Here is a 56,662-nt window from a genome sequence, read left to right as displayed (position 1 = left end):
CTCCTGTCCGTCAGTGGTGACCGGGCGGCTCCTGGTCGCTGCCCGCGATCTGCCGCAGGGCGTCCAGGTGGCCGCGCCAGGCGGCGCGACCGTCGCGCGTCAGCGTCAACGAGGTCCGCGGGGTCTTGCCGACGAACGCCTTGCCGACGGCGACGTAGCCGGCGGCCTCGAGCGCTGCCACCTGCTTGCTGAGGGCGGAGTCGGTGATCTCCACGGCGTCACGGACCTCGCGGAAGCCGAGCGTCCCGGCGCGGTCGAGTGCGGCGACGATCGAGAACCGCACGGCGTTCTGCAGCAGGTCGTCGAGGCGGTGCCGCGGGTGGGTGCCCTGCTCGAGCGTCACGATCGCGACTCCCACGCGGCGCAGACGAGCGCGACGACGAGGACCAGGCCGGACGTGACGCCGGACCAGAGCACCGAGCCGTGGACCCAGCCGACGACCGCGATCGCGGCGCAGTAGGTCACGGCCCAGCTGGCGATGTAGACGGTCCAGCGCCGGCTGCTGGCGAAGGCCGAACGGCCGCGGATCGCCAGCATGAAGCCGATCACGAGCGCGACGAGCGCCGCGAGCGTGCCGACGTAGACCGCGGCGAACGCGGTGCCCGTCGTGAGCCCCATCGCCAGCGTGCCGAGCGAGGTCGCGACCCCGAGGGCCGTGATGAAGGTGACGTACGGCCAGCGCACGGCGTCGTGCGCGCGGCGACTGATGCGGTCCGCCCGGTCGAGCAGCTCGCGTGCGCCCGTCGGGTCGATGCCGCCGGTGGTGGTGGTGGTGGTGTCGGTCATGGTGTTCCCTCCCGTTGCCACCAGTCTGGCAAGCACTTGCCAACTTCGCAAGTGCTTTCTCGGGGAGAAACTAGAGGTCAGGCCAGGAGGATCGGGGACGTCGGCACCGAGCCGAGGTCCCTCGCCGGCACGGAGCCGAGGTCCCACGCCGGCACGTGGCGCCGACGCCAGCCTTCGCGGAGCGCCCGCACGGCGTGCTCGAACTCCGTCAGGGCGTCGAGGTGCGGACGGACGAGCATCTGGATCTGCAGGCCCTCGTAGACGGCGAGGAGCTGCGTCGCGGCACGCTCGGGCGCGATGACGATCGACTCGATGCCGGCGTCGACGTCCCGCTGCAGGCCGACGGTGAGCCCGACGACGTAGTCCTGGTAGCGCTTCCGGAACAGGTCGGCGAAGCTCGTGCCGGCACCGGCCATGTTGATGACGCCGGCGAGCACCCGGACGCGGCCCGGGTCGGCGACGTCCTCGGCGAGCATCTGCCGGACGTGCTCGACCGTGCAGGTGGGGGTCCGGCGGCGGGTCGAACTGCGCATCGCCGTCCAGTGGTCGTACGTCACGAGCAGCAGCGCGTCCCACGTCGGGAACGCGCGGGAGACGGCGTCGAGCGGGAGCCCGGCGACGTCCGCCACGACCGCGGCGTCGACGTCGTTGAAGGGGTGCAGCCGGTAGGCGCGGATCGCGGCACGGACGAGGCGCTCGGCGATGGTCTGTTCTGGCAACGGCTGCTCGGCGTCGAGCGTCCCGTCGGAGAGTCCCTCGGTGAGTGTCTGCACTCGGACATCCCATCGCACAGGTGGGGGCTCCGTCGTGTCCCAGTGCGGGGGGTGCTCGCGCGCTCAGGCCTCGGGCAGGCCGAGCTTCGAGCCGCGGGGGTCGCGGTTCCTGGTGGGTGCGGCGGGCGGTGGGTCGTACCGGGGCATCACCTCGGCACGGCGGCGGGCGGCGTCGGCGCGACCCAGGCCGAGCAGTGCGGTGATCGCGGTCGACGACTGGAGCAGCGCGAACACGGGCGGCAGGAGCAGGAGGACCAGCTCGTCGGTGGACGCGAGCCCGACGACGAGCAGGCCCACCCATGCGACGAGCCACCCGACGGGGAGCCAGCGCGTCCGGTCGAACACAACGACGCCAGCGCCCGCCGACGCCTCGGCACGTCGCAGCACCGCGTCGCGGTCCTCGGGGAGCATCGCCGGCGCTCGGGGGCCGAACTGCTGACCGATGCGCTCGGAGCGTCGCCAGTCGCCGGTCAGGGCCGCGGGCTCGAGGGTGGCCGGGGTCGACGCCGTCCGCAGGAAGGTGGCGGCGAGGCAGCCCACGGCGGCGGCGAACGCCACGATCCCGACGAGGGCCAGCGCGAGCGGCGCCTCCAGCACGGCCTGCCAGAGCAGCTGCGCGACGACGCCGACCGTGCCGAGCACCATCGCGACGAGGCCGCAGACGAGGGTGCGCCGCCGGACGCGCGCGGCGTCGAGGAACTCGGTGCGGCGCGCGCGGTACACGCGCCACCCGGTAACGACGGCTGCCTCGGTCATGTCGTCATCATGCCCCCTGCGGTGGTCAGCCGACGGTGACCGGGGCAGCGGACGGACGGGTGCGCTGCCGCATCCACACGAAGAACCCAGTGAGGGTGAAGACGCCGTACACGACGTACATCAGCCCGGAGGCGTAGTACCCGGCCGAGAAGAGCAGCGGCACCCCGACCAGGTCGACGGCGACCCAGATCAACCAGAACTCGACCCAGCCCTTCGCCATGCCGTACGTCGCGAGCAGGGACCCGACGAAGATCCAGGCATCGGACCAGACGGGCTCGTAGGAACCGAGCGCGCGGAAGACGGGCGTGAGCAGCGCCGTGCCACCGACCAGGGCGACCACGAGCAGCCCGCGCGTCCGCCAGGAGGCCCAGCGCGGGTCGATCACGGTGACCGACTCCGCAGGGCGGTGCGTCCAGCGGTACCAGCCGTAGACGCTGACGATGATGAACATCACCTGGCGGCCGGCCTGCCCGAGCAGGTTGACGGGGTTCGGGGTGTCGAAGAGCGCGCCCATGAAGACCGTGAAGAGCAGGGCGTTGCCGACGATGCCGACAGGCCAGGCCCAGATGCGTCGACGCATCCCGCCGAGCGCGCTGAGCAGGCCGAAGACGTTGCCGATCACCTCGCGCCAGAGCACCGTCTGGTCCCCGATGACGATCTGCGCGTCGAACAACCAGCGCACGATGCCCATGGTCCCCTTCTCGATTCCGGTCGATGCAACCGTATGGGTCTGGTGGGCATTCCTCCGGGATGTCCGTCGAAACGGGGTACAGATCGCGTCGGCACTCCTGGGGACGAAAATCACCCCCGTTTTGGGTCCATTCAGACGCATCATCTTTGTTGTCAGCACTTTGGGGGACCGGTAGCGTCGATGTCAGACGGAATCCAGCCCGCCCGAGCCGCCCTGAGCTCCGGAGCCCGGCGGTCCCGCTCGGCACCGGTCAGCCGCGACCCTCGTACCACGGGGTCGATGACACCGTCCCGCCTGCACGCAACCCGAACCACCGTGCCGGCGGCCTCAGCGCTCCCTCCAGCGCAGGAACGGATCCACCATGCACAAGATCGTCACGGGTGCCCTCGCCGGCGCCGCCGGCATCGCGCTCCTCCTCGGAGGGGCGGGCAGCTTCGCGCTCTGGAACGCCAACGCCTCCAGCGCCGCGTCGTCCATCAGCTCCGGCACCCTGACCCTCACGGCTGCGAACGACGGCGTGTGGACCGACCTGACGAACGGCCGCTCCGCCACGATCAACCCCGCGTCCGTGCTCATGGTGCCCGGCAACAAGTACCAGTTCACGCAGACCCTCAACATCGCCGCGACCGGCCAGGACCTCAAGGCGAACCTGACCTACGCGAACCAGAGCATCACGGGCGACTCCGGCCTGATCGCCGCGACGACGAAGACCCTCGCGGTCACGTCCTCGAGTGCGTCGGTCGTGCAGTCGACCTCCTCGACCAACACCTTCGTGGTCTCTCCCGCCGCCGGCACCTCGGCCGTGAAGGTCGTCTTCACGATCGAGCTGCCCTCGTCGGCCACCACGGGCCAGAACGGCTCCGTCAACGTCGGCGCGCTCGCGTTCACGCTGACGCAGACCGCGATCGGCTCCTGATCACCGGCGCGGTCGGTCCCTGATCCGTCGACCGCGCCGGTTCCACCACCACGACCACGTCCACCGGGGGGTGACGGGAAATGACCAGTTCGACCGCATCACGACGTCGCCACCGCGCGCCGTCGCGTCACCGCTGGGTGTGGGCCACCGCGCTCGCCCTGGCGGTCGCCGTGGTCGCGTCGGTGCTCGGCACCGGCGGGACCTACGCCCTGTGGAACGCCTCGGCGAACACGAATTCCTCGGTCGTGCGCTCGGGTACCGCGACGCTGACCGTGAGCCCGCTGTCGCCGATGTACCAGACGGCGATCGGCCCGGGGTCGAGCACGACGGGGACGTTCACCGTGCGGAACACGGGGACGGTCCCGCTCTCGATGCGCGTGGCCATCACCGCGACGAAGGTGTCCTACGCCGACACCACCGACGACGTCGTCCTCGACGCGCAGACCCTGCGGCTCGCGTCCGTCGGTTCGGCGGCCGAGTGCCACGCGGGCATCTCCGGCGCGACCGGTCCGCTCGCCACCTTCGACACCGGCAGCGGGTACTACACCCTGCCCCCGGGCGCCTCCGGCATGGGCTGCATCGAGATCCTGCTGTCGATGGACGCACCGCAGAGCGTGTCTGGCGCCGTGACCGACTTCACGATGACCGTGACCGGGACGCAGGTCGCGCCGTGAGCCGCCGGGTCCGCGTGCTCCTCGCCGCGATGCTGAGCCTGGCGCTGGTCGTCGGCGGTTCGAGTGCCGCGTGGGCGCTGTGGACCGCGTCCGCGAAGGCGACGTCGAGCACGACGATCGGCAAGCTCGCCGCCGGGATCAAGGGTGCACAGGACCTCACGACGACGTTCTCCGGCACGGTCACCTCGCTGACCAAGCCCCTGACGCTGATGAACTCGGAGAACCTGCGGGGCACCACGACGACCTCCGTCAGTGTCACGAGTGACAGTTCGCTCGCGCTCGCGCAGGCCATCGACGTCGTCGCCTGGCCGGTCCCCACGACGGCGGACTGCACAGACGGCGCGCCCGTCGGCAGCGGGTCGATCACCGGCACCTGGGCGTCACTGCCGAGCATGACCACGACGCTCGCCGCCCACACCGAGGTGGTGTGGTGCACCAGGAGCACGCCGCGGGCGTCCGCGCCGACCCCGGCGACGGCCAACATCCGGGTCACCCTGACGACGAGCTGGGGGTCCTGGGTCTCCGCTCCGGTCTCGGGCGGGTTCTACCTGAACACCTCCGCGGCGACGACCGCGTCCCCCGCCACGACGTGCACCGACCACGACGGCAACTACGTCGACCTGACCTGGCCGGCGTCGTCGCGTCCGACCGAGACCTGGTACGCGGCCTACGTCGGCGACACGATGGTCGGGAAGACGTCGCAGGACTACTCCGGCTCGATCCAGCTCGCGCCGTCAGACTTCCCGTCGTCGATCCCCGCCGGCACCTCGACCGTCGTGGTCAAGGTGGTCGACAGCACCGGTGCACCCACCTCGACGGTCGCCGGCAGCGGACCGGTGACCCTGTTCACGCAGAACGACGGAGCGGCGATCCGATGCGGCGCATGACCCTGACCCCACGTCCGGACTCGACCCGACGTCCGGCCCCGCGCCCGCGCACCGGCTGGCGGGCCGCACTGCACGCGATCGCATTGGGCCTGAGCACCGGGCTGCTGCTCGCGGTCGTCGGGGTCGCCCTCGTGGTGATCGTGGTCCCGAAGGCCACCGGGTCCACGCCGCTGACCGTCCTGACGCAGTCGATGGAGCCGACGCTGCCCCCCGGCACGCTGCTCGTCGTCCGACCGACCCCGGTCGACGACATCCACGTGGGGGACGTCGTGACCTACCAGATCGCGTCGGGGCAGCCCGAGGTCGTCAGCCACCGCGTCGTGTCGATCGCGACCGCGTCGGACGGATCCAGGAGCTTCGTGCTCAAGGGCGACAACAACGCCGTCGCGGACGCGGCAGCGGTGGTGCCCGCGCAGGTGCGCGGTGTCGTCTGGTACAGCGTCCCCGGGATCGGCTGGGTCAACCAGCTCGTCAACGGGTCCCGCAGCTGGCTCGTCCCGACGATCGCCGCGGTGCTGCTCACCTACGGCGCGGTGATGATCATCGCCGGCACGGTCTCGGAATCCCGGCGTCGTCGTCGCCGCGCACGCCGCCCAGGTCCTCGGCACGTCGCCGGGTACCGGCGGACGGGTCAGCCGCACGGGACGGTGTCCTCCGCCGGGTGACCCGCCTCGGCGAGCGCCATGCGGGCGTCCTCGAACGACGAGTACGGCACGTGCTCCGCGCGGACGTCCCGGTAGTCGGTGAGTCCCGGTCCCGCCCAGTAGACGACCCCGTCGTCACCGATCGCGGCGAGCGCCGTCCGGATCGCGGTCGCCGGATCGGGTTCCTCGACGATGAGCGCCTCCGACCCGACTGACCGCGCGCCAGCCAGGATCGCCGCGCGGATCGGGGCGGGGTCCTCGAAGCGGGGGTGGTGGTCGGCGACCACGACGACGTCGGCCGCGGTCGCCGCGACGACGCCCATGCCGTGTCGCTTGGTCGGGTCCCGGTCGCCGTCGGCGCCGAGGACGATCGCCACGCGCGCGGGGGCGACGGCACGGACCGCCTCGAGGCTCTTCGCGAAGGCGTCGGGCGTGTGGGCGAAGTCGACGAACACCCGCGGGCCGGTCGGTGCCGAGGCGTCGGACATCCGACCGGGGACGACGACCTCGAGCCGGTCGCCCACCGCGGCTCGGAGGCGCTCGGGACCGACCTCGGCGCGGATCAGCATCGCCATCGCGAGGCCGGTGTCCGCCGCCATGTGCCGGCCGAGCAGCGGCACCTCGGTGACGATGTCCGTGCCGTCCGGTCCGGTCAGGCGGAAGCGCGTGCCGTCCAGGCGCTGGTCGAGCACGGCCACCCGCCAGGTCGCGTCCTGCTCGGGCAGCGAGGTGATCGTCTCGACGGGGACGCCGGCGTCGCGGACGATCGTCCGGCCCGCGGCGCTGTCCACCGAGACCACACCACGGCGCGCGTGCTCCGGGGTGAACAGTGCCGCCTTCGCCCGGAGGTACGTGTCCATGTCCGCGTAGTCGTCGAGGTGGTCGTGGCTGAGGTTCGTGAACCCGGCGACGTCGAACCGCACGCCGTCGAGCCGGTGGCGGCTGAGGCCCTGCGCACTGGCCTCCACCGCGATGCCCCGGACGCCCTGCTCGGCGGCGCGGGCCAGGAAGGCGTGCAGCTCCGGCGCCTCCGGGGTGGTCAGGCGCGCGGCGACGGCGTCGTCCCGGACCCGGCGTTCCGCGGTCGACGTGAGCGCGGTGGGCCACCCCAGCCGACGCATGAGCGCGTCGAGCACGTACACGGTCGAGGTCTTGCCGTTCGTGCCCGTCACCCCGAGCATCGGGGCACCGAGGTCGCCCGTGCCGTACACCGCGCGGGCAGCGGCACCGAGGACGCCCCGGACGTCGGGCACCACGACGACGGGCAGTCCGCTCGCGGTCGCGGTCGGCTCCCCGGCGGCGTCGGTCAGGACCGCGACGGCACCCGCTCGACGGGCGGCCTCGACGTGGTCCGCCCCGTGTCCGTGGCGTCCGGGCAGGGCCGCGAAGAGCACGCCGGGCCGGGCGTCCCCGGTGCTGACCGTCATCCCCGTGACGAGGACGTCGCGCCCCGGCGCGGTGGCTCCGACGGCGCTGCCTCCGACCGCGTCGGCGACGGCGCGGAGGCTGACATGGCGGAGGTGCTCGGGGTCGAATGCGTGGGGCACTGGGACGTTCCTCGTCGTCGGGTCGGCGTCCCCGGAGCGGGCGACGCTGCCCGTTCATGGAACGCCGTCCCGTCCGCGTACCGGTCCAGTCGCACGTACCCCGCCTGCTCGCTGCGGCCCGTGCCGGACCCCCGCGTCTAGGCTCTGGGGACGTGACGGACGGTGTGGCACGGGCGCAGGCACTGCTCGACGACGCCGCCCGACGACTGCGGACCGCCGGTGTCCGGGACGAGGCCCTCGGCGAGTACGTCCGGCCGAAGGCGGTGCTCGGCATCCGCCGCGAGCCGACCATGCGCCCGCTCGGTCGGGTCTGGCGGGTCGGGGCCCTGCTGATCGGGTCCTCCCTGGAGACCGGGGGCCGGGTCTGGGCGACGGGCACCATCACCCGCGTCACCGACCCCGGGCGGGCGCAGTTCGTGTCCGTGTCCGCCGAGACCCGTCGTGCCTACCGCGCGGCAGCCGTCCGCGGTCGCTTCGACGCGGGCGACACGGTGAACCACGGCGCGACACCGATCCCCCTCGACGACGCGCTGGTCGACGGCGACGGGGTGCTGTTCGTGCGCGGCGCCGAGCCGTTCGTCCGGTGGTCACCGACCTCCGGCGCTGCCGTCCCCCTCGTCGACTACCTGACCGACCGCGTCGCGCTGCTGGTCGACCCACCCGCAGGCGCCACCGACTGACCGCCCCACCCCTCCCAGCCCCACACACCGCCCGCCCGACCGGTCACGACTCCCCGCGCACGTCCGGCGAACGGCCGCGAACCGTCGGCCCGGAGCCACCGGCCCGACCGTTCTCGGCCACCCGACGACGCGCACGCGGGGTGTCCTGACCACTCGGGGCACCCGCCAGCCCAGCGGCACGCGGGCGGACCGCGTAGCGTCCGCGAGGTGACCGACTCGCCACGCCGCCGTCTCGTGCTCCCCGGCCAGTACGGCCCGCTGTTCGACGACGGCGGCCCCGCGGTCGTCGTCGAGGCCCGCGAGTTCTTCACCGCCCGCCCCGTGCACCGAGCCAAGGCACACCTGTGGTTGAGCGCCCTCCGACACCGGGTGCGCGAGCTCGGCGACCGGGCGGACCACGTCCAGGTCCTCCGACTGGAGGATGTGCTCGCCGGACAGGACGACCTCGAGGTCGTGGACCCGCCGTCCCGGACCCTCCGCTGGCAGGTGCGGGAGCACGGCGTGACGGTCCTGCCGAGCCGCGGGTTCGTCACCTCCGAGGACGACTTCGCCGCCTGGGCCCGCGGCCGCGGCGGGCGGTTCCTGATGGAGGCCTTCTACGAGCAGGTGCGCCGTCGCGAGGGTTGGTTGATGGACGGCACCGCCCCGGTCGGCGGCGTCTTCAGCCACGACGCCGACAACCGGCAGCCCCCGCCGCGCGGCGCGACGACCCTCGGGCTGCCCGGACCGTGGTCGCCGACGGAGGACGCGATCGACGCCGAGGTGCGCGAGGACCTCGACCGGTGGGAGCGCGACGGTGTCGTGCAGTTCGTCGGACGCGACGACCGCCGCCGCTTCGCCGTCACCGCCGACGAGGCCAGAGCAGCGCTCGACGACTTCCTCGAGGTCCGGCTCGGCGACTTCGGACCGTACGAGGACGCCGTCCTGACCAACGACCGGACGATGGCGCACTCGCTGCTGAGCGTGCCGCTGAACCTCGGCGTGCTGGACCCGCGCGACGCGGTCACGGCAGCGGTCCGCGCGTACGAGGACGGCGGCGCCCCCATCGGCAGTGTCGAGGGCTTCGTCCGACAGATCGCGGGCTGGCGCGACTACGTCTGGCACCTCTACTGGTGGCTCGGGGACGAGTACGGCGCCGATGCGTCGGCACTCGGGACGCGGAACGACGGACCGCGGAAGGACCGGCCGCGGAACGGCGGACCGTCGAACGGGTCCTCGCTCCCCCGCTGGTGGCGCGAACTCGACTCGTCCGAGGTGGACGCGGTCTGCCTGTCCACCGCGCTCGACGACGCCAGGGACCACGGCTGGCTGCACCACATCCAGCGGCTGATGGTCCTCGGGAACTTCTCGCTCCAGCGGGGCTGGGACCCCGTGGAGCTGACCGAGTGGTTCACCGACGTCTTCGTCGACGGCACCGACTGGGTGATGCCGGCGAACATCATCGGGATGTCGCAGCACGCGGACGGCGGGGTCGTCGCCACGAAGCCGTACGCGGCCGGCGGGCGCTACATCGACAGGATGACGGACCACTGCGGCGGCTGCCGGTTCGACCCGACGGAACGGCTGGGCGAGGACGCCTGCCCGTTCACCGCCGGGTACTGGGCGTTCCTCGACCGGGCGGAGCCAGCGCTCCGGGGCAACACCCGCATGACGCGGCCGCTGCAGCAGCTCCGGCAGATGCCGGACCGCGAGCAGGTCGTCGCCCAGGAGGCCGCCCGGCGCATGCCGTGACGGCGCACGGTCGCGACCACCCACCGGACGGGAGGCTCGGTGCGGGCTGGCACCGGGCCTCCCGTCCGGTGGTCCGTGCGGTCAGGGCGGTCAGGGCGCCGCAGGCGGCTCCGGGTGCATCCAGAACGGCGACCAGTGGTAGCCGTCCGGGTCGTCGAACTGGCGCTGGTACATGAACGGGTACTCGTCGGTGTCGCCGACCCGCCCGCCGGCCGCTGCAGCGCGCTCGACCAGGTCGTCGACCGCCTGACGGCTGTCGAGGTCGAACGAGACGGTGACCTTCGACGGGGTGTCCGGTCCGCCCACGAGCTCCTCGGACCCGCCGACGCTGGCGTACAGCTCGCGGCTGGTGAGCATGACGTACTGCTCCGGCGCGATGGCGAAGCACGAGGCCTGCTCGCCCGACATCGCGGGGTCGAGCGTCCAGCCGAGGGCCCGGTAGAAGGCCGTCGCGCGCTCGACGCTCTCGACGGGACAGGTGATGAAGAGGCTCATGCGGTGATCGTCCTCGGGTCCGGCGTGCTGGTCAAGGTCACTCCGTGCGCTCTCACCTGCTCCACCTGGCAGGCTCTGGAGACATGGGCGCACGGAGCAGGACGATCAGCATCCTGATGGCGGTCCAGGCAGTCGGCGCGCTGCTGGTGGTCCTGCTCGGCGAGCGCACCGTGCGGGCCGTGACGGTCACGCTCGACGGCCTGCCGACCCGGACGCTCTCGCACGTGGACCTCGGCGTCGCGACGGTCGTGGTGCTCGCGCTGTCGGCCGCGGCGTGGGCGCTGCCAGCACGGTCCGGCGCGCTGCCGTCGGCGTCCGGCGCGTCGCCTGCGTGGTGGGCAGGTGCGCTCGACCCGCTGCTGACCACGCCGATCACCCTGTTCGTCATCGCGCAGCTCAACGGCGTCCGCGACGTCGGTGCACTGGTCGGCGTCTACGCCCTGGCGTCGGCCGGGGTGCTGTTCGCGGTGGTCCAGCAGCGCGACGAGCGGTCCACCGACGGGTCCCACGTGGCACTCGGGCTCGGGTCGGCGGTCGGGATCGTGCCGTGGGGCATCGTGGCGTTCCACCAGGTGGGCGCCGGGGTCGTCGGACACCCGTTCCCGGGCATCGTCGTGGTGGTCACGCTGACGGCGCTCGCCGCGGCGGTCGCCGAGTTCGTCGCGACGTGGCGCCGACAGCCGGTCGCGGCGTCGGTGCTGCGCGCCGTGGGGTTCTCGCTCGTCGCGTGGCTCGTCGTCGCCACGCTCTGACCCTGGTCCCTCGGTCCGCCGGACACCGCCCCGATAGGGTCGGAGCGTGGCACCGATCAACGACGACTTCAGCGACCGCTTCGACCTGCGCGAGTTCACCCCCGGCACCGATGCCGACGGGGCACCCGACGCCCGCACCGCTCCGTGGATGGACGCCGTGGGCATGGGCTTCCACGAGGGCACCCTGTCGCCCGAGTCCGCCGCGCGCATGGCGGCCAACTTCGTCGAGGACGGAGAGACCTTCCTCGGCGTGTACCTCCGCGAGCCCTTCCCCGGCTCCGTCGACGAGACCTGGCCCGTCGGCACGTTCACCTGGCTCCGCAAGGGGCTGAGCTGGGGCGACGGTGCACGCGTGGACACGCAGGCCATCACCGGGGTGACGGTCCGACCGACCGAGCGTCGCCGCGGGATCCTCCGCGCCATGATGACGCACGCCCTGACCCGCGGTGTCGAGCAGGGCTACGCGCTCGCCTCGCTCACCGCGTCCGAGGGCACGATCTACCGGCGCTTCGGCTTCGGCAGCGCGATCCGCGAGCGGGCCGTCAGCGTCCGGCGGAACCGGGCGCTGCCGTTCCTGGCACCGACCTCGGGCACCGTGAGCGTCGTGCCGCTGGCCTGGCTGGCCGACGGCGTCGGACGCGGCGTCTTCGACCGCTTCCACGAGCGCACGCCCGGCTCCATGGTCCGCAACTCCGGCACGTGGCCCATCGTCTTCGGTGCGCTGACCGGCGACGGCGAGAAGGCGAAGGACGTCCGCGGCGCCGTGCACCGGGCCGAGGGCACCGACGAGATCGACGGCTACGTCACCTGGAAGGTCAAGGACTCGGGCGGCCAGACCACCGTCGAGGTCGTGGACCTCGTGTACACGGACGACGCCGCCTACCTCTCGATGTGGGAGTTCCTGCTCTCGATCGACCTCAACGACGTGGTGCAGTACAAGCGCTCGCGGCTCGACGACCCGATCGTGGCAGCGCTCGCCGACAACCGCGCGTACGACGTCGACCACGAGGAGGACCACGTCTGGCTGCGCGTGCTCGACGTCGCGGCGACGCTGTCCTCGCGGCCGTACGCGGTCGACGGCTCGGTGACGCTCGCGGTGTCCGACGCGATGGGCTTCGCCACGGGCACGTACCGGCTCGACGTCGTGTCGGGCGCGGGCACGGTCACGCGGTTGTCGTCCGACGTCCTCAGCGAGGTCGACGGAGCCGGTGTCGACGTCGCGCTCGACGTGGCCGACCTCGGTGCGCTGCTGATCGGCTCGGTGTCCCCGGTGACGCTCGCCGCCGCCGGGCTGCTCCGGGCGTCGGACGAGGCCGCACTCCGGCTCCGCGCGATGCTGCTGCCCCCGCGGACGCCGCACGGCATCACGTACTTCTGAGGCGCGGGGGGGCAGACGACGCGACGGCCCGTCTACCCCCGCCGCCGCACGCGGGGATCGACCACGCTGTAGACCACGTCGACGACCACGTTCGCGGTGACCACCAGGAACGCCGAGAACAGCGTGAAGCCGACGACCACCTGCAGGTCGAGCGTGTGCACCGCGTCGATGAGCAGCGCCCCGAGGCCCTGCATCGAGAACACCTTCTCGGTGATGACCGCCCCGCCGAGCAGCGACCCGAGGTCGAGCCCGAACAGGGTCACCACGGGCAGGATCGCCGTCCGCAGCCCGTGCCGCACGACGACCTGGCGTTCGCGGAGGCCCTTGGCGCGAGCCGTCCGGACGAAGTCCTGCGACATCGACTCGAGCATCTCGCCCCGGGTCAGGCGGGCGTAGATCGCGGCGCTGATGAACGCGAGCACGCACCACGGCAGCACCAGGTGGGTGAACCAGCCGACCGGGTCCTCGGTGAAGGGCACGTACCCGCTGGTCGGCAGCACCCCGAGCACGAACCCGAACAGCAGGATCGCGAGCAACCCGACCAGGTACGACGGCGCGGAGACCCCGGCGACGGCGATGCCCATCACGGTGCGGTCGAGCAGGGACCCCCGGCGCAGTGCCGAGGCCGCTCCCCCGGCGACACCGGCGACGAGCCACAGCAGGGCGGCACCGACGGCGATCGAGGCGGTGACGGGCAGCCGCGTGAGGATGAGCGAGGTGACGCTGTCGTGGAGCTGGAACGAGTACCCGAAGCACGGTGCCGCGCAGTGGATGACCGAGGCGCCGGTGCCGAACGTCCGACCGGTGACGATCCCGCCGAGGTACGCGCCGAACTGGGCGATCCACGGCTTGTCCGTGCCGAGGAACGCCTGCACCTCGCGCAGCCGGTCCGGGGTGCAGGGCTTGTCGCAGATGGCGCGCGCGGGGTTCGTCGGCAGCAGCATGAACAGCGCGTACGTCACCGCGGCGACGACGAGCAGCACGACCACGGCGCCGAGCACGCGGAACAGGACGAAGCGGAACGCGGTCACCGGGTGCCTCCGCGCGGGTCGAGGGCGTCGCGCAGGGCGTCGCCGAGCACGTTGAACGCCAGGGTCACGAGGAACAGGGCGATGCCGGGGAACAGCAGGTACATCGGGTCGGTCTGCACCCAGCCGATCGCGTCGCCGATGCTGCGACCCCACGACGGCGTCGGCGGGGTGACGCCCACGGCCAGGAACGACAGCGCGGCCTCGGCACCGATCATCGACGGGATCGAGATCGTCGCGTAGACGGTGATCGTCGCGGCGAGGTTCGGCAGCAGCTGCGTCCGGATGACGTGCCACCGCCCGGCGCCGAGCGCGGTCGAGGCGACGACGTAGTTCCGCGACCGCAGGGACAGCGTCTGCCCGCGGATGACCCGCGCGACGGCCGGCCACCCGAAGAACCCGATGACCAGCACGACGAGCAGCGGCTTCGGGAACGACGTCGGCACGATGGCGGTGAGCGCGATCATGAACACGAGCGACGGGAACCCGAACATCACGTCGACGACCCGGCTCAGCACGCGGTCGTACCAGCCGCCGAAGAACCCCGTCGTGACGCCGACGAGCACACCGATGACGATCGACATCGCGGTCGCCGCCAGGCCGATCCCGAGCGAGGTCCGCGCGCCGTACGTGACGATCGCGAACAGGTCGCGCCCGGTCAGCGGCTCGACGCCGAACCAGTGCGTGCCGCTGACCCCGCCGAGCGCTCCCCGCGGTGCCCCGAAGGAGTTGAGCGCCCCGATGTGGTAGCTGTACGGGTCCTGCCCGCTGATCCCGGCGATCACGGGGGCGAGGACGGCGACGAGCAGGAAGACCGCGATGACGACCGCGCTCGTGACGGCCCAGCGGTCCTGCCGGACGCGTCGGACGACCGCGCGGAACCCGGTCGACCGACCGGAGGCGGCGACGGGCCGCTCGACGACGTTCGCGGTCACGGTCCCACCTCCACGAGACGACGCCAGGCGGCACGGCGAGCGGCCTGGCGAGCCGGATCGGCCACGGGGGCGGCGGCGAGCAGCATGCGCGTGTAGTCCTCCTGCGGGTCGTCGAGCACGGTCTCGGTGCGGCCACGTTCGACGACGCGGCCGTCGTGGAGCACGACGACCTCGTCCGCGAGCTGGCGCACCACCGCGAGGTCGTGGCTGATGAGCAGCATGCCGAACCCGAAGTCGTCCTGCAGCGCGGAGAGCAGGTCGAGCACGGCCGCCTGCACCGTCACGTCGAGCGCGGAGGTCGGTTCGTCGGCGACGACGAGCGCCGGCCGCAGCGCGAGGGCCCGAGCGACCGCCACACGCTGACGCTGCCCGCCGGACAGCTCGTGCGGGAACCGCTCCGCCCAGGTCGGGTCGAGCTGCACCGCGTCGAGCAGGTCGCGCACGCGCGTGCTCCGGTCGGCGGGCGTGGAGCCGTGGACCAGCAGCGGTTCGGCGATGCTCCACCCGATGGTCTGGCGCGGGTTCAGGGACGACGCCGGGTCCTGGAAGACGATGCCGACACGACTGCGGACCTCGCGCAGCCGTCGTCCGCGCGCCGTCCGGAGGTCGCTGCCGTCCACCTCGACGCTGCCGGCCACGACCGGCACGAGGCCGGAGAGCGCGCGCCCCACCGTCGACTTGCCCGACCCCGACTCCCCCACGAGGCCGAGCGTCTCCCCGGCCCGCAGCTCCAGGTCGATGCCCGAGACGGTCGGCGTGCCGCGCCGGTCGTACCGCACGCTCACGTCGCGCAGTCGCGCCACCACCGGCCGGGAGGCTCGGCTCGTCTCCGCCCCGCCGCTCGCGTCGCCGAGACTCGGCCCGGCCTCGCCGCTCGCGTCGCCGAGTCTCGGCCCGGCGGACAGATCGCGGCCTGCGCGCCCCGCATCCTGTCCGGCGGGGCGAGACTCGGCCGGCCCCGTTGCGGGCCGGGCGGGCGGGGCGGACGCCGGACGGGCCTCTCCCCACGCGCTCGGCCGCCCCGCAGCTCCGCAGGCTCCGCTGCGCGGCGGTACCGGCGCGAGTGGGCCCAGGGCGGGGACGGCGGCGAGCAGGGCTCGTGTGTACGCGGCCTGCGGGGCGGCGAACAGGTCGGCGACCGTGCCGTGTTCGACCGGCTCGCCGCGCCGCATGACGAGGACCTCGTCGGCGACGTCCGCGACCACACCCATGTCGTGCGTGATGAGCAGGACCGCGAGGTCGCGCTCGTGGCAGAGGTGTCGCAGCAGGTCGAGGATGCCCGCCTGCACGGTGACGTCGAGGGCGGTCGTCGGTTCGTCGGCGATGAGCGCGACGGGGTCACCGGCGAGGGCCATCGCGATCATCGCGCGCTGCAGCTGGCCGCCTGAGAGCTCGTGCGGGTACGCCCCTCGGATGCGTGCCGGGTCGTCGAGGCCCGCGGATCGCAGCAGTTCGTCGATGCGGGCGGACACCCCGGCACGGTCGAGGCCGCTCGGGTGGGCTCGGACCGCCTCGGCGATCTGCGTGCCGATCGACAGGACGGGGGTGAACGAGTTCATCGGCTCCTGGAAGACCACGCCGATGCCCGCGCCACGGACCGCGCGCAGGGACTCGACGGGCGCGCCGACGAGCTCCTCGCCGCGGAACCGGGCGCTGCCCGAGACCCGGGCCTGGGGTGGCAGGAGTCCGAGCACGCTCATCGCGCTGACGGACTTCCCCGAGCCGGACTCGCCGACCAGGGCGAGCACGCGGCCGGGCGTCAGCGCGAAGGAGACGTCACGCACGACGGGCTCCGCGTCGCCGAACGCGACACGGAGCCCCTCGACCTGCAGGATGGGGTCGCTCACTGGGCGAGCGAGACCTTGAGGTAGTTCGGGTACGCCGGGAAGTCCGCGATGCGGAAGTCCTGCACGTTCGACCCGGCCAGGAACGACTGCTTGGCGTAGGTCAACGGGACGATGGGCGCGTCGGCCATGATCTTCCGGTCCGCCTCGGCCCAGAGCTTCCGGGCGTCCTGCTGGTCGATGGTGCCGGTCGCCTCGGCGATGAGCGCGTCGACCTCCGGGTTGCTGTACTTCGAGACGTTGTAGCGGCCGCCACCGATCTCCGACGACGCGAAGAGCGGCTGGATGTTGGCGTTCGCGCTCGGGAAGTCGGGCTGCCAGCTGAACAGCGCCAGGTCGAAGTCGGTGCCGTCCGTCGTCGCCGTGTAGAACGAGTCGATGTCGAGCGGCTTGAGGGTCACGGCGATGCCCGCACGCTTGAGCCCGGCCTGGATCGCCTGCGCCTCGGCGAGGTTGGCGGGGTCGTTCTGTGTCGCGAGCGTGAGCTTCAGGTCGGTCGCGCCGGCCTTCTCCAGCAGCTGCTTCGCCTTCGCCACGTCACCGGTCGCACCCGGCTGGTAGAGGTCGTAGCTCTTCCGGCCGGCGATGCCGGGCGTGATGAGCGTCGAGGCGTAGCTGCCGGCGAGGGCACCACCCGAGGCGATCCGGTAGGACTTGCGGTCGACCGCGTACTGCAGGGCCTTGCGCACCTGGAGGTCCTTGAGGGCGCCACGCTGGGTGTTGATCGCCAGGTACTGGAGCGGACCGGCCTTCGACGTCGCGAGACGGTCCTGCGCGGACGGGTTGGCGCGCACCTGGTTCAGCTCGGCCGCACCCAGGAACGTGGCACCGAACGAGTTCTTCGCGTCGCCGTTGTCGGCGATGAGCGTCTGCGTGACCGTGGAGGGGTCCTGCGACTCCTTGAACACGACCTTCGACGGGCCGGCGGTCCGGACCGAGTCGGTCTTCGCGCTCCACTCCTTGTTCCGGACCAGGGTGATCTGCGACCCCTGCTGGTTGGCCTGCACCTGGTACGGGCCGCTCGCGACGGGCTTGGCGTCGTACGCGCCGGTGTCCGTGCCGTCGCCCTCGGGGACCGGGGAGAACGCGGGCATCGAGACGATCCACGGCCAGTCGCCGTAGGCCGCGGTGAGCTTGAACACGATCGTGGATTCGTCCGGCGTCTCGATGCTGTCGAGGGTCGTGCCGTCGAACGGCCCCCGGTACGTGTCGCCACCGACCAGCAGCGACTTGTGGTAGCTCAGGCCGCCGGGCAGGGGCGGCGCGAACGAGCGCTCGATGCCCCACTTGATGTCCTTCGTGGTGATGGCGGAGCCGTCCTGGAACGTGAGCCCCTTCTTGAGGTGGTACGTCCAGGTCTTGCCGCCGTCGCTCGAGTCGCCGGTGTTCGTCGCGAGGTCCGGGACCACCTTCGCGGTCTTCCCCGGCTCGACGTCCCAGGCCGTCAGACGACGGAGCACCAGGCCGAGCGACGTGATGCCGAGGCCCTGGCTGGTGGCGGGGTCGAGGTGGAACGACGTCGCCGTGGTCAGGACGTTCAGCGTCCCGCCCTTCTTCGTGCCGGAGGACGCGTCGTCGGAGGCGCCACCGCCCGAGCAACCGGTGAGGACCAGGGCTGCGGCTGCGGCGACGGCCGCGGTGATGGTCAGTCGGTTCGAGCGTCTCATGACGTGGTGCTCCTCGAGCGGTCGGTGCTGTGGGGCTCGCGGCCGATCCAGGCCGGGCGGCGTCCATCCTGACACCGCGCCCATGCGCACGGAGACAGCCGATGACGCACGACGCAACAATCCACGGAGCGGGGTGGACCGGTCGTTCTCGATCCGTCCACGGGCGAACGCGAGCGGGCGCGTCTCAGCGCGGTTCGAGGAGTCGTCCCGCCGCACGTCGGGCCGCGGCTGCCCAGGGCCGCGACGCATCCGCCTGGGCGCTCGCCATGGCACCGTCGTACAGCAGGCAGAGCTCGAGCGCGGTCGACTCGGCGTCCGCTGCCCCGGCCTCCACCAGCAGTGCCGTGAAGAGGTCGCGGACCCAGTCGCGGTGCTCCAGGGTCACCTCGTGGGTCGGATGGCCTGCGCCGTACTCCGCCTCGACGTTGATGAAGGGGCAGCCGCGGTACCCGGGCTCGTCGAACCACTCACCGAGCAGGTCGAAGACAGCGAGGATCCGCTCGGTCGCCGTGCCGCCGCGAGCGGGGAGCTCGATGGCGACGTGCTCCTGCCACGACCTGCTGCGCCCGCGGAGGTACCCGAGCACCAGGTCGTCCTTCGTCCGGAAGTGCGTGTAGAGGCTCGCCTTCGAGATGTCGGCCTCAGCTGCGACCTGGTCCACCCCGACGGCATGGATGCCCTGTTCGTAGAACAACCGGTCAGCGGTGGCGACAGCGCGCTCGTAAGCCGGGCGTCGACGGGTACGGGGTTCCGGCGGTGTGGACATGGTTTGACTTTACTGCACTGATCTGTACAGTTACCAACACCGCAAGCCACACCGATCTGTTCAGTCAGGAACACACCATGACCATGACCACGACCACGACCGCTCTCGTCACCGGGGCCACCAGCGGCATCGGACGCGCAACCGCCGAACTCCTCGCCGCACAGGGCCTGCACGTCGTCGTCTCGGGCAGGGACTCCACCCGTGGTGAGGAGGTCGTCCGGTCGATCCGGGCATCCGGCGGCCGGGCGGAGTTCGTCGAGGCAGACCTCCGCGACGAGTCGAGCACGGCACACCTCGCCGCCGAGGCGCTGCGCATCGGCGGCGGCACGGTCGACGTGCTCGTCAACAGCGCCGGCATCTTCCCCTTCGGCGCCACGGCCGACACGACCTCGGCAGGCTTCGACGAGGTCTTCGACATCAACGTCAAGGCGCCGTACTTCCTCGTCGCGACCCTCGCTCCCGCCATGGCCGCGCGAGGCGGCGGAGCGATCGTCAACGTCACCACGATGGTGGCCGAGTTCGGTGCTGCCGGCATGGGGCTCTACGGCTCCACGAAGGCCGCACTCGTGCTGCTGACGAAGTCGTGGGCCGCGGAGTTCGGCCCGGCCGGGGTCCGCGTCAACGCCGTCAGCCCCGGCCCGACCCGAACCGAGGGCACCGCTGCGATGGGCGAGGCACTCGACCAGCTCGCCGCAGCGGGCCCCGCGGGCCGACCGGGGACGGCAGAGGAGGTCGCACAGGCGATCGTCTTCCTCGCCACGGACGCGGCGTCCTTCGTGCACGGTGCCGTCCTGCCCGTCGACGGCGGCCGCATCGCCGTCTGATCGATCCTGCTGCCACATCGCTGAACGGACACGGCACCGTGCAGATGCACGGTGCCGTGTCCGTTCCGTGGCGCGCCGCGCGCCGGCGCGGGTCAGCGGTCGAAGAGCCCGCCGAGGAAGTCGTTGCCGAGGTCCGACGCCTGTTCGCCGAGTCCGGACGCCTGCTCACCGAGCCCGGACGCCTGCTCGCCGAAGCCGGACACGTGCTCGCCCACACCGCCGAGGAGCTGCTCCCCCTCGGCCGCGAAGCCCTCGACGCCACCACCGAGGTCGGCGAGCCCGAAGTCCCCGATGCCCGACGCGATGCCCTCGAAGTCCACGCCCAGGTCGGCGGCCCCCGCGAGGACCGGCGCTGCGGCGGCGCTGACGACTGCTCCCCCGGCGACCGCGACGGCGATCCCGCCGAGCGCCATCGCCCCGGCGCCGACGGCTGCGCCACCGGCCATCGCGCCCACGCGGCCACGGTTGCCCGAGCCGGGGCCGTTCCCGCCGCCGAGGACCCGACGGATGAGTCCGGGGCGACCGACCTCGCCGCGCGTCATGGCACGGGCCATCGGACCCGCGGAGTCGTCCGCGACGCGCTCGTGCGGCGGCAGCTCGGCGTTCATGCGCTGCAGGACCTGCTGGCGCTGCTCGGGCGTGAGTCGGGCGAAGGCGTCGTGGTGGACCTGTTCGAGCTGCTCCGGCGACGACGTGCGCAGGAGGTAGTCGTACTTCGCGAGCGCGACCTTGTCGTGATCGACAGGGCCGGTGCTGCGCGGCCGCCCGTGCTGCCGGGGCGGCTGGCCGTGCTGCTGCTGCGGCGCGTACTGCTGTGTCGGCTGGCCGTGCTGCTGCGGCGGGCGCTGCTGGCCGGTGCGGTCGTCCCCCGTGAGCCTGTCCGCTGCGCTCCGCACGACGCTGCGCCAGTCCGTGCCGCTGGGCTGCTGCCCGCCCGGCTGTTGCCCGCCGGTCCGCTCCCCCTGCCCACGCTGCTGCAGCTGCTTGTCGATGACCTTCGAGGCCATGCCGATGATCCGAGAGAGGTTCGCCATGACCCGACCTTTGCGTCCTCACATGTGAGCACTCAGCACCGGAGCAGTGCAGCGCCCGCAGAACCCATCCCGATCCCCTGGGAGAGGATGCCCGCACACTGCTGGTACTCCCGTGTCGGTGGGTTCGTGGGCGGGGCCGCGCGAACGCCGGACCGCTGCCCCAGGCGAACGAGTGGCACCAGGAGGTCCTCGATGTCACACGACGACGAGCGCCGGCCCAGGCGTGGCGCGGAGCACTCCTCGTCAGCCCAGCGTGCGCTCGAGGAACCCGTTCCGGAAGCGCCCTGTCGGGTCGAGCGACCGCGCCAGCTCCGCGAACGCCGCCAGCTGCGGGTAGGCCTCGTGCAGTCGAGCGGGCGAGGCCGCGGAGACTTTCCCCCAGTGCGGCCGCGGGTCGAACGGTGCGAGCACCTCCTCGATCCGGAGCACCGCCGCTGCCACGGCGGAGGCGTCCCGTCGGAAGGTGAAGTGCAGCCCGACCGACTGCCGACCGGTGGAGGGCGCGAGCCAGGCGGTGTCGGCCGCGACGGTCCGGACCTCGGCGGCGATGAGCAGCGGGGCGAACAGGTCGGCGAGCGGACGCAGTGCCCGGAGCGCCGGGACCGCGGATGCTGCTGGGATGAGGTACTCGGCCTGGATCTCCGCGCCGGTGGACGGCGAGAACGTCGAGCGGAAGTGCGGCAGGCGCTCGGACCAGGGCCCGGGCACGCCGCCTTGTTCCGTGACGCTGGCGGCGTCGTTCTCGCCCGGGTGCACGGCCTCGGTCGCACGGCGGGCACCGAGCGCGACGAGGTCGACGCTCGGCGCGGGCTCGTCCACGCGGTGCTTCGTCCAGACCTGGCGTGCGCCGCGGTCGTCGAACGCCGTGAACATCGACACCGAGTAGGCGTCGGCCATCACCGCGTCGAAGTGCTCCTCGACCGCGTCCCACGGCAGGTCGAGGTGCACGGTCGCGGCGACCTCGAACGTCGGCTCGATCGCGAGCTCCAGCGCCGTGACGACGCCGAGCGCCCCGAGCGCCACACGATGGGCATCAAGGGACCCGGACGACCCGGACCCGGACCCGGACCCGGACCCGGAAGCAGCCGACACGTGCTCGAGCTCGCCCGAGGCACGCACCACGTCCAACCCGACCACCGCCTGCGCCAGCGAGGGGTTCCGCACACCGGAGCCGTGCGTGCCCGTGGCGACGGCCCCGGCCGTGGAGATGTGCGGCAGGGACGCGAGGTTCCCGAGTGCCCAGCCACGAGCCTCCAGGCCGGCCGCGACCTGCGCGTGCGTCATGCCGGCGGCGACCCGCACCGTCCGGCGGGCGCTGTCGATCTCGAGCGACGGCGGCATCTCCGTCAGCGTGAGCTGGACGGCGTCGGTGTCGGCGACCTCGTTGAACGAGTGCGTCGACCCGAGCGCCGTCAGCCGCGGTGTCGACGTGACGAGGTCCTGGACCTCACCCACCGACGTCGGGCGCAGCAGCGCCGACGCCCGGTAGGTGACGTTGCCGGCCCAGTTGGTGCGCTGCTCCGTGGTCACGTCGGTCATCGTACGGCTCCTCAGAAGCCGCGGTCGAGACGGTGCCAGGTCTGCTGCCCGCGCACCTCGTCGCGGAAGCCGCGCGAGGTGGTGTGCTCGTCGATGACCAGGAACTCGGTGCCGAGCATCGTCGCGAGGTCCTCGACCACCTGCAGGCCCACGGCCGTCGTCATGACGGTGTGGTGGGCGGCCCCGGCGGTGAGCCAGGCCTCGGCGGCGACGGGGAACGACGGGCGCGGCTCCCAGACGGCACGGCCGACGGGCAGCTTCGGCAGGGCCTCGGTCGGCGGGACCACGTCGACGACGTTCGCGGTGAGGCGGAAGCCGTCGCGGGTGTCGGAGAGCGCGACCACGACGGCCTCGCCGGAGTCGGCGGTGAAGACCAGGCGCACCGGGTCGTCCTTGCCGCCGATGCCGAGCGGGTGGATCTCGAGCGTTGGACGCGTCGAGGTCAGCGTCGGGGAGACCTCGAGCATGTGGGCGCCGAGGATCTTCTCCGCACCCGGGGTGAGGTCGTACGTGTAGTCCTCCATGAGCGACGCGCCACCGGGAAGCCCGGCGCCGGCGACGTTCATCGCGCGGACCAGCACGGCGGTCTTCCAGTCGCCCTCGGCACCGAAGCCGTACCCGTCGGCCATCAGACGCTGCACGGCCAGGCCGGGGAGCTGCTTGAGCGTGCCGAGGTCCTCGAAGTTCGTGGTGAACGCGGCGGAGCCGTTCTGCTGCAGGAGCGCACGGAGGCCGAGCTCGATCGCGGCGCCGTCGCGGAGCGCGCCGTGGCGGTCACCGTCGCCGCGCAGCGACGGGTCGACGTCGTACGCCGACTCGTAGGACGCGACGAGCGCGTCCACCGCCGCCGTGTCGGCTTCCGCCGCGTCGACCGCTGCGGCCAGCTCGTTGACCGCCCAGGTGTTGACCTGCACGCCGAGCGAGATCTCGGCCTCGGTCTTGTCGCCCTCGGTGACGGCGACGTAGCGCATGTTGTCACCGAAGCGCGTCAGCTTGAGCTCGCGGATCGCGGCGGCACCGGCTGCCGCGCGCACCCAGTTCGACACGCGCTGCTGGACGCGCTCGTCCGACACGTGGCCGATGGCGGTCGCGTGCCGGACGCCCATGCGGGCCAGGGCGTAGCCGAACTCACGGTCGCCGTGGGCGGCCTGGTTGAGGTTCATGAAGTCGAAGTCGATCTCCGACCACGGCAGCGCCACGTTCGCCTGCGTGTGCAGGTGCAGCAGCGGCTTGGTCAGGGCGTTCAGGCCGCCGATCCACATCTTCGCGGGGCTGAAGGTGTGCATCCAGGCGGTGACACCGATCACCTTGTCGTCGGCGCTGGCCTCGATGAGCGCCCGGCGGATGCCGTCAGCGTCCTTGAGCACGGGCTTCCACACGAGCTTCACCGGCAGTGCACCGGCGAGCGTCTCGTGGACGGCGCGGCTCTGCTCCTCGACCTGGCGGAGGGTCTCCTCGCCGTACAGGCCCTGCGAGCCGGTGAGGAACCAGACCTCGTAGCCGTCGAGTGTGGCCTGGGGGTCGACGTTGTCCTGCGTCATCGCATGGCTCCTTCGGGGTTCTGTCCGTAGACGTTCTGGTAGCGATCGAAGAGTCGATCGATGTCTGCTTCCGCGATCGGGACGACCTCGCCGCCCTGCTTCGCGATGTGGACCGTGCGCGCCACGTCCTCGGCCATCACGGCGGCCTTGACGGCGTCCTTCGCGTCCTTGCCGATCGTGAAGACGCCGTGGTTCTGCATCAGGACGGCGCGGGAGCGGTGACCGGAGAGGGTCTCGACGATGCCGTGGCCGATCGAGTCGTCGCCGATGATCGCGAACGGGCCGACCGGGATCGGGCCGCCGAACTCGTCCGCCATCGCGGTGATGACACACGGGATGGCCTCGGCGCGGGCAGCCCACGCGGTCGCGTAGGTGGAGTGGGTGTGCACGACGCCGCCGACCTCGGGCATGTTCCGGTACACGTAGGCGTGCGCCGCGGTGTCGCTCGAGGGGCCGTGCGCGTTGCCCCAGCCCTCCGCGGGGACGCCGTCGAGCGTGCAGACGACCTGGTTCTCTGGCGTCAGGTCGTCGCTGGACACCCCGCTCGGCTTGATCACGAAGAGGTCGGTGCCGGGCACGCGCTCGGAGACGTTGCCGCCGGTCCAGATGACCAGGCCGTAGCGGACCAGCTCGCCGTGCAGGGAGGCGACGCGCGCACGCGTCGCGGCCACGGCCTCCTGGGTGGTCTGGTCGTGGTGGGTCGCGTCCGTCATCGGGTCGGCTCCTTCTCGGTCTGGAGGCTCGGCTCGGCTCCGGCCGTCGTCTCGCGTTCGTCTGTGGTGGCGTCGAGCTCGCCTGTGGCGGCGGCGCTGGTGGTGGCGGCGACCGCTGCCACCTGCAGCGGCAGACCGGCGCGGAAGCGCTCGAGGTAGGTGCGGAACCCGGCGACGTCGTGCTCGTCGGGGTCGGCCACGTGGACGGCGTCCCCGCCGAACACGCGCTCCGCCAGGTGGGTCGTCAGGTCGGTGTCGCCGGCGTGCTCGAGGTACGCGGCCAGCACGGCGATGCCCCAGGCACCACCTTCGCCAGCGGTCTCCTCGAGCGCGACGGGCACGCGGAGCGCGGCGGCGAGCAGGCGCTGCGGGGCGCCGGGCGTCCGGAAGAGCCCGCCGTGCGCGGTCATCCGGTCGACCCGGACGTCCTCCTCCGCCAGCACGTCCATGCCGATCGCCAGTGTCGCGAAGGCGCCCTGGACCTCGGCGCGGACCAGGTTGCCGAGCGTGAACGCGCTGCCGGCCCCGCGGACCAGGAGCGGACGGCCGGCCTCGACGTGCGTGACGGGCTCGCCCGCCAGGTAGTTGTAGGAGAGCAGGCCGCCGGCGTCGGGGTCGGCCTGCTCGGCCTCGGCGAGGAGCGTCGCGTACACGTGGTCGATGTCGAGCGGGGTGCCGGCGGCCTCGGCGAAGCGTCCGAACACCCGGGCCCACGCGGCGATCTCGCTCGCGCCGTTGTTGCAGTGCACCATCGCCACGGCGTCACCGGCGGGCGTGGTGACGACGTCGAGCTCCTCGTGCGCCTGGGCCATCGCGCGTTCGAGGACGACCATCGCGAAGATGCTCGTGCCGACGCTGACGTTGCCAGTGCGGGGAGCGACGGCGTTCGTCGCCACCATGCCGGTGCCGGCGTCGCCCTCGGGCGGGCAGAGCGGGACGCCGGGCTCGAGGGCGCCGGTCGGGTCGAGCCACGCGGCACCCTCGGCCGTGAGCGCGCCGGCGTCCTGCCCGGCGACGAGCACCTCGGGGAACAGGGCGCGGATGCCGGTGCGCGTGCCTGCGCCGGCGCCTGCGCCTGCGCCTGCGCCTGCGCCGATCAGCTCGTCCGCCGTCGCGAGCATCGCGGCGTCGTAGTCGCGGGTCGACGGGTCGATCGGGAACATCCCGCTCGCGTCACCGACCCCGAGGACGTCGTGCCCGGTCAGGCGGTGGTGGACGTACCCGGCGAGGGTGGTGACCCGGGCGACCTCGGCGACGTGGGGCTCCTCGTCGAGGACGGCCTGGTACAGGTGCGCGACGGACCAGCGCAGCGGGATGTTGAACCCGAGGCGCTCGCTGAGTGCCTCGGCAGCGGGGCCGGTGGAGGTGTTGCGCCACGTGCGGAACGGCACGAGCAGCTCCCCCGCGGCGTCGAACGCCAGGTAGCCGTGCATCATCGCGGAGACGCCGAGCGCGCGGAAGGTGGTGGGGCGGACGCCGTACTGCGACTCGACGTCGGCGACGAGGGCGGCGTACGCGGCGCGGAGGCCGGTCTCGACGTCCTCGAGCGAGTAGGTCCAGCGGCCGTCGACGAAGGCGTTCTCCCACTCGTGGTCGCCGCTGGCGAGGGGGACGTGGTCCTCGTCGATGAGCACGGCCTTGATGCGGGTCGATCCGAGCTCGATCCCGAGGGTCGCGCGACCGTCCTCGATGCGCTGTCGGCGGTCGTCGCCCATGCTGTCCTCCCGAGACATCGTCGTCCGTGCACGCTGCGATGCGTGAGCGCTCACATCCTGGCACGTGAGCGCTCACTCTCGCAACGCGGTCGCGTGTTGGGGCTCGACCGGTCGCGACACCCCGTGCGCGGGCCGTCGACCGGTCGCTCGTCGTCGCTCGCCGGCGCTCCGGCCGACGCCTCGTGGCCCCTCGGCGGACGTGAGCGGGGAGTCCTGACCGGTCGCGCCCGCCCGGACCTCGGCGAGATCGCACTTGGTGTCGCCTGGACTGCGGCGGAGCCGACACGGAGTGCGATCTCACCGCCAGGGGCAGGGGCGCGCGCGGGCCGGGCCCACGCCCGGGGCACGCGCGCGCGGGCCCCACGCCCGGGGCAGGCGCGTCAGGCGCCGATCGTGCTGCCGCGGATGACGAGCGACGGGGTCACCACGGCCGACGCGGCAGACGAGCCCTCGATCAGGTCGAGCAGCGCCTGGCCCGCGACCCGACCGAGCTCCTCGAGCCGCAGGTCGACGGTGGTCAGCGGCGGGCGGCTCGCGAGGGCCATCACGTCCCAGTCGTCGAAGCCGGTGACGGCGACGTCCTCGGGCACGGAGCGTCCGAGCTCGCGCAGCCGGTCGCACACGCCCCGCGCGATCTGGTCCGAGCCGCAGACGACCGCGTCGACGTCGACGGTCCCCCGCGCGAGCACGTCGACGGCGTGCCGCCCCCAGCGCTCCGACCACTCCCCGTACAGCGGCGGCGACACGAGCGCGGTGCCGAGCGCCTCGGACGCCCCGGTGACACGGCGCGAGGCGGAGCGGTGCCACGCGGGCCCGGTGACGATCGCCACGCGCCGGCGCCCGAGCGTCAGCAGGTGGGACGCGACGAGCCCGGCCCCGTGCTCGTCGTCGAGCGTGACCGAGACGTCGTCGGGGTCGGTGGACGGGGTGAAGGCGTAGACGACGGGAATGGACACGTCGATCGGCGGGCGCGGGTCGGCGGACCGCCCGGTGACGATGATGCCGTCGACGCCGCGGGAGGCGAGGGAGCGCAGGTAGTGCTCCTCGCGGACGTGGTCGTCTCGGGTGTCGCAGAGCAGGACGGCCATCCGCCCCGCGGAGAGCACGTCCTCGGCGCCGAGCAGCACGGGGATCGAGAAGCGGCCGAAGGAGTCCGTCGTGATCATGCCGACCGTGTACGAGCGACCGGACGACAGCGCCCGGCCGCGGGCGTCGCCGACGAACCCGAGCTTGGCCGCGGCGTCGCGGACGCGGGCACGGGTCTCCTCGCGGAGCTGCCCGGTGTCGTTGAGGGCCTTCGACGCGGTGCCGATCGACACCCCGGCGAGCGCCGCCACGTCGGTGATCCGCACGGGAGCACCGCCGGGGCGACCGGAGCGGCCGGGTCGTTCGATCGTCACGGCAATCCCCTTTCCGGTCGTCGAGCTGCCATCGCAGCATAGAACGGTACGTGGAAGCCCCTTGCACGCCGGCGGATCGTGTCGTAGCGTCACGATCCAGAAACCGTTTTCCGACACCGTCGTCACCAGGAGCTGTCATGACCACCACGCTCACCACCGACAGCCGCGTGCGTACCGCGACCCCGGTCCTCCCGACCGCCGCCGCGCACCTGACGGTCCGTCCACTCACCACCGGAGCCGGCACCGCCACCCCGCGCATCACCGGCGGCTTCTGGCACCTGCGCCAGGACCGCAACGGCCGCGACGCCGTCCGTGACGGGTACCGCCAGCTCGACACCGCCGGCAACTTCCGGAACCTCCGCATCGCCGCGGGCACAGAGCAGGGCGAGGTCGTCGGCCCGATCTTCATGGACTCGGACGTGTACAAGTGGCTCGAGGCCGTGGCATGGGAGCTCGGCCGCGAACCCGCCGAGGACCTCCGTGACCTGCAGCGCGAGGTCACCGCGCTCGTCGCCGACGCCCAGGCCGACGACGGCTACCTCGACTCCGTGCAGCAGGTGCGCGGGAACGGCGAGCGGTACACGGACCTCAAGTGGAGCCACGAGATGTACTGCGCCGGCCACCTCATGCAGGCAGCGGTCGCGCAGTCCCGTGCGACGGGTGACACCGGCCTGCTCGAGGTCGCCATCAAGAACGCGGACCACCTCGTGCGGACCTTCGGCGACGGCACGGCACCGGACGGCACGCCCAGGAAGCACGACATCGACGGCCACCCCGTCGTCGAGATGGGCCTGGTCGAGCTGTACCGCGAGACCGGCACCCGCGCCTACCTCGACCTGGCGCACTGGTTCGTCGACGCCCGTGGACAGGGCATCATCGAGCGCGCCGGCGGCGAGCCGACCTACTTCTCCGACCGTGTCCCCGCGCGCACCGCCACCACCGTCGAGGGCCACGCCGTCCGCGCCGTGTACCTCGCGGCGGGGGCCGTCGACGTCGCGATCGAGACCGGCGACACCGAGCTCCTGGCCGCGAGCGAGCGCCAGTTCGCCGACATGATGGCGACGAAGGCGTTCATCACCGGCGGCCTCGGCGCCCGCTGGGACTGGGAGGCGTTCGGCGACCCGTACGAGCTCCCGACCGACCGCGGCTACGCCGAGACCTGCGCCGCGATCGGCGGCGTGCAGTGGGCGTGGCGCCTGCTCCTGGCGACGGGCAAGTCCGAGTACGCCGACGCGATCGAGCGCCTGCTGTACAACGCGTTCCTGCCCGGGGTCAGCCTGGCGGGCACGGAGTACTTCTACGTCAACCCCCTGCAGCACCGCGACGCCGCCCTCGCCGACGAGAACCGCTCCCCCGCCCACGGCCGCCGCGGCTGGTTCGACTGCGCGTGCTGCCCGCCGAACATCATGCGCACGTTCGCGAGCCTGGACGGCTACCTCGCCACCGCGACCGACGGCGGACTCCAGGTGCACCAGTACGCGACCGCCGACCTCGGCCCGGTCTCCGTCGAGACGGGCTACCCGCACGACGGCCGTGTCCTGGTCACGGTGACCCAGGACGGTCCCCTCGCCCTGGGGCTGCGGATCCCGGCGTGGTCGGACACGACGACGGTCACGGTCGACGGCACCGAGGCCCACCCGTCCGCTGGCTCCCTGCACACGATCGACCGCGAGTGGCACGCCGGCGACACCGTCGAGCTCGTGTTCGACACCACGCCCCACCGGTTCGTGGCGGACGCCCGCATCGACGCCGCGCGAGGCCAGGTCGCGATCGAACGCGGCCCCCTCGTCTACGCCGTCGAGCAGCCCGACCAGGACGGCTTCACGGTCGACGACCTGACGGTCGACGCCGACGCGGTGATCACCGAGGAACCCCGCGAGGACCTCCTCGACGGCATCGTCACGCTGCGCGTCCCGGCCCACGCCCCGACGCGGCACGAGCAGGCAGCGTGGCCGTACCGCCGTCTCGACACGGCGAGCCGCCCGGGAGGCTCGGGTGCGGCCGTCGACGCGGCCACCGTCGACGACGTGACCGGTGCCGGCGGGGCCGAGCCGGGCCGCTCCCCGTCCGTCAGCGCGGTCGCGATCCCGTACTACGCGTGGGCGAACCGCGGCGCGGTCCCGATGCGCGTCTGGCTGCCGCTCGCTCGCTGAGCACCCTCGTGCGAGGTTGCGCACCCGGTGCCCGGCCAGAGGGCGGCACGGTGTGCGCGACCTCGCACCACGGAACAGGAGCCGCACCGCGGCGCAGGGGCCGCAGCGAGCGGCAGCGGGCCGCCCTCAGGCGCTCCGGCGCACCACGAGCTGCGGCTGGATGAGCGTGTCGTCGAGCGGCCGGCCCTCGACCAGTGACCGCACCGAGGCGAGCACCCGCTCCCCCATCGCCATGAAGTCCTGCCGGATGGTGGTGAGCGGCGGGGTGAAGTGCTCGGCCTCGGGGATGTCGTCGAAGCCGAGCACGGCGATGTCGTCCGGCACCCGGAGCCCGTCGTCGGCGAAGGCGTGCAACACCCCGAGCGCCATCTGGTCGTTCCCGCAGAACACCGCGTCCACCGCCGTCGCGTCGATCATCCGCCCGGCCGCGAAGCCGCTCGCCGGGGTCCAGTCGCCGTCGAGCACGACGGGTTCGAGCCCGGCCTCGACCATGAGCCGCGTGTAGGTGGTCCGGCGCACCTCGGACTCCTGCGAGACCGTCGGCCCCGAGATGTGCACGATGCGCCGGTGCCCACGGCCGAACAGGTGCTGCATCGCCAGGGTGGTGCCGACGACCTGGTCGATCGCCACGGCTGCGACGCTCGGCAGGAGCTGCTCGGCGCGGGACGCCGCCGGGATCGCGTCCCGCTGCATCGCGTTCGAGACCACGACGGGCACGGTCACCGGCACCGTCAGCGACGCGAGGGCGTCGAGCACGCGGTTGTCGGCGGCGACGAGCACGACCGCGGCGACGTCCTGCGCGAGCAGGCTGACGAGGGCGCTGGTCAGGTCGGCGGGCCGCGGGTCGTCCGGCAGGGTGGAGAGCAGCACGTGGTACCCGGCGGTGCGGGCCGCGCGTTCGAACCCGATCGCGGTGCTCGACGGGCCGTAGAGCGCGTCCCCAGCCGTCACCAGTCCGAGGGCCTTGCTCCGGCCGCCGGCGAGGGCCCTGGCGGCGGCGCGCGGACGGTAGCCGAGCTCCCCGATGGCCGTCGTGACCCGGGACCGGAAGTGGTCGCGGACCGTCGGGTCCCCGTTGATCACGCGGGACACCGTCTGGTGCGAGACCCCGGCGCGCTCGGCGACGTCGAAGATGGTGGGGGCCTTGCGCCCCTTGCCGTTCGTCGTCGATGCGGTGGTCACGTGCACACCGTACCGCTCGGTGGGAGAACCGCACGGCCCGCACGAAACGGCTGAGCGAGTTGACACGGCGTCGTGCGCAGCCCAAGATGTGAGCGCTCACTCAGAGCATCACACTCCGACACCGGCACAGCAGCCGAGGTCACACAGCTCACGTCGACGTCGACGTGGCGGGAACAGAGGTACTTCGATGATGAAGCGCAGGATCGTCGCGGGCGTCGCAGCCCTCGGCATCGCCATCGCACTCGCTGGCTGCTCGGCCGGCGGTCGCGCCTCCTCCGACGGTGGCGGCAGCGGCAGCACCGACAACAAGGGCGCCCTGGTGGGCGTCGCCATGCCGACCAAGGTCTCCGAGCGGTGGATCAAGGACGGCAACGCCGTCAAGTCCGACCTCGAGAAGGCCGGCTACAAGGTCGACCTGGAGTACGCGGACAACAAGATCCCGCAGCAGGTCCAGCAGGTCAGCAACATGATCACCAAGGGCGCGAAGGTCCTCATCGTCGCGTCCATCGACGGTGGTTCGCTCTCCGACCAGCTCGACGCCGCCGCCAAGGCCGGCATCAAGGTGATCTCCTACGACCGCCTGCTCACGGGCAACAAGAACGTCGACTACTACGTGTCGTTCGACAACGAGAAGGTCGGCGTCGACCAGGCCACCTCGCTGCTCACCGGTCTCGGTGTGCTCGACGCGGACGGCAAGAAGACCGGCAAGAAGGGCCCCTTCAACATCGAGGTCTTCGCCGGTTCGCCCGACGACAACAACGCCACGTTCTTCTTCAACGGCGCGATGAAGACCCTCAAGCCGTACATCGAGGACGGCACCATCAAGATCGGCTCCGGCCAGGACGGCTTCACGCAGGCCGCCACGCTGCAGTGGGACCCGGCGACCGCCAAGTCCCGCATGCAGAACCTCGTCGCGAAGTCGTACTCCGGTGGCACCACGCTGAACGGCGTGCTCTCCCCGTACGACGGCATGTCGATCGGCATCATCTCGGCGCTCCAGGGCGCCGGCTACGGCACCTCGAGCCGTCCGCTCCCGACCATCACCGGTCAGGACGCCGAGGCCGCCAGCGTCAAGTCGATCATCGCTGACCAGCAGTACTCGACCATCTACAAGGACACGCGTCAGCTGGCCGAGAAGTCGGCGAGCATGGCCGAGGACCTGCTGTCGGGCAAGAAGCCCGAGGTCAACGACACGAAGACCTACGACAACAAGGTGAAGGTCGTCCCGACCTTCCTCTTCCAGCCGACGGTCGTCACGAAGGACAACTACAAGAAGGTCCTCGTCGACTCGGGCTACTACTCGGACGCCGACCTCAAGTAGGTCCAGCTCCACACCGGACAGGAGGCGCGGTGCCACACCGCACCGCGCCTCCCCTCCGCCCCTCTTCCAGAACGGGAGGCGCGGTGCCAGACCGCACCGCGCCTCCCGCTCGTCTCACCACGCGCGCTCGCGCGCACAACGGAAGGCAGTCCACGTGACGGACACCATCCTCGAGATGCGGGACATCACCAAGACGTTCCCCGGCGTCAAGGCCCTGCAGGGCGTCTCCATCGAGGTCGAACGCGGTCAGGTCCACGCGATCTGCGGCGAGAACGGCGCGGGCAAGTCCACGCTGATGAAGGTGTTGTCCGGGGTCTACCCGGCCGGGTCCTTCGAGGGCGAGATCCTGCTCGACGGCCAGCCCGTGAAGTTCTCGAACATCAACGACTCCGAGGAAGCCGGCGTCGTGATCATCCACCAGGAGCTCGCGCTCAGCCCGTTCCTGTCGATCGCCGAGAACATCTTCCTCGGCAACGAGCGGTCCAAGGGCGGCTTCATCGACTGGAACAAGACGAACCTGGCGGCCGCCGAGCTCCTGCAGCGCGTCGGCCTGAAGGACAACCCGATCACGAAGATCGTGGACATCGGCGTCGGCAAGCAGCAGCTCGTGGAGATCGCGAAGGCCCTGTCGAAGAAGGTCAAGCTCCTCATCCTCGACGAGCCGACCGCGGCCCTGAACGACGACGACTCGGCGCACCTGCTCGAGCTGATCCGCTCGCTGCAGGCCGAGGGCATGACGGCGATCATCATCAGCCACAAGCTCAACGAGATCAAGGCGATCGCCGACAAGGTGACGATCATCCGCGACGGGCAGACGATCGAGACGCTCGACATGCACGCCGACGACATCTCCGAGAACCGGATCATCCGCGGCATGGTCGGTCGCGACCTGTCGACCCGCTACCCGGAGCACGAGTCGACGATCGGCGAGGAGCTCCTGCGGATCGAGGACTGGACCGTCCACCACCCGCTCGACGGCTCGCGCGAGATCATCCACCAGGCGAACCTCAACGTCCGCGCCGGTGAGATCGTCGGCATCGCGGGGCTGATGGGCGCCGGACGGACCGAGCTCGCGATGAGCGTCTTCGGGCACTCGTACGGCACCGGCATCTCGGGCACCGTCTACAAGCGCGGCGTCCCGATCAAGACGAACACGGTGACCGCGGCGATCGACAACGGCATCGCCTACGCCACCGAGGACCGCAAGCGCTACGGCCTGAACCTGCTCGACGACATCAAGCGGAACGTCTCCGGCTCGGCACTCGGCAAGCTCGCCAAGTGGGGCTTCGTGAACGGCTCCGAGGAGACCACCGTCGCGCGGCAGTTCCTCAAGAACATGAACATCAAGGCACCGACCGTCAACGCGGTCACCGGGAAGCTCTCCGGTGGCAACCAGCAGAAGGTCGTCCTGTCGAAGTGGATGTACGCCGACCCCGACGTGCTCATCCTCGACGAGCCCACCCGCGGCATCGACGTCGGCGCCAAGTACGAGATCTACACGATCATCAACGCGCTCGCGGACCAGGGGAAGGGGATCATCGTGATCTCCTCGGAACTCCCCGAGCTGCTCGGCATCTGTGACCGCATCTACACCCTTTCCGAGGGTCGCATCACGGCGGACGTCCCCCGCTCCGAGGCGACGCCGGAGACCCTCATGCAGTACATGACCCAGGAACGGGAGACCCCAGTCAATGAACGCGCTCAAGTCCGCAGCTAGTTACCTCACCGGGCAGCTCCGGCAGATCGGCCTGTTCATCGCGCTGATCGTCATCGTCATCTTCTTCCAGGTGACGACCGGCGGGATCACCCTCGCCCCGATCAACGTCTCGAACCTGGTCGTCCAGAACAGCTACATCCTGATCCTCGCCATCGGCATGGTGATGGTCATCATCGCCGGTCACATCGACCTGTCGGTCGGGTCCGTCGTCGCCTTCACCGGCGCGATGGCCGGTGTGATGATCACGCAGTGGCACGTGCCGTGGCCGATCGCGGTCGTCCTCTGCCTGGTCATCGGTGCCCTCGTCGGCGCCTGGCAGGGCTTCTGGATCGCCTACTTCGGTATCCCGGCGTTCATCGTGACGCTGGCGGGCATGCTCGCGTTCCGTGGTGCGGCCCAGATCGCCCTGCAGAACCAGCAGATCTCGCCGTTCCCGGAGGGCTTCCGCTCGCTCGGCTCCGGCTTCCTGCCGGCGTTCGGCAGCTCGGGCTACGAGCCGCTGACGATGATCCTCGGCTTCGCGGCCGCCGCGATCCTGGTCGTCACCGCGTTCCGTGGCCGTGCCACGCGTCGCAAGTACCAGCTCGAGGACGAGCCCTTCGCCTGGTTCATGACGAAGCTCGTCTTCACCGTCGCGCTGGTCATGTACGTCGCACTGCTCCTCGCCAGCTACAACGGCACCCCGATCGTGCTCGTCATCCTCGGCGTGCTCGTGGTCGTGTACTCGCTCGTCATGCGCAGCGCGGTGTTCGGTCGCCACATCTACGCCATCGGCGGCAACGCCCTCGCGGCGCAGCTGTCCGGCGTCAAAACGAAGCGCGTCACGTTCCTCCTCTTCGTCAACATGGGTGTCATCTCGGCCCTGGCGGGCGTGGTCTTCACCGGCCAGCTCAACCTCGCCTCGCCGAGCGCGGGCAACGGCTTCGAACTCGACGCCATCGCCGCCGTGTTCATCGGTGGCGCTGCCGTCACCGGCGGCATCGGCACCGTGCCGGGCGCCATCGTCGGTGGTCTCATCATCGGCATCCTGAACAACGGCATGTCGATCCTCGGTGTCGGCACCGAGTTCCAGTCCCTCATCAAGGGCCTGGTGCTGCTCGCCGCCGTCGCGTTCGACGTGTTCAACAAGCGCCGGGCGGCGTCCGCCCGGAAGTAGGGCGCACCACGCTGGACCGAGACTCGGGCCGGCGGACACTCTGCGGGTCACGAACCCGCGGAACTGTCCGCCGGCCCGAGTCTCGTTCCCGGGGTCAGCGGGTCAGGACGGCCCACCCGGCAGCCGGGAGGCTCAGGGTGCCGTCGCGCAGGTCGCCTGCGCCCGCCTCCACCCGGGTCGCGTCGGCCGCAGGCACCTCGACCGGATCGTCGGCCAGGTTCAGGGCGGTCACGACCGCGTCGTCCCCGGTCGCCGTCCGCAGCACGACGACGGTGTTCTCCAGGTGCACGACGTCGGTGTGCGCCCGGTGCAGCCAGGGGTGCCGACGGCGGAGGGCGACGAGCGCCTCGTACGTGTGGGTCAGGGCCGTCGGCTCCGGAGGCGTCGGCGGGAACTCCGGACGGACGGCGTCGTCGCCACCGAGGCGCTCCTCCTTCACCCCGGTCCACCCGTACTCGTCCCCCGCCCACACGCTCGGGGTGCCGGCGACGGTGAACAGCACCGCGGCCGCGTGGGGCGCGAACCGCTCCCCCACCGCACTGGCGATGCGGGTCACGTCGTGGTTGCCGATGAACGTGCTCGGGGCCGACGTGGCGAGCAGGGCGTCGTGACGTTCGATCGCGTGCGCCAGCTCGAAGCAGTTGCGGTCGGCGATCCCGTGCCAGACCGCTTGCCACAGCTCGTACTGCGTGGTCGAGTCCATCGTCGACTCGGTGACGATCGTGGCCGTGTCGCCGTGGATGACCTCGCCGGTGAACCACGCGTCCGGGAACCGCTCCCGCACGCGCGGCAGCACCCGCGCCCAGAACGCCGACGGCACCGCGTAGGCCGCGTCGAGCCGCCACCCGTCGACGCCGCGCTCCAGCCAGTGGGTCATCACGTCGACGACGAGGTCCTCGGTCGCCTGCGACGAGTGGTCGAGCGCCACCAGGATGTCGTGGCCCTCGAACAGCCCGACCGGCACCGGGTCGCCCGGGTTCCAGCCGGTCCAGTCGATGCCGAACAGCGGTGCGGACGCCGCCGCGGGTCCGTCGGTCTCGAGTGCCCGGAACGCCGGGTGCTCACGGCCGACGTGGTTGAAGACGCCGTCGAGCACCACGCGGATGCCGCGCTCGTGCGCCGCGGTCACGAGGGCGTCGAAGTCGGCGTCGTCCCCGAGGCGCGGGTCGATCCGCAGGTGGTCGACCGTGTCGTACCCGTGCGTGCTGCTCGCGAAGACCGGTCCGAGGAGCAGTCCGTTCAGCCCGAGGTCGACGACGTGGTCGAGCCAGCCGGTGATCCGGTCGAGGCGGTGCTCCACCTGCCGGTCGCCGACGGGCGTCTCGGGGCGGACCTCGGCGCCGACGAAGCCGAGCGGGTAGACGTGCCACCACAGCACGTGCTCGACCCAGGCGGGCTCGGACGGTCGGGCGGGGGCGCTGTCGGGAGTCACTGCTCCGATGCTGCCAGTTCGACGTCGGCTGGGTACGGGAGTGCGCTTCGGGACGATGATGGACGCATGGGACGAGCGATCCGCACCGAGGACGACGCACGCCGGGTCGAGGCCGCGCAGGCCGAGCGCACGTGTGCGTCCTGCGGGCGTCGCATGCCGGAGTCGGCGTCACCCGATGCGAAGTGGTGCTCGGACGCCTGCCGTCGGCACAAGCTCGACGACACCGACCGCACGCTCGAGCGCACCATCGACGAACTGCTGGACGCCCGGGCGCTGACCTCGAGCATCTGCCCGTCGGACGCCGCGCGGGCGATCGGTGGCGAGGACTGGCGCGACCTGATGGAACCCGCCCGTCGAGCCGCACGGCGCATGGTGGCCCGGGGCGAGGTCGAGATCACCCAGGGTGGGAACGTCGTCGACCCCTCGACCGCCAAGGGCCCGATCCGGATCCGCCGTCCACGCTGAGGGAACACCCTCGCGACGACAGGTGTTGGCTACCAGCGATGACTCCCGACGGAACCACCACACAGTCCACCGCCCAGCGCAGCGCCCTCGTCGTGGGCGCCAGCGGCATCACCGGCTCGGCCCTCGTCGAGCGCCTGACCCAGGACGGGTGGGAGGTGAGCGCACTCTCCCGACGAGCAGGGACCCGCAACGGCGTCCGTGGCATCGCCGCCGACCTCCGCGACCCCGAGGGGCTCCGCAGCGCACTCGCTGACGAGCGGCCCACGCACGTGTTCTTCACCGCGTGGCAGCGACAGGCGACCGAGGCCGAGAACATCGCCGTGAACAGTGCGATGGTGCGCGACCTGCTCGCCGCCCTCGACCACGCGCCGCTCGCCCACGTCGCGCTGGTGACCGGGCTGAAGCACTACCTCGGCCCGTTCGAGGCGTACGCCGCCGGCGAGATGCCCGACACCCCCTTCCACGAGGAGGAGCCGCGGCTCGACACCCCGAACTTCTACTACGCGCAGGAGGATGAGCTCTTCGCCGCCGCCGAGCGTCAGGGCTTCACCTGGTCCGTGCACCGCTCCCACACGGTGATCGGCCACGCGGTCGGCAACGCGATGAACATGGGCCTGACCCTCGCTGTGCAGGCGACGCTGGCGAAGGAGCTCGACCTGGACTTCGTCTTCCCCGGCAGCGAGGCCCAGTGGAACGGCCTGACCGACATGACCGACGCCGGTCTGCTCGCCGAGCACATGGTGTGGGCGGCGACCTCGCCCGAGGGCGCCGACGAGCCGTTCAACATCGTCAACGGCGACGTCTTCCGCTGGCGCTGGATGTGGCCGCGGCTCGCCGCCCACCTCGGGGTCGACCCGGCGCGCGTCGTCGGGTTCTCCGAGGAGGCCCGACCGCTCGAGCAGCAGATGGCCCCATACGAGGCCGCCTGGGCCGGGATCGCCGAGCGCCACGGCCTCGTCGAGCCGGACATCACCCGTGTCGCGTCGTGGTGGCACACCGACGCCGACCTGGGTCGGGCCATGGAGGTCGTCACCGACATGGGCAAGAGCCGCGACGCCGGGTTCACCGGCTACCGCCGCACCGAGCAGGCCTTCGCCGACCTGTTCGCGCGCTACCGCGCAGACCGTCTGATCCCCTGATCAGCCGGCACCTGTCCCGCCGCAGTGAACGGGGTACAGAGGCGTCCGTACTGTCGGTGACACACCGCCGGGACCACCGGTGATGCCCCACCGGAAGGAATCACCATGTCGCTCGGAGACAAGGCCAAGGACGCCACCCAGAAGATCGTCGGCAAGGTCGAGGAGACCGTCGGCGAGCACACCGACGACCAGGAACTGCACGCCCAGGGCAAGAAGGACCAGCACATGGGCGAGGCGCGCATGGAGACCGAGAAGGCGAAGGACGCCGTCGACGGCAAGTGAGCACCTGCTCCTGACCGCGTGAGCGGCCCGGCATCCACGGATGCCGGGCCGTTCGTGCGTTCGGTCCGGTGTTCAGAAGGCGTAGCGGATGCGGCAGGACGGCAGGTGCTCGGCGACGAGCTCGCGGAACCGCTCGACGAGCTGCCCCTTCATGCCCGAGCGGTACCGGACGTTGACGGCACCGTTCTGCGACACCTTCTGCTCCTGCAGGTCGGGACGCCAGAGCAGGTCCTCGGCCTTCGGGTGCCAGCCGAGGTTCACCTGGTGCAGGGGCTCGTTGTGCGTGAGGAAGATGACCTCCGACGCGAGCTGCGCCTTCGCCCGCGGGGACAGCACGTCGTCGACCTGACGCAGGAGCTCGGCCCAGTCGGACTCCCACGTCGGGGTGAGGATCACGGGCGAGAAGTTGAGGTGGACCTCGTACCCCGCGTCGACGAAGTCGTTCACCGCGGCGATCCGCTCGGCGATCGGGGAGGTGCGGATGTCGGTGACCTTCGCGGTCTCGTGCGGCATGAGCGAGAACCGGATGCGCGTGCGCCCCATCGGGTCCCAGTCGAGCAGGTCGCGGTTGACGTACTTCGTCGCGAACGACGCCTTGGCCGTCGGGGTCATCCGGAACAGGTCGCAGAGGTCGCGCACGTTGTCGCTGATCATCGCGTCGACCGAGCAGTCGCTGTTCTCGCCGATGTCGTAGACCCAGGCGTCGGGGTCGCACTGGTTCGGCTCGGTCTTCTCCCCCTGCTTGTGGATGTTCCGCGCGATGTGCTTGGTGATCTGCTCGATGTTCGCGAAGACCGTCACGGGGTTGCTGTAGCCCTTGCGGCGCGGCACGTAGCAGTACGCGCACGCCATCGCGCAGCCGTTCGCCGTCGACGGCGCGATGAAGTCCGCCGAGCGACCGTTCGGCCGGGTGACGAGCGACTTCTTCACGCCGAGCACCAGCGCCTCGGTCTTGATCCGCACCCAGCGCGAGACGTTGCGCTCGTCGCCGTGGACCTCGGGGATGTTCCAGTGCGACTCGACGGGGACGACCTCGGCGTCGGGCCACCTGGCGACGACCTCGGCCCCACGGGGCAGCTCGAGCGCAGCGGGTTCGGCGTAGATGCGGTGGACGTCGAGCATCGGGCGCACGCGGGGTTCGGTCATCGCTCCCTGTCTACCGGGCACCACCGACGGTGCAGACTCAGACGCATGAGCAAGCCGGACGACCACTTCTTCGTCGTTGACGGCCGACGCTGGCGGCGCACCGACCCCGCCGTGCCCGAGGAGACCGCCGCGGCGCTCCGGTCGCACCTCGGTCGTGGGCGGAACGCGGTCAAGCAGGCCAAGCGCTCGGGCGACGACGCGGCACTCGCTGCCGCCCGGCACCGGAACGGCCTCGCCAAGCACGGCCTCGGCGAACGCGGCCCGGTGTGGTGGGAGCGCCCGGAGGCCGACCGTGTCGCCGATGCCGAGCGCGCCCGCGCGGAGCTCGACGCCCTCGACGACGGCACCGCGTGACGACCACGATCCGCCCGCCGAAGCTCGATCGTGTGATCAACGTGATCGTGATGGGCCCGGTGTTCATGGGGACCGGAGTCGCGATCGCCCTCGCTGCGACGTCCCCGGACGCGTCGGCGCGGGTGTTCCTCGTCGTCCTCGGCGCGGTCTTCGTCGCGACGGGGATCTGGCTCACGAGCCGCCTGCCACGGGTCGCGGTCCACCTCGCCGATGACGAGCTCCGGTACGACGGCTTCCTCGTCTCGTGGACGCTCCCCCGCGCGGGCATCACCGCCGTGCTCGACGACGCCTGGGTCGAGTGGCGAGACACCGCCGGGCGGGACCGTCGTCGTCAGATCGGGCTGCTCACGCGGGCCTGGGAGGACGACGGCACGAAGTTCGCACCGTACTGGCGCTGGCGTCGGGAGGCGCTGCTGCAGGTCCGGGAGTGGGCAACCGGTCCTGACCGCGCGCGGTCCTTCCCATGACGCCCGCGATGGGGAGTGGGATCGCGCGTGGGAGGTCGGGACGAACGACCCGCCACGCGCGATTCGACCCCCTGAGCGCGATTCGACCCGCGGCAGGACCGCTGCGCGCAGACCCGGTCAGGCCTCCGTGTGGCCGAGGTCGGGCTCGACGCGCAGCTGCACGGTGCGGGACGCCGACGCGTGCAGCTCGAACACGACGACCTCGTTCCGACCCGCACGCAGGACCGGCCCCGGCACCGCCAGGGTCTGCTGCGGCCCGCGCGACCAGTACCGCCCGAGGCAGAACCCGTTCACCCAGGCGACGCCCTTGCGGAAGCCGTCGAGCGCCAGGTAGCGGTCGGACGCCGCGTCGAGCTCGAACGACCCGAGCGCCACGACGGGTCCGGCCAGGACGTCGGCACCGGCTGCGGAACCGACGGGCTCCAGCGCGCGCAGCACGTCGAGCGCCGCGGACGGCATGGGGTCGAGCGCGAGCGGCGACGCCGTCCACCGGGACAGCGGCACGCCGTCCACGGTGACGCCGCCGATCAGGCCCTTCGGCTCGCCGATGCGGGTGCCGTAGTCGACGCGGCCCTGGTCCTCGACGAGGAGCTCGAGCGTCCCGGTGACCGGCGGGAGCGCGACGGCCCGGTCGTGGTGCTCGCGCTCGAGGACGCCGACCGAGCGACCGTCGACGCTGACGAGGACGCGGTCGCGGACCTCTCCCCCGACGGTCAGCACGCCGCCCGCGGGCAGATCGACCTCGGTGCGGTACAGCACGAAGCCCGAGGCGGCACCGAGCTCGTCGAACGTGGGGGTGGTCTCGTGCGTGGTCCACGACGTGAGCTGCGGGAGCAGCGTGCGGAGGGCCGTGGACCGGTCGAGCTGGACGGCGAGGTCCGTGGCAGGGGCGATCCGGGCCTCCTGGCCGGCGTCGGCACCGGTGTCGGCACCGGGGCCGTCGTGCAGCACGCCGGACCCACCGGGCTCCATGGCGGCCGGCAGCGGCGGCACGGGCGCGTAGCGCTCGATGACGGAGCGGAACGCGTGGAACTTCGCGGTGGGGCGACCGGCCTCGTCGAGCGGGGCGTCGTAGTCGTACGACGTCGCGATCGGCCGGTACACGCCCTTGTCGTTGGCGCCGTTCGTGAAGCCGAAGTTCGTGCCGCCGTGGAACATGTAGACGTTGACGGAGCCGCCGGCGGCGAGCAGGACGTCGAGGTCGGCGGCGCTGTCCGCAGCCGAGGTGGTGTGGTGGTGCTCGCCCCAGCTGTCGAACCAGCCGTCCCAGAACTCCGAGCACATCAGCGGTCCGGTGGGCTGCGCCTGCCGGAGCCGGGCCAGACGCGACTCGGAGCGGGACCCGAACGACCCGGTCTTGTGCAGCGACGGCAGCGAGCCGTCCTCGAGCATGGTGCCCATCGGCTGGTCGACGCTCGTGAAGGGGACGGTCAGCCCGATCGCGCGGTGCATCGCCTCGAGCTTGGCCAGGTAGACGGGGTCCGAGCCGTAGGCGCCGTACTCGTTCTCGACCTGCACGAGGACGATCGGCCCGCCGGGGCCGTCCGTCCCGCCGGCGTCGATCTGCCGTGGGACGAGGATCGGCGCGAGGGCGTCGAGGTACCGCGACACGGCGGCGAGGAACTGCGGCTCGTCGCGGCGGATGCCCACGGTGCCGTCGGTGAACAGCCAGTACGGCAGCCCCCCGTTGGTCCACTCGGCACAGATGTACGGGCCGGGGCGGACGATCGCGTGCATGCCCTCGGCGGCGACGAGGTCGAGGAACCGACCGAGGTCGAGTCCACCGGTGAAGTCGAACTGCCCGGGCGAGGCCTCGTGCGCGTTCCACGCGACGTAGGTCTCGACGGTGTTGAGGCCCATGAGCTTGGCCTTGCGGATGCGGTCGGCCCACAGGTCCGGGTGGACGCGGAAGTAGTGGATCGCGCCGGAGAGGACCCGGTGCGGCTCGCCGTCGAGCAGGAAGTCGGTGTCGCCGATCGCGAAGCGCATGGGCAGAGCCTTTCGTCAGAGCGGGGCCGCCGAGGCGGTCCGGTGCAGAGAGCGGGGCCGCGGGGACGGCCCGGTGCAGAGAGCGGGGCCGTGCGGACTGGTGTCCGCACGGCCCCGGGATGGTGGAGCTGGTGCTACTTGGTCGAGACCGTGAAGCCCTGCTGCTTGCCGTACTTCACGAGCGAGTTCTGCCAGGCCTCGAGCCCGGACTCCAGCGAGGTGCCCTTCTCGTAGGACTGCCCGACGGTGTCGGCGTAGACGCTGTTCGCGTACACCTGGTACGGCAGGTAGGTGAAGTCGTTGTCGGACGACTTCGACGCGTCGACGAGGACCTCGTTGATCTTCTGTCCACCGAAGTACTCCGGCTCCTCGTTGAGGAAGGCCGAGGACTCCAGGTCAGCGGTGGTCGACGGGAAGCCGCCGGACTCCATGAAGATCTTCGTGGAGGCCTTCGACGAGTTCAGCCACTTGAGGAAGCCGGCGGCGAGGGCCGGGTTCTTCGTCTGCTTCATGACGACCTCGGCGCTGCCGCCGTTGTTCGCGGTGACGGCCTTCGAGCCGTCGTAGGTCGGCATCGGTGCGACGCGCCAGTCACCCTTGGCGTCGGCGACGCTCGCCTCGAGGTTGCCCGGCATCCACGCGCCCGTGATGAGGGTCGCGATCTGGCCGTTGCCGAGCTGCTTGTACCAGTCGTCGGTCCAGCCGACGGTCTTGGCGAGCAGCTTCTTCTCGACGAGCTCGTTCCAGGTCGAGGTCCACTTCTTGGTGCCCTCGTCCTGCAGGTTGACCGTCACCTTGTCGCCCTTCGTGGTGAACGGCGTGCCACCGGCCTGGGCGATCATGCTGGTCGTGAAGCCGGCGTCACCGGAGTCCGCCGCGATGTAGGCGTCGGGGTCGGACTGGTGCAGCTTCTCGGCCGCGGTGACGTACTCGTCCCACGTCTTCGGGACGGTGATGCCGTTCGCGTCGAAGACCTTCTTGTTGTAGAACAGCGCCATGGGGCCGGAGTCCTGGGGCAGGCCGTAGACCTTGTCCCCGTTCGTCACGGAGCTCCAGGTGCTGGCCGCGAACTTGCTCTTCAGGCGGTCGAAGCCGTAGCTCGACAGGTCGAGGAGCGACTCGGACAGCGAGAACTGCGGGATGGCGTAGTACTCGACCTGCGCGACGTCGGGGGCACCCGAGCCGGCCTTGATCGTGTTCTGCAGCTTCGTGTACTGGTCGGCACCGGTGCCGGCGTTGACGAGCTTGACGTCCACCTTCGGGTACTGCTTCTCGAACGCGGCGACCTGGGCCTTCGCGGACGGGGTCCAGGACCAGTACGTCAGGGTGCCGCCCTTGGCGAGCGCCGAGTCGATGTCCGAGGCGGAGCCGCCGGAGGACGAGCCGCCGGACGAGCAGGCCGCCAGGGCGATGGCGGCGGTGACGCCGATGGCGAGGGCGCTGAGTCCGCGCCGGGCCTTCGTGTTCATGGGGTGCCTTTCACTTCTTCGTGTTGGGGGGGGTGCTGCTGTGGGGCTGGCGGGCTGGAGGTGCGTGGCGGGGTCGCCCCGAGCCTCCTGGCCGTGGGTCAGGCCTTGACGGACCCGGCGGCGAGGCCGGACTGCCAGAAGCGCTGCAGGAAGAGGAACGCGACCACGATCGGGATGATCGTGAGGAGCGAACCGGTGACGACGAGGTTGTAGATCGGCTGCGCACCGGAACCGGTGGCCTGCGCGTTCCACTGGTTGAGGCCGACGGTGAGCGGGTACCACTTCGGGTCGCTCAGCATGATGAGCGGCAGGAAGTAGTTGTTCCACGTCGCGACGACGGCGAACAGGAGCACGGTGACGACACCGGGGGCGAGCAGGCGGAGCGCGATCGTGAAGAAGATCCGGAACTCCCCTGCGCCGTCCATGCGGGCGGCCTCGAGGAGCTCGGACGGGATCGCGTCGACCGCGTACGTCCACACCAGGTACATGCCGAACGGGCTGATCAGCGAGGGCAGGATGATCGCCCAGGGGGTGTTCGTCAGGCCGACCTGCGAGAAGAGCAGGAAGGTCGGGACGGCGAGGGCCGTGCCGGGCACCGCGATGGCACCGAGGACGATCGCGAACACGGCGCGGCGGCCGGGGAACGCGAACTTCGCCATGCCGTAGCCGGCGACGGTCGCCAGGAGCGTCGCTCCGCCGGCACCGACCACCACGTAGAGCAGCGTGTTGCCGAACCACTGCAGGAAGATGCCGTCGTTGTACGTGACGGTGTCGACGATGTTCTGCCAGAGGTTGAAGTCCCCGCCGAACCAGAGGCCGAAGGTGGAGAGCAGCGACGACTGCGTCTTCGTGCTGTTCACGAGCAGGTAGAACAGCGGCGCGAACGAGTACACGACGAAGACGATCATCACGGCGGTCAGGAGACCGGAGCGCTTCGGCTTGCGGCCGTCGACGGGCTGGTCCGCCTTCCGGGACGCTCGTCCCGCTCCGCGACGGCCGTTGCGGAGCGTCGTGGTCGCCTCGGTCACCGTGGCCGGGCCGGCCGGACCGGTGGCGGGGTGCTGCAGGGTGCTCATCGGTTCTCCTGTCGGGTGCCGCGGACCTGCACGACGTAGGCGATCACGGCGGTGATGACGCCCATCACGATGGCGACGGTGGCGGAGTAGTTGAACTGCTGGCCGCTGAAGGACAGCGAGTAGGCGTACATGTTCGGCGTGAAGGAGCTGCCGATGACGTTCGGGGCGAGGGTCTTCAGCAGGTTCGGCTCGTTGAAGAGCTGGAAGCTGCCGATGATCGAGAAGATCGTGGCGATGACCATCGGGCCGCGGAGTGCGGGGAGCTTGATCGAGAACACCGTGCGCAGGGGGCCGGCGCCGTCGAGCTCGGCGGCCTCGTACAGCTCGCCGGGGACGGTGCGGAGGGCCGCGTAGAAGATCAGCATGTTGTAGCCGAGGAACTCCCACGTGACGACGTTGCCGATCGACGTGAGGACCCAGGTCGGGCTGAACGGCTGCAGCAGGTCGATGCCGAGCGCGTCGTTCGCCGCACCGGTCAGGCCGAACTGGTTGCCGTAGATGAAGCCCCAGATGAGCGCTGCGACGACGCCGGGGACCGCGTAGGGCAGGAACACCGCGATGCGGAAGAACGACGTTCCCCAGAGCCGGGCGCTGTCGAGCGTGAGGGCGGCCACGAGGGCGAGCCCGAGCATGATCGGCACCTGGATGACCAGGAAGACGACGACCCGCCCGAAGCCGGACCAGAACTGCGAGTCCTGGAAGAGCTGCAGGTAGTTGGCGAACCAGACGAACTGGTTGCCGCCGACGAGCTGGTCACGGAACAGGCTGAGCCACAGCGCGTACCCGATCGGCACGATGAGCATGAGGACCAGGACGACGACGAACGGTCCGACGAACAGCCACCCGGTGAACCGGCCCCTCGGCTTCGGCCGCCGTCGCGGTGGCGCTGCCGGCGACCCGGCCGGGGCCGTGCGCGCTGCGAGCGTGCTCATGTGACTCCTTCGTCTGCTGCGTTCGGGGACGCGGCTGGTGCGTGCGTGGAACGCGGATGCTGCGTTCGGGGACGTCGAAGTTGACGTCAACATCGAACGACCCGACGATAGCATGGCAACGTCAACATGCGTTACCGTTCGGAGCGGTCGGCTCCCTGTCCGGCTGTCCCCCGGGCGTTCGTCCCGGCCACGCCCGACGAAGGAGCGACGTGACGACCGACCTGTCCGCCACCGGCCGTCGCGCCCCGTCGATGGCTGCCGTCGCCGACGCCGCCGGCGTCTCGATGCAGACGGTCTCGCGGGTCGCCCGCGGCTTCGAGAACGTCAGGCCCGACACCCGCGAGCGCGTCCAGCAGGCGATGGCCTCGCTCGGGTACCGCCCGAACCGGGCTGCGCGGGCACTGCGCTCCGGGCGCTTCCGGACGATCGGCGTGATCATGTTCACGCTCGCGTCCTTCGGCAACATGCGCACGCTCGAGGCCATCGCCGACGCCGCCGGGGCCGCCGACTTCACGATCACGCTGCTGCCGATGGCCTCCCGCACCGAGGAGGGGGTCCGCTCGGCCTTCTCCCGCCTGCACGAACAAGCCGTCGACGGCGTGGTGATCATCATCGAGTCCCACGTCATCGACACCGCCGAGGTGGCCCTGCCCGACGGCGTCCCGATGGTCGTCGTCGACTCCACGGGCACCACCGAGCACCCGGCGATCGACACCGACCAGACCGACGGCGCCCGGCTCGCCACGCAGCACCTGCTCGACCTGGGCCACGACACCGTGTGGCACGTCGCCGGGCCCTCGTCGTCGTACTCGGCGGCGCGACGACTGGCGGCGTGGCAGACCACGCTCGAGCGCGCCGGCCGGGTCGTCCCGCCGGTGTTCCACGGGGACTGGAACACGTCCTCCGGCTACCGCGCCGGCCTCGAGATCGCCCGGCGCCCGGAGATCACCGCGGTGTTCGCCGCGAACGACCAGACCGCCCTCGGGATCCTCCGCGCCTGCCACGAGCTCGGGCGCACCGTGCCGGAGTCCCTCAGCGTGGTGGGCTTCGACGACTCGCCGGAGTCCGACTCGTTCTGGCCGCCGCTGACCACCGTGCACCAGTCCTTCGACGAGGTCGGTCGTCGCGCGGTCTCGACCCTGCTCGCCCAGATCGAGGGCGCGCCGGTCGTCGCCACGACGGACCTCGTCCCGGTGCGCCTGGTCGAGCGCGCGAGCACGGCGGCGCCGCCGCCGCGGTAGCGCGGGCGCGCGGGCGCGTGGTGCGAGGTTGCGCACCCCGTGCGCGCCCGTGTCCCCGCACGGGGCGATCACCCTCGCACCGGGCGAGGGACGCCGCACCGTGCGAGCCAGCCCACGGGGCCGGACCACGTGCTGGAGGGGAGGCTCGTGGCGGCCTCGCACCGAGCCTCCCGGCCGCCCCGTGGTGCGTTCCGTCCCCTCACGCCTGCGCTGGAACGCGGAAACGCGCGTACGGGGTCGGATGATCCGACCCCGTCCGCGCGATTCGACCTCCTGCGGGCGGATCGACCGGCGGCAGACCGCCGCGGCCGGACCACGTGCCGGACGGGAGGCTCGTGGCGGCCTGGCGCCGAGCCTCCCGGCCGCCCCGTGGTGCGTTCCGTCCCCTCGCACCTGCGCTGGAACGCGGAAACGCGCGTCGGGGGTCGGACGATCCGACCACCGACGCGCGTTCCGACCTGCTCAGCGGGGAACGACCCCGACCGGGACTAGCCGATCGACAGCGCCGTCCAGCTCACCGGGGGGAGCTCGATCGTGACGGTGTCACCCTCGCGGCGAGCCGTCTCGTTCGTGCGGAGGCCGACACGCGACGTGTTCGTCAGGTCGTTGACCGCGTGCAGGTCGTCGTCCCAGACGCCCTCGGCGTGGACGTCACCCGTGACGTCGAGCCCCGACAGGTCGATGGTGACCGTCGTGCTCTCCGAGGGGTGGCGGTTGACCAGGAACACGGCGGCCTTGCCGTCCTCGATCGTGGCGGCGGAGTCCACGACCGGGACCTCGCCGTACGTGCCACCGTCGACCGTGTCACCGGACGCGATGACCTGCAGCGAGGTGCCGTGGGCGAGCCGCGAGGTCAGCGAGAACGGGAAGAAGGTGGTCTGGCGCCAGGCCTCGCCACCGGGCTCGGTCATGATCGGGCCGATCACGTTGACGAGCTGCGCGATCGAGGCCGACGCGACGCGGTCCGCGTGGCGCAGCAGCGAGATGAGCAGGCCACCGACGACGACGGCGTCCGCCACCGTGTAGATGTCCTCGAGCAGACGCGGGGCGACGGGCCACTCGTCGAGCGTGAACTCCTTCTGCTGCTCGTTCCACTTCGAGATCGACCAGACGTTCCACTCGTCGAACGAGATGTCGATGCGCTTGTCGGACTTCTTGTGCGCCTTGACGTGGTCGGCCGCGGTGGTGACCGTGTCGATGAAGCGGTCCATGTTGACGCCGGACGCCAGGAAGGTCGGCATGTCCGTGCCCTCTTCGTAGTAGGCGTGGGCCGAGATGTAGTCGACGTCGTCGTAGGCGTGCTCGAGGACCGTGCGCTCCCACTCCCCGAACGTCGGCATCGATGCCCCGGAGGACCCACAGATGACGAGCTCCAGGTCGGGCTGGATCTGCCGCATGCCCTTGGCGGTCATCGCCGCGAGCTTGCCGTAGTCGTCGGCGTTCTTGTGGCCGAGCTGCCAGGGGCCGTCCATCTCGTTGCCGAGGCACCACATGGTGATGCCGAAGGGCTCCTCGCGGCCGTTCGCCCGGCGCTGGTCGGCGAGCGCGGTGCCGCTGCGGATGTTCGCGTACTCGAGCAGCTCGATGGCGGCGTCGGTGCCACGGGTGCCGAGGTTCACGGCGAGCATCATCTCGGAGCCGACCGAGTCGAGCCACTGCTGGAACTCGTGCAGGCCGACCTCGTTCGTCTCGGTGGAGTGCCACGCGAGGTCGAGGCGGCGGGGGCGCTGGTCGACCGGGCCGACGCCGTCCTCCCACTTGTAGCCGGAGACGAAGTTGCCGCCGGGGTAGCGGATGGTGGTGACGCCGAGCTCCTTGACGAGCTCGATGACGTCCTTGCGGAAGCCGTGCTCGTCGGCGCTCTCGTGGGCAGGCTCGTGGATGCCGTCGTAGACGTGGCGACCGAGGTGCTCGACGAACCCACCGAAGATGCGGCGGCGCACCGGCCCCACGGTGAACGCGGCGTCGAGGACGAGGTGTGTGCGGGGCATGGATCTCCTTCGATCATCTGCTGGCTCGTGGGCTCCGGGCGCACTGCACCCGGTGCGGTCGGCGGCGCTCGGTCCCCGTCAGTTCCGGAGAGTGAGCGCTCACCTGTTCCGTAACGCTACCGGTATCCATGTCGTGACGAAAGGGGTGGCGCGCCGCGGACAGCGGGGCTAATGTGAGCGCTCACGGAGCACTGACCCACGTGTTCCGCAGCCCGGCCCACGATGGAGTGATGCCATGCCGATCCGACCCGTACCACCCGTCTCGCAGCCACGGGGCGCCGGTTTCACCCGGCGGAGCCTCCTGGCTGCCGGAGCGGCGGCCGCGACCGTCCTCCCCCTCGCCGCGTGCTCGAGCCCGCTCTCCGCTGGCCTCGCCGGAAGCGCGCTCAACCCCGAGACGCTCGTCTTCTGGAACCTCTTCGGCGGTGGCGACGGTCTCCGCATGCAGGAGATGGAAGCCGGCTACGCCAAGCAGCACGGCGGCTCCAGCTCGCTGCAGGCGACGACGTTCGCCTGGGGCAACCCGTACTACTCGAAGGTCACACTCGCCACCGTCGGGAACAAGCCGCCGGACGTCGCGATCGCCCACCTGACCCGGGCGAAGCCGCTCTGGGACGGCGACCTGCTCGACCCGATCACGGCCGACGACCTGGCCGGTGTCGGGCTCAGCGCCAGCGACTTCAACCAGAAGGCCTGGACCGCGCAGAAGACCGACGGCAAGAACATCTGTGTCCCGCTCGACACGCACCCCTTCGTGCTGTTCTACAACGTCGACGTGTGCCAGAAGGCCGGTCTGATCGACGGCGACGGCAAGCTCAAGGACCTGACCGGCATCGACGCCTTCGAGAGCGCCCTCGCCGCCGTCTCGAAGGTCACCGGCGGCACGGCCCTCAACGTGGCGAACGTCAGCGAGATCGCCACCCCGTGGCGCTTCTTCTGGACGATGTACAACCAGATCCAGGGTGCCACCCCGTTCATCAGCGACGGCGGCGCGAAGCTCACGGTGAACGAGGACGCCTACTCGAAGGTCACCGAGATGACCCAGAAGTGGGTCAAGAGCGGCTGGCTCAACAAGGGCCTCGACTACGCCACCGCGCAGACGCTGATGTTCACCGGCAAGGCCGGCTTCTTCATGCAGGGCGAGTGGGAGATCAGCACCGCGCAGTCGATCAAGGGGCTGAAGTTCGGCATGGCGCCGATCCCGCAGCTCTTCGACAAGCCGGCGACCCAGGCCGACTCGCACACCTTCATCCTGCCGCGGAAGGACCGCACGCCGGAGCAGAAGAAGGCCGCGATGCTCTTCATCAAGCAGATGCTCGAGCAGAGCCTCACGTGGGCGCAGGGCGGGCACGTCCCGGCGTACATGCCGACGTTCGACAGCTCCGCGTACAAGAAGCTGACGCCCCAGTCGAACTACGCCTCGGCCGCCGAGTCCGCCGTGTTCGACGACGCCGCCTGGTACGGCGGGTCCGGCTCCACCTTCGAGAACACCGTCGGCGCCCAGCTCGCGCTCGTCCAGCAGGGCAGCAGCTCCCCCGCCGCTGCCATGAGCGCGATCAAGTCCCAGCTGTCGACCTACCTCAACACGCCGAGCCCGCTGTGATCGGCCCGACGACCACCACGAACGCCGTGAACACCCTGCGAAAGGCACGATGACGTGACCACAGCACCTGTCCTCGACCGGCCCACGGACGCGGCGAGCGCGCCCCGCAAGCTGCGCACCTACCGCACCAGCCTGACCCGCGGCCAGGGCCGCAGCGGTTGGCTGTTCCTGGCCCCCTTCGGCCTGTTCTACATCGCCTTCCTGCTCGGCCCGACGATCTGGATGATCGTCACGAGCTTCTTCAACACCTCGACGGTGCGCACCGGCCTCGGCACCTTCGCCGGGTTCGCGAACTACGCGGAGATGCTCGGACGCGACGACTTCTGGTCCTCGCTCTGGCACACGCTGCAGTTCACGCTCTACACGACCCCGCCGCTGGTGATCCTGGCGTTCGTGTTCGCCGTGCTGACGAACCGGATGAACAAGGGCCAGTGGTTCTTCCGCCTGGCGTTCTTCCTGCCGTTCATCCTGCCGTCGGCGACGATCTCGCTGATCTGGGTGTTCATCTTCACGCCGAGCACCGGTCTCTGGGCGAGCGCGCAGTCGCTGCTCGGGCTGACCCCCGGCGCCGGCATGCTGGCGAGCCCGAACACGGCCATGATCGGCGTCGCCATCGCCACCGTGTGGTGGACGCTCGGCTTCAACTTCGTGCTGTACCTGGCCGGCCTGCAGGAGATCCCCCGCGAGCTGTACGAAGCGGCCGCGGTCGACGGTGCGTCGAACTGGCAGCAGATCAAGTCGATCACGCTGCCGCTGCTCGGCCGCACGACGACCCTGGTCATCCTGCTGCAGATCATCGCCAGCCTGAAGATCTTCGACCAGGTCTACCTGATGACGAACGGCGGACCGGGCATCTCGACCCAGGTCTCGCTGCAGCTCATCACCGGCGTCGGCTTCACCGACAACCGGTTGGGCGCCGCCTCGGCCGCGTCCGTCCTCCTGTTCATCGTGATCGTCGCGATCGCCGTCATCCGGCAGGTCATCGAGCGCGTGGCCGCCAAGCGTGAGATCGGAGCCTGAGATGACCACCACCGAGAGCATCACCACCGACCGGCCGAAGTTCCGGTCCGGCGTCTCGTCGGCCGCACCCACGAGTGCCGCCAAGATCGGCGTCAGCGGGCGCGGCTTCACGATCGCGTCGGGCATCATCCTGACGGTCTTCGCGATCATCTGGCTCATCCCGAGCGTCTTCGCCCTGAAGACCTCGCTGTCCGACAACGGCGTCGCGGCGCTCGGCGCCAACTCGATCCTGTCGAACTGGAACCCGACGCTGCACTCCTACGCGGCGCTGTTCCAGGCCGGCGACATCTGGAACTGGTACCTCGCCAGCGCGATCACGAGCATCGTCACCGCGGTGCTGACCGTGCTGTTCGCCTCGATGGCGGCGTTCGCGCTGTCCCGCCTGGTGTTCCGCGGCCGGAACGTCGCGTTCCTGCTCATCATCCTGGGCATCATGATCCCGACCCAGGTCCTGATCATCCCGATCTTCCAGGAGCTCAACGCCGTCGGCCTGCTGAACACCTACTGGTCGGTCATCTTCCCGCAGGTGCCCGCCGTGATCGCGGTGTTCATCTTCAAGCAGTTCTTCGACGGCATCCCCCGCGAGCTCGAGGAGGCGGCCCGCATCGACGGCGCCGGCATCTGGAAGGTCTACTGGTCGGTCATCCTGCCGCTGTCGCGTCCGGTGATCGCGGCCGTCACGATCCTGACCTTCGTCGGGGTGTGGAACAACCTGCTGCTGCCGCTGTTCGTGCTGTCGAACCCGGACCTCATGACGATCCCGGTCGGGCTCGCCACGGTCCAGGGCAGCTTCGGTCAGCGTTACGCCGACATCCAGGCGGGTGCGCTGCTCGCGGCGCTGCCGCTGATCATCCTCTACCTGATCTTCCAGCGGCAGATCGTGGAGGGCGTGACCGGTTCCGGCCTGAAGGGCTGACGCGATCCATCGACCGCCCTCGCAGGCTCGGTCGGCGCTGGCGCCGCGCGCCGCTGGCGCGTCGCATGGAGCGGGGCGCGCGCGGGAGGTCCGGTGCCAGCTGGCACCGGGCCTCCCGTCCGTGCGTGGTGCGGTCTGCACCCCTCGGTGGGTCGGTCGTCCGCGTGGCGAGTGGATCCGCGCGTCGCGAGTGGAACCGCGCGGAGCGAGGCGAATCGCGCGCAGCGGGTCGGGTGTCCTGACCGGCAACGCGCGGGACGCCATCCCATCGCGAGCGACATGGGAAGGAACGACCACGGCGTCCGGGTCAGGGAACGGGTGTGACCGTCCACGTGCCGTTCGTCTGGATCGCCACGACGCCGGGCAGGTCGACGTCGAACTGCTTCGCGAAGGCCCCGCTGTCCCCGAAGACCTGCGTGTCGTCCGACGTGGTGAAGGCCCGTGCGTTGAAGGAGTCCTCGGCGCCGGCCGGCCGGAAGTCGACGGCCACGTGCGGCACGTCGTCCTGGAAGAACAGCACCGCCGGACCCGTGCCCGACTGCGCTCCCGCGACGGTGGGCAGGTCGTTCCAGCTGCGCATCGTGACCGACCACGGGCCCTGCGCGTCGACGATCACCGTCTGGTCCGGGGCGTCGTCCTGGAAGACCGCCGTCAGGAACGAGCCGGTCAGGGGTGCGGTGGCACGGCCGAACGGGGACATCCGCCCCGGTGCGGTGACCGTCGCGGTGCCGGTGCAGGCCGAGCAGTCCAGCTCGATCACGACGGCGAACTGCCCCTCGGTGTGGAACGCCACGTTCGACGGGCCGGTCGCCGACGCCGTCGCCGAGACACCGGCGGCCACCGTGCCCGCGTCGACCGTGTCCGGCAGCGCCCGCGCGATCGCCGGGGTCGTCGCCGTCGGGGTGGGGGTCGCCGTCGGGGTGGGGATGCGGGTCGGTGTGGCCCGGGACGCCGCTGGTCCGGGCGGCGCCGAGTCGTCCATGTCCTGCGCACACCCGGTCATCAGCAGCACCGCTGCCATGAGCGTGCCGATCGTCGCTGTCCCCCGTACCGTCCCCATGCCACCACCCTGGCACGAGCTCCGCCTCGGGGTCACCGGGGGTCGGGCGTCGTCGCGGTCGTGCGCGGAGTGTCGGATACGCTCTCCTGCCGTGGAGCTCCCCCGATCCGGCACCCGTCGCGCCGGCCTGTTGACGGCCGTCGTCGTCGGAGTCCTCCTGCTCACGGGCTGCACGGGCGGGACCACGGTCACCGGACCCACGAGCAGCGCGGACGCCCGCCCCCGCCCGGCCGCTGACGCCTGGTCGTTCGAGGACGCGACCGGCACCACGATCAAGCTCGACCACCGGCCTGAGCGCATCGTCGTGGTGGACGACCTCGCCGTCTCCTTCCTGCAGTACGGCCTGCACCCGGTCGGGACCTTCGGGCAGGTCCCCCTGTCGGAGGATGCCCGGTTCGACGACCTCGACACCTCCGGCATCACCGAGGTCGGGACGGACGACGGCGACGTGGACCTGAACCGGCTCGGAGACCTCGAGCCGGACCTCGTCGTGACGTCGGTCTACCCGACGGACGGGTCCGTGGACGCCGACGCCCTCGGCTCCGGGTTCGCGAGCCGCACCCGGCAGGAGCAGATCGGGAAGATCGCGCCCGTCCTCCGCGTCGAGTGGGGCGGGAAGGGCCTCGACGCCGTCCGACAGGTCACCCGGTTGGCGGAGGCACTCGGCGCTGCCCGGACGACCGTCGACACCGCCGAGCGCGCGTTCGACACCGCGCGTGCAGCGCTGTCGGACGCCGCCGACGGCCGTGACCTGCGGGTGGTGTCGATGTACGCCGACGCTGACGGCGTGTACGTCACCCGTCCCGCCGACGAGCCGACCCTGCAGCTCTACGACAGCCTCGGCGTGGACCTCGTCGACCCTGGCTCGACGGGCTTCTACTGGGGCGTCTCCAGCTGGGCCAACGCGGGCAAGGTCGAGGGTGACGTGATCCTGCTCTCCCCGGAGGGGTACCAGGTGCGGGAACTCCTGGCGCAGCCGACCTTCGCCGACGATCCGGCGCTCGTCGCCGGGCAGGTGCACAGCTGGCCGGTGCCGGGGCTCGACTACGCGTCGCAGGCAGCGGCGATGACGGAACTCGCCGGGTGGCTCGAGGACAGCCGGGAAGTGTCCTAGAGCGCTGCCGGTGGTCCCGGCTGCTCCGCGGGGGTCAGGCGTCGAGCGGCAGCAGGGGTGCCCAGAAGGCGTCCGGGCCGTCACCCACGACGGCGTCGGACTCGAAGCGGAACCCGTAGCCGCGCACGAACTCGGCGGCCGCGGCGATCTCGCTCTGCGCGTCGTCCTGGTCGGCCTCGAAGAGGTACTCGCCGTGCCCCATGCGCACGCCGCTGTCGCTGATGACGCTGAGGTCCCAGCGTCCCTCCTCGGCGCGCTCGATGCGGACGACGGCGGCCTGTGCGGCGGTGAAGTCAGACATGACGACGAGCGTACGTGCGACCGCTGAGCGCTGCTCAGTGGAGCGTGTCCCTGGCGGTCGGTGTTCCTGTAGGAACGGAGCATGACGCGATCGGGCTGGGTCCAGGACGTCCTCGGTCCGTCGTACGAACGGCTGGAGCTGCCGCTCGGAGTGGATGCCGAGGGCCCCGTCGTCGCGACGCTCGTGCGGCGACGCCGGACGGCCGCCGATCTGCTGCACCAGCGCGGGCCGCTCCAGGGCACCGACGTGCTGTACGTGCACGGCTGGTCCGACTACTTCTTCCAGACCGAGCTCGCCGAGCGCGTCGAACGGCTCGGCGCCCGGTTCCACGCCCTCGACCTCCGGAAGTACGGCAGGAGCCTCCGGCCGGGACAGACCCCCGGTGGCGCCGACGACCTCGGGCTGTACGACGACGACATCCGCGCCGCACTCGACGCCATCGCCGCCGAGCACCACGGTCCGCGCCGGCGGCTGGTGCCCATGGGGCACTCGACGGGCGGGCTCACCCTCGCGCTCTGGGCGTCGCGGCACCAGGACCTCGTCGACGGCCTGGTGCTGAACAGCCCGTGGCTCGAGTTCCAGGGCGACGCGGTCGGTCGAACGCTGGTGGCGCCGCTCATCCGCCTCGGGGCGCGCCGCAACCCGCTCGCTCCGATCCCGGCCGTGGACCCGGGCTTCTCCACCCGGACGGTCTCGAGCACCGGCGAGGGCAGCTGGACCTACGACCAACACTGGCGTCCCGAGCGCGGCTTCCCGCTGCACCCCGGATGGCTGGCAGCGGTCTTCGCCGGACAGCACACCGTGGAGCGAGGGCTGGGCATGCCCTTCCCCGTCCTCGTCATGCTGAGCGACAAGAGCATGCTCCAGCCGCGGTGGAACGAGGGCATGGCCCACGCCGACGTCGCCCTGAACGTGGACGCCGTCGCACGGCGCGCACTGTCGCTGGGCGACGAGGTCACCGTCCGACGGCTGCGCGGTGCGCTGCACGACGTGGTGCTCTCCGAGCCGGCCGTCCGGGAACGCGCCTACGACGTCATCGGGCGCTGGGCGGCGGCCCTGCCGCGGTGACCGCCGCCCTGGTCGCTGCGGCCACCAGGGCGTCGTCCGGCTCCGCGTCGGCCGCGTCCTTGCTCGTCATCACGACCACGACGACGGGCGCGCCGCCCGGCGGGGTCACGACGCCGATGTCGTTGCGGACGCCGTACGAACCCGTCCCCGTCTTGTCCGCGACCGACCAGCCGGGATCGACCCCTGCCCGGATCGTCGCGTCCCCCGTGGTGTTGCCGAGCATTGCCTCGCGCACCATCCTCCGATCGGACGGATCGAGCGCCGATCCGAGGAGGACGTCCCGCAGGTCCGCAGCGAACTGCGCCGGCGTGGTGGTGTCTCGCGGGTCACCCGGGATGGCCTGGTTCAGGTC

The 56,662-nt window shown here is 71.4% G+C and carries 53 protein-coding genes (1 of these 53 running past the window's edge); 24 read left to right on the top strand and 29 right to left on the bottom strand.

Going from position 1 to position 56,662, the window contains the following annotated elements; all coding sequences use genetic code 11:
* Positions 1–10: 10 nt before the first annotated feature.
* From ITJ68_RS13435 to pnuC, 5 genes are all read right to left on the bottom strand, one after another.
* Positions 11–358 (bottom strand): transcriptional regulator, encoded by a 348-nt coding sequence (locus ITJ68_RS13435; RefSeq protein ID WP_323743322.1) that lies wholly within the window; start codon positions 356–358, stop codon positions 11–13.
* The gene (locus ITJ68_RS13430) at positions 340–786 is read right to left on the bottom strand and encodes a chemotaxis protein CheY (RefSeq protein WP_194661751.1); all 447 of its coding nucleotides are present in this window, start codon (positions 784–786) and stop codon (positions 340–342) included. The genes ITJ68_RS13435 and ITJ68_RS13430 overlap by 19 nt, the downstream gene beginning before the upstream one ends.
* A gap of 77 nt (positions 787–863) precedes the next feature.
* Positions 864–1,559, bottom strand: coding sequence for a hypothetical protein (locus ITJ68_RS13425; RefSeq protein ID WP_194661750.1), 696 nt, complete (start codon positions 1,557–1,559; stop codon positions 864–866).
* Positions 1,560–1,622: 63 nt separating this feature from the next.
* A complete protein-coding gene (locus tag ITJ68_RS13420) occupies positions 1,623–2,315 on the bottom strand; it encodes a hypothetical protein (protein ID WP_194661749.1) in 693 nt (230 codons plus the stop codon).
* Between the two features lie 25 nt (positions 2,316–2,340).
* Positions 2,341–3,006, bottom strand: a complete 666-nt coding sequence (gene pnuC / locus ITJ68_RS13415; protein ID WP_194661748.1) for a nicotinamide riboside transporter PnuC — start codon at positions 3,004–3,006, stop codon at positions 2,341–2,343.
* Between the two features lie 361 nt (positions 3,007–3,367).
* On the opposite strand from pnuC, the gene ITJ68_RS13410 reads away from it, so the two are divergent.
* The 4 genes from ITJ68_RS13410 (at position 3,368) to ITJ68_RS13395 (ending at position 6,148) form a co-directional block, all read left to right on the top strand.
* Positions 3,368–3,922, top strand: a complete 555-nt coding sequence (locus tag ITJ68_RS13410) for an alternate-type signal peptide domain-containing protein (protein ID WP_194661747.1) — start codon at positions 3,368–3,370, stop codon at positions 3,920–3,922.
* A gap of 80 nt (positions 3,923–4,002) precedes the next feature.
* Positions 4,003–4,596: a TasA family protein gene (locus tag ITJ68_RS13405; protein WP_194661746.1), complete on the top strand. Its 594-nt coding sequence runs from the start codon at positions 4,003–4,005 to the stop codon at positions 4,594–4,596.
* Positions 4,593–5,483, top strand: coding sequence for a hypothetical protein (locus ITJ68_RS13400; RefSeq protein ID WP_194661745.1), 891 nt, complete (start codon positions 4,593–4,595; stop codon positions 5,481–5,483). The genes ITJ68_RS13405 and ITJ68_RS13400 overlap by 4 nt, the downstream gene beginning before the upstream one ends.
* Complete coding sequence (locus tag ITJ68_RS13395) at positions 5,480–6,148, top strand: signal peptidase I (protein ID WP_194661744.1); 669 nt, start codon at positions 5,480–5,482, stop codon at positions 6,146–6,148. Before ITJ68_RS13400 ends, ITJ68_RS13395 begins: the two co-directional genes overlap by 4 nt.
* Here the strand turns inward: ITJ68_RS13395 and ITJ68_RS13390 are convergent.
* The gene (locus ITJ68_RS13390) at positions 6,115–7,674 is read right to left on the bottom strand and encodes a UDP-N-acetylmuramyl-tripeptide synthetase (protein ID WP_323743321.1); all 1,560 of its coding nucleotides are present in this window, start codon (positions 7,672–7,674) and stop codon (positions 6,115–6,117) included. The genes ITJ68_RS13395 and ITJ68_RS13390 overlap by 34 nt on opposite strands.
* 152 nt (positions 7,675–7,826) lie before the next feature.
* Between ITJ68_RS13390 and ITJ68_RS13385 the strand changes: the two genes are divergently transcribed.
* Both ITJ68_RS13385 and ITJ68_RS13380 read left to right on the top strand, forming a co-directional pair.
* Positions 7,827–8,354 carry a hypothetical protein gene (locus tag ITJ68_RS13385; protein ID WP_194661743.1) on the top strand — a complete coding sequence of 176 codons (528 nt, stop codon included), beginning with the start codon at positions 7,827–7,829 and terminating at the stop codon, positions 8,352–8,354.
* Between the two features lie 207 nt (positions 8,355–8,561).
* Entirely contained in the window at positions 8,562–10,085 is a 1,524-nt protein-coding gene (locus ITJ68_RS13380; RefSeq protein ID WP_323743320.1) for a cryptochrome/photolyase family protein, read from the top strand.
* A 90-nt stretch (positions 10,086–10,175) separates the two neighbouring features.
* Here ITJ68_RS13380 and ITJ68_RS13375 read toward each other — a convergent pair whose 3' ends face one another.
* Positions 10,176–10,580: a VOC family protein gene (locus ITJ68_RS13375; RefSeq protein WP_194661742.1), complete on the bottom strand. Its 405-nt coding sequence runs from the start codon at positions 10,578–10,580 to the stop codon at positions 10,176–10,178.
* An 83-nt stretch (positions 10,581–10,663) separates the two neighbouring features.
* Here ITJ68_RS13375 and ITJ68_RS13370 point away from each other — a divergent pair, with 83 nt between their 5' ends.
* Positions 10,664–11,332 carry a hypothetical protein gene (locus ITJ68_RS13370; protein WP_194661741.1) on the top strand — a complete coding sequence of 223 codons (669 nt, stop codon included), beginning with the start codon at positions 10,664–10,666 and terminating at the stop codon, positions 11,330–11,332.
* A 46-nt stretch (positions 11,333–11,378) separates the two neighbouring features.
* Positions 11,379–12,710, top strand: coding sequence for a GNAT family N-acetyltransferase (locus tag ITJ68_RS13365; RefSeq protein WP_194661740.1), 1,332 nt, complete (start codon positions 11,379–11,381; stop codon positions 12,708–12,710).
* A 32-nt stretch (positions 12,711–12,742) separates the two neighbouring features.
* Here the strand turns inward: ITJ68_RS13365 and ITJ68_RS13360 are convergent, their stop codons facing one another.
* From ITJ68_RS13360 to ITJ68_RS13340, 5 genes are all read right to left on the bottom strand, one after another.
* Positions 12,743–13,741, bottom strand: coding sequence for an ABC transporter permease (locus ITJ68_RS13360; protein ID WP_194661739.1), 999 nt, complete (start codon positions 13,739–13,741; stop codon positions 12,743–12,745).
* Complete coding sequence (locus ITJ68_RS13355) at positions 13,738–14,673, bottom strand: ABC transporter permease (protein ID WP_194628676.1); 936 nt, start codon at positions 14,671–14,673, stop codon at positions 13,738–13,740. The genes ITJ68_RS13360 and ITJ68_RS13355 overlap by 4 nt, the downstream gene beginning before the upstream one ends.
* A complete protein-coding gene (locus ITJ68_RS13350) occupies positions 14,670–16,520 on the bottom strand; it encodes a dipeptide ABC transporter ATP-binding protein (RefSeq protein WP_194661738.1) in 1,851 nt (616 codons plus the stop codon). Before ITJ68_RS13350 ends, ITJ68_RS13355 begins: the two co-directional genes overlap by 4 nt.
* The gene (locus tag ITJ68_RS13345) at positions 16,517–18,184 is read right to left on the bottom strand and encodes an ABC transporter substrate-binding protein (protein ID WP_194661737.1); all 1,668 of its coding nucleotides are present in this window, start codon (positions 18,182–18,184) and stop codon (positions 16,517–16,519) included. Before ITJ68_RS13345 ends, ITJ68_RS13350 begins: the two co-directional genes overlap by 4 nt.
* Before the next feature lie 184 nt (positions 18,185–18,368).
* Positions 18,369–18,950 carry a TetR/AcrR family transcriptional regulator gene (locus ITJ68_RS13340; RefSeq protein WP_194661736.1) on the bottom strand — a complete coding sequence of 194 codons (582 nt, stop codon included), beginning with the start codon at positions 18,948–18,950 and terminating at the stop codon, positions 18,369–18,371.
* A gap of 77 nt (positions 18,951–19,027) precedes the next feature.
* On the opposite strand from ITJ68_RS13340, the gene ITJ68_RS13335 reads away from it, so the two are divergent.
* Positions 19,028–19,774, top strand: a complete 747-nt coding sequence (locus ITJ68_RS13335) for an SDR family NAD(P)-dependent oxidoreductase (RefSeq protein WP_194661735.1) — start codon at positions 19,028–19,030, stop codon at positions 19,772–19,774.
* 92 nt (positions 19,775–19,866) lie between these two features.
* On the opposite strand, the gene ITJ68_RS13330 is transcribed toward ITJ68_RS13335, so the two are convergent.
* The 6 genes from ITJ68_RS13330 to ITJ68_RS13305 form a co-directional block, all read right to left on the bottom strand.
* The gene (locus ITJ68_RS13330; protein WP_194661734.1) at positions 19,867–20,808 is read right to left on the bottom strand and encodes a cation-transporting ATPase; all 942 of its coding nucleotides are present in this window, start codon (positions 20,806–20,808) and stop codon (positions 19,867–19,869) included.
* 243 nt (positions 20,809–21,051) lie between these two features.
* Positions 21,052–22,347, bottom strand: coding sequence for a D-arabinono-1,4-lactone oxidase (locus ITJ68_RS13325; RefSeq protein ID WP_194661733.1), 1,296 nt, complete (start codon positions 22,345–22,347; stop codon positions 21,052–21,054).
* A gap of 11 nt (positions 22,348–22,358) precedes the next feature.
* Positions 22,359–23,888, bottom strand: coding sequence for an L-arabinose isomerase (gene araA / locus ITJ68_RS13320; RefSeq protein ID WP_194661732.1), 1,530 nt, complete (start codon positions 23,886–23,888; stop codon positions 22,359–22,361).
* Positions 23,885–24,601, bottom strand: a complete 717-nt coding sequence (locus ITJ68_RS13315; protein WP_194661731.1) for an L-ribulose-5-phosphate 4-epimerase — start codon at positions 24,599–24,601, stop codon at positions 23,885–23,887. Before ITJ68_RS13315 ends, araA begins: the two co-directional genes overlap by 4 nt.
* Complete coding sequence (locus ITJ68_RS13310; protein ID WP_194661730.1) at positions 24,598–26,316, bottom strand: xylulokinase; 1,719 nt, start codon at positions 26,314–26,316, stop codon at positions 24,598–24,600. Before ITJ68_RS13310 ends, ITJ68_RS13315 begins: the two co-directional genes overlap by 4 nt.
* 380 nt (positions 26,317–26,696) lie before the next feature.
* Entirely contained in the window at positions 26,697–27,716 is a 1,020-nt protein-coding gene (locus ITJ68_RS13305; RefSeq protein WP_323743319.1) for a LacI family DNA-binding transcriptional regulator, read from the bottom strand.
* 137 nt (positions 27,717–27,853) lie between these two features.
* Between ITJ68_RS13305 and ITJ68_RS13300 the strand changes: the two genes are divergently transcribed.
* Positions 27,854–29,869 carry a glycoside hydrolase family 127 protein gene (locus ITJ68_RS13300; protein WP_194661729.1) on the top strand — a complete coding sequence of 672 codons (2,016 nt, stop codon included), beginning with the start codon at positions 27,854–27,856 and terminating at the stop codon, positions 29,867–29,869.
* A gap of 126 nt (positions 29,870–29,995) precedes the next feature.
* Here the strand turns inward: ITJ68_RS13300 and ITJ68_RS13295 are convergent, their stop codons facing one another.
* Positions 29,996–31,051, bottom strand: a complete 1,056-nt coding sequence (locus ITJ68_RS13295) for a substrate-binding domain-containing protein (RefSeq protein ID WP_194661728.1) — start codon at positions 31,049–31,051, stop codon at positions 29,996–29,998.
* 187 nt (positions 31,052–31,238) lie between these two features.
* On the opposite strand from ITJ68_RS13295, the gene chvE reads away from it, so the two are divergent.
* The 3 genes from chvE to mmsB all read left to right on the top strand — a co-directional run bounded on the left by chvE (position 31,239) and on the right by mmsB (position 35,245).
* The gene (gene chvE / locus ITJ68_RS13290) at positions 31,239–32,372 is read left to right on the top strand and encodes a multiple monosaccharide ABC transporter substrate-binding protein (protein WP_194661727.1); all 1,134 of its coding nucleotides are present in this window, start codon (positions 31,239–31,241) and stop codon (positions 32,370–32,372) included.
* Between the two features lie 154 nt (positions 32,373–32,526).
* Positions 32,527–34,089: a multiple monosaccharide ABC transporter ATP-binding protein gene (gene mmsA, locus ITJ68_RS13285; protein WP_194661726.1), complete on the top strand. Its 1,563-nt coding sequence runs from the start codon at positions 32,527–32,529 to the stop codon at positions 34,087–34,089.
* Entirely contained in the window at positions 34,064–35,245 is a 1,182-nt protein-coding gene (gene mmsB / locus ITJ68_RS13280) for a multiple monosaccharide ABC transporter permease (protein WP_071269573.1), read from the top strand. Before mmsA ends, mmsB begins: the two co-directional genes overlap by 26 nt.
* Positions 35,246–35,339: 94 nt before the next feature.
* Here the strand turns inward: mmsB and ITJ68_RS13275 are convergent, their stop codons facing one another.
* The gene (locus ITJ68_RS13275; RefSeq protein ID WP_194661725.1) at positions 35,340–36,677 is read right to left on the bottom strand and encodes an alpha-amylase family glycosyl hydrolase; all 1,338 of its coding nucleotides are present in this window, start codon (positions 36,675–36,677) and stop codon (positions 35,340–35,342) included.
* Between the two features lie 66 nt (positions 36,678–36,743).
* On the opposite strand from ITJ68_RS13275, the gene ITJ68_RS13270 reads away from it, so the two are divergent.
* From ITJ68_RS13270 to ITJ68_RS13260, 3 genes are all read left to right on the top strand, one after another.
* Positions 36,744–37,142 (top strand): DUF3253 domain-containing protein, encoded by a 399-nt coding sequence (locus ITJ68_RS13270; RefSeq protein WP_194661724.1) that lies wholly within the window; start codon positions 36,744–36,746, stop codon positions 37,140–37,142.
* A gap of 38 nt (positions 37,143–37,180) precedes the next feature.
* Positions 37,181–38,281 (top strand): SDR family oxidoreductase, encoded by a 1,101-nt coding sequence (locus ITJ68_RS13265; protein WP_194661723.1) that lies wholly within the window; start codon positions 37,181–37,183, stop codon positions 38,279–38,281.
* A gap of 105 nt (positions 38,282–38,386) precedes the next feature.
* Positions 38,387–38,563: a CsbD family protein gene (locus tag ITJ68_RS13260; protein ID WP_139200483.1), complete on the top strand. Its 177-nt coding sequence runs from the start codon at positions 38,387–38,389 to the stop codon at positions 38,561–38,563.
* Positions 38,564–38,635: 72 nt separating this feature from the next.
* Here ITJ68_RS13260 and ITJ68_RS13255 read toward each other — a convergent pair whose 3' ends face one another.
* A complete protein-coding gene (locus ITJ68_RS13255) occupies positions 38,636–39,709 on the bottom strand; it encodes a spore photoproduct lyase family protein (protein WP_194661722.1) in 1,074 nt (357 codons plus the stop codon).
* 45 nt (positions 39,710–39,754) lie between these two features.
* On the opposite strand from ITJ68_RS13255, the gene ITJ68_RS13250 reads away from it, so the two are divergent.
* Both ITJ68_RS13250 and ITJ68_RS13245 read left to right on the top strand, forming a co-directional pair.
* Positions 39,755–40,063, top strand: a complete 309-nt coding sequence (locus tag ITJ68_RS13250) for a biopolymer transporter Tol (RefSeq protein ID WP_194661721.1) — start codon at positions 39,755–39,757, stop codon at positions 40,061–40,063.
* Positions 40,060–40,530, top strand: a complete 471-nt coding sequence (locus tag ITJ68_RS13245) for a hypothetical protein (protein WP_194661720.1) — start codon at positions 40,060–40,062, stop codon at positions 40,528–40,530. Before ITJ68_RS13250 ends, ITJ68_RS13245 begins: the two co-directional genes overlap by 4 nt.
* A 117-nt stretch (positions 40,531–40,647) precedes the next feature.
* Here ITJ68_RS13245 and ITJ68_RS13240 read toward each other — a convergent pair whose 3' ends face one another.
* From ITJ68_RS13240 to ITJ68_RS13225, 4 genes are all read right to left on the bottom strand, one after another.
* Positions 40,648–42,519 carry a glycoside hydrolase family 35 protein gene (locus tag ITJ68_RS13240; protein ID WP_194661719.1) on the bottom strand — a complete coding sequence of 624 codons (1,872 nt, stop codon included), beginning with the start codon at positions 42,517–42,519 and terminating at the stop codon, positions 40,648–40,650.
* 134 nt (positions 42,520–42,653) lie between these two features.
* Positions 42,654–43,988 carry an ABC transporter substrate-binding protein gene (locus ITJ68_RS13235; RefSeq protein WP_194661718.1) on the bottom strand — a complete coding sequence of 445 codons (1,335 nt, stop codon included), beginning with the start codon at positions 43,986–43,988 and terminating at the stop codon, positions 42,654–42,656.
* A 98-nt stretch (positions 43,989–44,086) separates the two neighbouring features.
* Complete coding sequence (locus tag ITJ68_RS13230; RefSeq protein WP_416354650.1) at positions 44,087–45,064, bottom strand: carbohydrate ABC transporter permease; 978 nt, start codon at positions 45,062–45,064, stop codon at positions 44,087–44,089.
* Positions 45,061–45,996 carry a carbohydrate ABC transporter permease gene (locus tag ITJ68_RS13225; RefSeq protein ID WP_194628628.1) on the bottom strand — a complete coding sequence of 312 codons (936 nt, stop codon included), beginning with the start codon at positions 45,994–45,996 and terminating at the stop codon, positions 45,061–45,063. Before ITJ68_RS13225 ends, ITJ68_RS13230 begins: the two co-directional genes overlap by 4 nt.
* A gap of 251 nt (positions 45,997–46,247) precedes the next feature.
* On the opposite strand from ITJ68_RS13225, the gene ITJ68_RS13220 reads away from it, so the two are divergent.
* Positions 46,248–47,237: a LacI family DNA-binding transcriptional regulator gene (locus ITJ68_RS13220; RefSeq protein WP_194661847.1), complete on the top strand. Its 990-nt coding sequence runs from the start codon at positions 46,248–46,250 to the stop codon at positions 47,235–47,237.
* A gap of 488 nt (positions 47,238–47,725) precedes the next feature.
* Here the strand turns inward: ITJ68_RS13220 and ITJ68_RS13215 are convergent, their stop codons facing one another.
* A complete protein-coding gene (locus tag ITJ68_RS13215) occupies positions 47,726–49,228 on the bottom strand; it encodes an alpha-N-arabinofuranosidase (RefSeq protein WP_194661717.1) in 1,503 nt (500 codons plus the stop codon).
* A 235-nt stretch (positions 49,229–49,463) separates the two neighbouring features.
* Here ITJ68_RS13215 and ITJ68_RS13210 point away from each other — a divergent pair, with 235 nt between their 5' ends.
* Genes ITJ68_RS13210 through ITJ68_RS13200 form a run of 3 tightly spaced genes read left to right on the top strand, consistent with a single transcriptional unit; the run spans position 49,464 to position 52,767 of the window.
* Positions 49,464–50,831 (top strand): extracellular solute-binding protein, encoded by a 1,368-nt coding sequence (locus ITJ68_RS13210; protein WP_194661716.1) that lies wholly within the window; start codon positions 49,464–49,466, stop codon positions 50,829–50,831.
* A 54-nt stretch (positions 50,832–50,885) separates the two neighbouring features.
* Positions 50,886–51,851 (top strand): carbohydrate ABC transporter permease, encoded by a 966-nt coding sequence (locus tag ITJ68_RS13205; RefSeq protein WP_194661715.1) that lies wholly within the window; start codon positions 50,886–50,888, stop codon positions 51,849–51,851.
* Position 51,852: 1 nt separating this feature from the next.
* The gene (locus ITJ68_RS13200) at positions 51,853–52,767 is read left to right on the top strand and encodes a carbohydrate ABC transporter permease (RefSeq protein WP_194661714.1); all 915 of its coding nucleotides are present in this window, start codon (positions 51,853–51,855) and stop codon (positions 52,765–52,767) included.
* A 307-nt stretch (positions 52,768–53,074) separates the two neighbouring features.
* On the opposite strand, the gene ITJ68_RS13195 is transcribed toward ITJ68_RS13200, so the two are convergent.
* On the bottom strand, positions 53,075–53,827 hold the full coding sequence (locus ITJ68_RS13195) for a hypothetical protein (protein WP_194661713.1): 753 nt from the start codon (positions 53,825–53,827) through the stop codon (positions 53,075–53,077).
* A gap of 91 nt (positions 53,828–53,918) precedes the next feature.
* Here ITJ68_RS13195 and ITJ68_RS13190 point away from each other — a divergent pair, with 91 nt between their 5' ends.
* Positions 53,919–54,941, top strand: coding sequence for an ABC transporter substrate-binding protein (locus ITJ68_RS13190; RefSeq protein ID WP_194661712.1), 1,023 nt, complete (start codon positions 53,919–53,921; stop codon positions 54,939–54,941).
* 34 nt (positions 54,942–54,975) lie between these two features.
* Here ITJ68_RS13190 and ITJ68_RS13185 read toward each other — a convergent pair whose 3' ends face one another.
* On the bottom strand, positions 54,976–55,242 hold the full coding sequence (locus tag ITJ68_RS13185; RefSeq protein WP_194661711.1) for a hypothetical protein: 267 nt from the start codon (positions 55,240–55,242) through the stop codon (positions 54,976–54,978).
* Positions 55,243–55,323: 81 nt separating this feature from the next.
* Between ITJ68_RS13185 and ITJ68_RS13180 the strand changes: the two genes are divergently transcribed.
* On the top strand, positions 55,324–56,310 hold the full coding sequence (locus tag ITJ68_RS13180; RefSeq protein WP_194661710.1) for an alpha/beta hydrolase: 987 nt from the start codon (positions 55,324–55,326) through the stop codon (positions 56,308–56,310).
* Here ITJ68_RS13180 and bla read toward each other — a convergent pair.
* On the bottom strand, positions 56,276–56,662 hold the 3' portion of the coding sequence (bla, locus tag ITJ68_RS13175; protein ID WP_194661709.1) for a class A beta-lactamase. It continues 561 nt past the right edge of the window; 387 of the gene's 948 nt are visible here — the last part of the coding sequence; its start codon lies beyond the right edge, outside the window — the gene reads right to left on this strand; it ends in the stop codon at positions 56,276–56,278. The two genes, ITJ68_RS13180 and bla, sit on opposite strands and share 35 nt — an antisense overlap.

Source organism: Curtobacterium sp. VKM Ac-1395 (assembly GCF_015350975.1).
Classification (GTDB): domain Bacteria; phylum Actinomycetota; class Actinomycetes; order Actinomycetales; family Microbacteriaceae; genus Curtobacterium.
Note: the sequence above shows the minus strand (reverse complement) of the source record. Positions and strands in the feature narration are given on the sequence as shown.

Bases quoted from the DNA above. Each gene is read 5' to 3' on its own strand.
- ITJ68_RS13430 (WP_194661751.1), bottom strand. From the start codon at position 786: ATGACCGACACCACCACCACCACCACCGGCGGCATCGACCCGACGGGC.
- ITJ68_RS13420 (WP_194661749.1), bottom strand. From the start codon at position 2,315: ATGACCGAGGCAGCCGTCGTTACCGGGTGGCGCGTGTACCGCGCGCGC.
- pnuC (WP_194661748.1), bottom strand. From the start codon at position 3,006: ATGGGCATCGTGCGCTGGTTGTTCGACGCGCAGATCGTCATCGGGGAC.
- ITJ68_RS13410 (WP_194661747.1), top strand. From the start codon at position 3,368: ATGCACAAGATCGTCACGGGTGCCCTCGCCGGCGCCGCCGGCATCGCG.
- ITJ68_RS13405 (WP_194661746.1), top strand. From the start codon at position 4,003: ATGACCAGTTCGACCGCATCACGACGTCGCCACCGCGCGCCGTCGCGT.
- ITJ68_RS13395 (WP_194661744.1), top strand. From the start codon at position 5,480: ATGACCCTGACCCCACGTCCGGACTCGACCCGACGTCCGGCCCCGCGC.
- ITJ68_RS13375 (WP_194661742.1), bottom strand. From the start codon at position 10,580: ATGAGCCTCTTCATCACCTGTCCCGTCGAGAGCGTCGAGCGCGCGACG.
- ITJ68_RS13370 (WP_194661741.1), top strand. From the start codon at position 10,664: ATGGGCGCACGGAGCAGGACGATCAGCATCCTGATGGCGGTCCAGGCA.
- ITJ68_RS13345 (WP_194661737.1), bottom strand. From the start codon at position 18,184: ATGAGACGCTCGAACCGACTGACCATCACCGCGGCCGTCGCCGCAGCC.
- ITJ68_RS13340 (WP_194661736.1), bottom strand. From the start codon at position 18,950: ATGTCCACACCGCCGGAACCCCGTACCCGTCGACGCCCGGCTTACGAG.
- ITJ68_RS13335 (WP_194661735.1), top strand. From the start codon at position 19,028: ATGACCATGACCACGACCACGACCGCTCTCGTCACCGGGGCCACCAGC.
- ITJ68_RS13330 (WP_194661734.1), bottom strand. From the start codon at position 20,808: ATGGCGAACCTCTCTCGGATCATCGGCATGGCCTCGAAGGTCATCGAC.
- ITJ68_RS13325 (WP_194661733.1), bottom strand. From the start codon at position 22,347: ATGACCGACGTGACCACGGAGCAGCGCACCAACTGGGCCGGCAACGTC.
- araA (WP_194661732.1), bottom strand. From the start codon at position 23,888: ATGACGCAGGACAACGTCGACCCCCAGGCCACACTCGACGGCTACGAG.
- ITJ68_RS13315 (WP_194661731.1), bottom strand. From the start codon at position 24,601: ATGACGGACGCGACCCACCACGACCAGACCACCCAGGAGGCCGTGGCC.
- ITJ68_RS13310 (WP_194661730.1), bottom strand. From the start codon at position 26,316: ATGGGCGACGACCGCCGACAGCGCATCGAGGACGGTCGCGCGACCCTC.
- ITJ68_RS13300 (WP_194661729.1), top strand. From the start codon at position 27,854: ATGACCACCACGCTCACCACCGACAGCCGCGTGCGTACCGCGACCCCG.
- chvE (WP_194661727.1), top strand. From the start codon at position 31,239: ATGATGAAGCGCAGGATCGTCGCGGGCGTCGCAGCCCTCGGCATCGCC.
- mmsB (WP_071269573.1), top strand. From the start codon at position 34,064: ATGAACGCGCTCAAGTCCGCAGCTAGTTACCTCACCGGGCAGCTCCGG.
- ITJ68_RS13270 (WP_194661724.1), top strand. From the start codon at position 36,744: ATGGGACGAGCGATCCGCACCGAGGACGACGCACGCCGGGTCGAGGCC.
- ITJ68_RS13265 (WP_194661723.1), top strand. From the start codon at position 37,181: ATGACTCCCGACGGAACCACCACACAGTCCACCGCCCAGCGCAGCGCC.
- ITJ68_RS13260 (WP_139200483.1), top strand. From the start codon at position 38,387: ATGTCGCTCGGAGACAAGGCCAAGGACGCCACCCAGAAGATCGTCGGC.
- ITJ68_RS13255 (WP_194661722.1), bottom strand. From the start codon at position 39,709: ATGACCGAACCCCGCGTGCGCCCGATGCTCGACGTCCACCGCATCTAC.
- ITJ68_RS13250 (WP_194661721.1), top strand. From the start codon at position 39,755: ATGAGCAAGCCGGACGACCACTTCTTCGTCGTTGACGGCCGACGCTGG.
- ITJ68_RS13240 (WP_194661719.1), bottom strand. From the start codon at position 42,519: ATGCGCTTCGCGATCGGCGACACCGACTTCCTGCTCGACGGCGAGCCG.
- ITJ68_RS13235 (WP_194661718.1), bottom strand. From the start codon at position 43,988: ATGAACACGAAGGCCCGGCGCGGACTCAGCGCCCTCGCCATCGGCGTC.
- ITJ68_RS13230 (WP_416354650.1), bottom strand. From the start codon at position 45,064: ATGAGCACCCTGCAGCACCCCGCCACCGGTCCGGCCGGCCCGGCCACG.
- ITJ68_RS13225 (WP_194628628.1), bottom strand. From the start codon at position 45,996: ATGAGCACGCTCGCAGCGCGCACGGCCCCGGCCGGGTCGCCGGCAGCG.
- ITJ68_RS13220 (WP_194661847.1), top strand. From the start codon at position 46,248: ATGGCTGCCGTCGCCGACGCCGCCGGCGTCTCGATGCAGACGGTCTCG.
- ITJ68_RS13215 (WP_194661717.1), bottom strand. From the start codon at position 49,228: ATGCCCCGCACACACCTCGTCCTCGACGCCGCGTTCACCGTGGGGCCG.
- ITJ68_RS13210 (WP_194661716.1), top strand. From the start codon at position 49,464: ATGCCGATCCGACCCGTACCACCCGTCTCGCAGCCACGGGGCGCCGGT.
- ITJ68_RS13200 (WP_194661714.1), top strand. From the start codon at position 51,853: ATGACCACCACCGAGAGCATCACCACCGACCGGCCGAAGTTCCGGTCC.
- ITJ68_RS13195 (WP_194661713.1), bottom strand. From the start codon at position 53,827: ATGGGGACGGTACGGGGGACAGCGACGATCGGCACGCTCATGGCAGCG.
- ITJ68_RS13185 (WP_194661711.1), bottom strand. From the start codon at position 55,242: ATGTCTGACTTCACCGCCGCACAGGCCGCCGTCGTCCGCATCGAGCGC.
- ITJ68_RS13180 (WP_194661710.1), top strand. From the start codon at position 55,324: ATGACGCGATCGGGCTGGGTCCAGGACGTCCTCGGTCCGTCGTACGAA.